Raw genomic sequence first — 57,671 nt, 5'->3', positions numbered from 1 at the left:
AGCTTCATGAATACGTTTATTATCCTTCCCCAAACAAACGATAGCTTTAACCTTCGATTTCACCAGATCTTTAAGCATTCCATAATCATTGCCTTTATCTACTCCACCAAGGATAAGTACAACATCTCCGGGCATGCTTTCCAGAGCATACCAGGTAGAATTCACATTTGTTGCTTTTGAATCGTTAATAAAATCGATTCCTGAAATTTTGGCCACATGCTCCAGCCTGTGTTCAATATTGGTGAAACTACCCATACTATCGCGGATGGATTCATTTCTTAACTCAAGCACTTTAGCGACTATGCCCGAAGCCATAGAATTATAAATATTGTGCTTGCCCTGGAGTGCTAAATCTTTGATTGACATAGTAAGTGGTTCTTGGTTTTTCTGGTGAAGGTTGATTATGATTTGTTCTTTATCAAGGTATGCTCCCTTTTCGAGCTCTTTCTCAATGGAGAACGGATAAGCTTTTGCATTTACCTGATGTCTGAGTAGTCCCTTTTGGGTTTCTTCATCATCGGCGCAGTAGATAAACACATCATCTGCCTGCTGATTCTGTATGATCCTGAACTTGGAATCAGAATAGTTTTCCATTTTATAATCATACCTGTCGAGATGATCAGGAGTGATGTTCAGCAATACTGCGATATCAGCTTTAAACTGATACATATTATCCAGCATAAAGCTGCTTATCTCCAACACATAGAGATCATAATTTTCAAATGCTACCTGACGGGCGAAGCTCTTGCCTATATTCCCTCCCAGTCCAACCTTTAACCCTGCATTTTTCAGGATATGATAAGTTAGCATAGTTGTAGTTGATTTACCGTTCGATCCTGTGATACAGATCAACCTGGCATCTGTATAGCGTGCGGCAAACTCAATCTCAGAAAGGATAGGAATATGCTTTTCTTTCAGCTTTTTAATTATTGGAGCCTTATCAGGAATACCCGGACTTTTAACCACTTCAGATGCAGATAAAATACGGTCTTCTGTATGCCCGTTCTCTTCGAAAGGTATTCCGGCCTGCTCCAGATCCCTTTTGTAGTGATCGGCTATACCCCCAAAATCCGAGACGAACACATCAAAACCCTGCTTCTGTGCAAGCAATGCAGCACCTGCCCCGCTTTCACCGGCCCCAAGAACAACGATATATTTCTTCTCACCCATTATCTTAGCTTTAAAGTCACAATAGTTAATATGGCCAGTAAGATTCCCACGATCCAGAAACGCGTAACGATCTTAGCCTCATGGTACCCTTTTTTCTGATAGTGATGGTGCAATGGCGACATCAGGAAAATACGTCTGCCTTCACCGAATTTCCGTTTGGTATACTTAAAATAAGATACCTGCATGATGACCGAAAGATTCTCTACCAGAAATACTCCGCACAATACAGGGATCAATAATTCTTTACGGATCATGATCGCAAATGCCGCGATGATTCCCCCGATGGCCAGACTTCCTGTATCTCCCATAAATACCTGGGCAGGGAACGAATTATACCACAGGAAGCCAACACAAGCACCAACAAATGCTCCGGCGAAAATCACCAGCTCTCCGGAATAGGGGATATACATGATATTCAGATAATCCGCAAAAATGGTATTACCCGATACATAGGCTAAAATTGCCAGTGTAATCCCAATGATCGCGGAAGTTCCTGTAGCGAGCCCGTCGATACCATCCGTAAGATTGGCTCCATTCGATACAGCTGTAATAATCACAATTACAAACAGCAGGAACACCACCAGTGAATATTTTTCATACTCATCGCCAAATACAGTCAGAACTTTGGCATAATCGAACTCATTATCTTTATAGAACGGCACGTTGGTAATGGTTGATTTCAGATCCTGAGTATAGTAAAACTGATTACCACGCTGATGAACATCAAGCGGAGCCTTTACCTTTGCCGGCAGGGTTACCTGCTCTCTTACCACAATATCAGGATGGAAATACATAGTCCAGCCAATGATCAAAGCAAGGCCAACCTGCCCCATGATCTTAAAACGACCTGCCAGACCTTCTTTATCCTTTTTAAACACTTTGATATAGTCGTCAAGGAAACCTATTGCGCCCATCCATACTGTTGTAACCAGCATAAGGATGATGTAAATATTGTCAAGTCGGGCAAAAAGAAGTGTTGGTGCAAGAATACCCAACAGAATAATCAAACCGCCCATGGTAGGAGTTCCCTGCTTCTGCATCTGACCCTCAAGTCCAAGGTTTCTTACTGATTCACCAACCTGTCGTGCTCTCAGTATTCTGATCAGTCTGCTACCATAAACAGTGGTAAGCAACAGGGATAAGATCACCGCCATAGCAGTACGGAATGATATAAACTGGAACAATCCTGCTCCGGGAATATCATAGTGCTTATCAAGCCAGGTAAATAAGTAGTACAACATTAGCTTACCAGATTTAAAAATTCAGTTAATATCTCTTTATCATCAAAGGGCAGCTTTATACCGCCGATATCCTGATATTTTTCATGCCCTTTTCCTGCTACCAGAACGATATCACCGGGTTTAGCCAAATGACATGCTGTACGGATAGCTTCCTTCCTGTCTGTAATGGAAAGTGTTTTTTTCTTATTCTGAGGCATAACCCCCGCTTCCATATCTCGGATAATCTGTTCAGGAACTTCCGTTCTCGGATTATCAGATGTCAGAATTACTTTACTGCTCCAGTCGCATGCAACCTGAGCCATTACCGGGCGCTTGGCCTTATCCCGGTCGCCACCACATCCAAGCACTGTAATAACCTGTTCTGTACCTTTACGGATATCCTGAATAGTACTTAACACATTCTGAACCGCATCTGGTGTATGAGCATAATCCACAATACCGATAATTCCTGAAGGTGAAATGATATAGTCAAAACGACCTTCAGCACCACTCAAACGGCTCAGTGAGGTCAGCACCTTAGTACGATCCTGATCAAGCAGCATGGCCGTAGCATAAACTGCCAGAAGATTATAGGCATTAAAGCTGCCAACCATTTTAAACCAGACTTCCTCGCCCTCTACATTCAGCAATAATCCGCTGAAATGATTTTCGATAATCTTAGCCTTAAAATCAGCGATATTCTTAAGTCCGTAGCTCTTTTTATGCGCCCTGGTATTCTGCAGCATAACCATACCGTTTTTATCATCCATATTGGTCAGTGCAAAGGCCTTATTACCCAAACCATCAAAGAAGCTTTTTTTAGCTTTCAGGTAAGAATCAAAGGTCTTGTGGAAATCCAGATGATCATGAGTAAGATTCGTAAAAATGCCGCCGGCAAAATCCAGTCCTTCAATTCTTGCCTGGGCAACCGCATGCGAGCTTACTTCCATAAAGCAATAATCACATCCGCTGTCGGCCATTTCTGCCAGCAAACTATTAAGCGCTACTGGATCAGGAGTGGTATGTGTTGAAGGTATAATCACTTCATTGATCTGATTTTGTACGGTTGATAGCAATCCTGTTTTATACCCCAGATCCCTGAACAATTGGAACAGAAGTGTTGCAATTGTTGTTTTTCCGTTGGTTCCGGTTACCCCTACCAGCTTCAGCTTTTCAGATGGCCTGTCATAAAAGTTCGCTGCAGCAATACCCAGGGCTTTTGCCGCATTCTCAACCATGAAATAACTAATACCATCATGTAAATCCGCAGGGAATTCTTCGCATATAATTGCTGAAGCTCCCAGTTCAATTGCCTTTCCTATAAAAGCGTGTCCGTCAGATTCTGTGCCTCTGATGGCAAAAAACAATACGCCAGGCACTGCTTTGCGCGAGTCAAAACATAGCGCCGAAATCTCAGCATCAGTAGTTCCCACCACTTTCCTGAGCGAAACACCGTACAATATGTCTTTGAGTATCTTCATTATTCCAGTTCCAGTACTATCGGATAACCTTTTGCTACCCTTGTTCCTGCTTCTAAAGATTGTTTAATTACTTTACCGCTGCCGCGCACCATAGCCTTCAGACCTGAATTGCCAAGCACATACAGCGCATCCCTGAGCCCCATTCCGCTCACATCAGGCACTGTACCCTCAATGATCTTAACTTCTCTGTTTGCAACACCTTTATTGGTATCCAGACTTACATATTCAGAATTGGCAGCAAATAATGCCTTAATACCAAATGCTTTATAAACGCTTTGGGTAGCCTTTTTTTCACCGGCCTTAGCTGCAGGCATTTTTAAGCTTCCTGTAAACTTTTGTTCTTTCAACGGATCATACATATTCACATCGCTGGTATAAACGCGGTCGGCAATCTCACGAAACACCGGACCAGCAACGGAAGCTGCGTAATAGGTTCCTTTGCGTGGATTATTTACTACCACAATCAGTGAATACTTTGGATTATCAGCAGGGAAATAACCACAGAAAGAAGCCTGATACTTCTTATCCACCCTGTAACCTTTGTTTGCATCAGCAACCTGTGCAGTACCGGTTTTACCGGCAATTTTATATAGCGGAGAAGCCAATCCTTTACCTGTACCTTCTGTTACCACACCCTCCAGCAGAGCCTGCGCCTTCTTCAGAGTCTCATCAGAAACAATTTTTTCATTGATCACGCGGGCATTAAAACGCTCAACAGTATTTCCAAGGCGACGAATCTCACGAACAAAAATCGGAGCAATATATTTACCGTCATTGGCCACAGCATTATATAAAGCAAGCATTTGTAATGGTGTTACCTGCATCTCATATCCGTAAGCCATCTGAGGCAGCGACTGCTTCTTATTCCAGCTCCGGTTTTCAGGATTCTTGATCACCGGTTTACCTTCACCCGGAATCTGCAGATCTAATTTTTTGTTCAATCCCCATTCATACAGATGTTCAGAAAATTTACCCTGATCATTCTGATAAGCCTCATTAATCATTTTGGCAATTGCCACGTTCGACGATTCTTCAAATGCCCTTTTTACGGTAACCGTGCCTATGCCTCCATGAGAATCGCGAATGGTATGCCCCGGGATACGGTAAGTTCCGTCGCCGGTGGCCACCATGGTATTGGTATCTACCTTGTTATCTTCAAGTAAAGCCATATAAGAAGCCAGCTTGAAAGTAGAACCCGGATCCTGGCTGGCAGCAATGGCATAATTGAACTGTTCCTTGTACTCCCCTGCATTAACTTTGCTAAAATTGGCTATCGCACGGATTTCTCCGGTTGCAACTTCCATCAGGATTACACAACCATGATCAGCATCACTGGCAATCAGCTGCTTTCTCAGGGCCCTTTGAGCAACATCCTGCATATTAATATCAATCGTAGCAATAATATCAGCCCCTTCTTTCGGAGCAATTTCAATATCCTGATTTACAGGCATCCACACTCCTCCGGCAATTCGCTGCATTAATCTCTTACCACTCTCACCATCGATATATGAGCCATAAGCCCCTTCGAGACCCACAGGCTGCACGTTCTTATTTTTATACCCAATGGTACGCTGAGCCAGCGTTTGAAATGGCAAAATTCGCTTGTTCTGCTGAACAGAGATCAGTCCGCCTTTGTAACGCCCTAAATTAAAGATTGGAAACTTACGGATTTCCTTCAATTCCTGATGAGTCACATTCCGCTTCAAAAGCAGATAACGGGCACTGTCGCCACGGGCCTCACGCAACATACGTGAATATTGCTTTGTTGATTTATCCCCGAAATAGGATGATAATTTCGCGGCCAGAGAATCTACCTTCTCATAGAATACATCATCCTTTTCGATACCTCCGGCAAGCATATCCATGCGAACTTCATATTCAGGTACCGAAGTAGCAAGCAAGCTGCCATCCACAGAATAAATATTACCTCTTGCAGCCTCCACATTCGCAAAACGGGTAGAAAGGCTATCGGCCATATCCCGCCATTTCCCGCCTTCTACAAACTGTACATGAAACAATTTGAACAATACCGCAAAGGCCAAAAGTACAATCAGGCCAAAGGCGATGTACACTCGGAGCAATATGTCAGTTCTGATATTCAATGTATTGTCTGTAATCTGTTGTCTGTTATGTGTTGTCTGTGTCGGCCAGATGCCTAATATTGTTTAAATAAAGCTGTTTATGTCACGTACGCACTTGATACTCATATCCTGATACTCAAAACCAATTGACCCTATTTTAATTCATCAACATTTACTAAAATCTTTTTGGGAGGTTCGTTAGGCTCAATAAGCCCTAATGTATCCACCTCTTTTGCAACCTCTGTCCGCGTGCTTTTCAGCATCAGATCAGCCTTTAAGGTTTTAAAGTCCCAGCTCAGTTCTTTCACTTCCTTACTTAGCTTATCAATATCACGGATATTATTCTCTGCGAAATGACGGTTACCGATATAAATCATGCACAGAAATGCAATAAATATGATAAAGGGAAGCATTTCTGTTGCCGCCTGCTTCGAGATCACCCCCTCAGTGAACAGAATGGTGAAGAAATTCCGTGGACTCTCTGCCTTCTCATTCACTTCAGGCAAAACCTCTTCTTCAATATGCTCTTCCTCTTTTGGTTTTCTGAACTGGTTATTCATATTCAAGCCTTAAAAACTAGTTTTTAACTGCTATCCTAAGCTTGGCACTGCGTGCCCGGTTATTCATTTTAATCTCCGCATCAGAAGCCACTATCGCCTTACGCGTCAGACTTTCGAATGGCTTGATCTGATTTCCGAAAAAATCTTTTTCCACCTCGCCATGAAACTTACCCCTGGCAATAAAATTCTTCACCAGCCTGTCTTCAAGCGAATGATAAGACATCACTACCAAACGTCCCTCAGGCTTTAGCACATCCACTGTCTGCTCTAAAAACTCCTTCAGGGCTTCCAGCTCCTGATTCACTTCAATACGCAGAGCCTGAAATACCTGGGCCAGATATTTATTCTCTTTACCTTTCGGAATAAGCCTGGCAATAGCATTTTTAAGATCCTGAACAGTTTCAACCGGCCTGTTCAAGCGCTGAGTTACAAGCGTATGCGCCAGGGTTTTGGCATTCTTTATCTCACCATAAATCCCAAAAATGCGATGTAGCTGCTCTTCACTATAAGTATTTACCACTTCTTTTGCAGTAAGTAAACCCGCCTGATCCATTCGCATATCCAATTCAGCATCAAAACGAATAGAGAACCCCCGTTCCGGCTGATCAAACTGATGCGATGAAACACCCAGATCAGCCAGAATACCGTCGGCAGAAATGGCGCCCTGCAAACGGCAGTTATTTTTGAGGTAGCGGAAGTTCTGATCAATAAAGGTTAATCGATCATCTTTGGGTATATTTTTTTGAGCATCAGCATCCTGGTCGAATGCCAGCAAGCGGCCTTTTGGCCCCAAATGTTTTAGAATTTCACGCGAATGACCTCCACCACCGAATGTCACATCAACATACACTCCGTCAGGCTTGATATTCAAACCCTCAATACATTCCTGCAGCATCACCGGATTGTGATATTCAGTCATTAGTCCTCCTTCCCAGACTACCCATTACCTCTTCTGCCAGATTGGCGAAGTTTTCGGGCTCATTGTCCATCTGAGCATCATAAGCATCTTTTGCCCAAACTTCTATCTTATTCAGCTGACAGGCCAGAACCACCTCTCCGGTAATTCCTGCGTAATCCATCAACGATTTCGGGAAAAGAATACGATTTGCGGCATCCAGCGACAACTCTGTCGCACCACGCGTGAAATAGCGAATAAACTCACGGCTTTTTTTCTCATACGGATTGAGTTTACTCAACTCTTCCGTAATGCAGTCCCATTCCTTTTTGGTGTAGATCACCAGATTTTTCTCGAAGCCACGATTGATCACAAGCCCCTCACGCTCAGCTTCGGGAAGCTGCTTCTTCAGACTGGATGGTATCATCATCCGGCCTTTAGCGTCAAGTTTACAATCAAATTCTCCTAAGAAATGTGACATTATGGGTATTTACTCTATAATTCAATTGTAAAAGTAAATAACTTACCACTTTTTACCACTATCTCCCACAAAAAAAGTTTTCCACAGTTTTCGGACTTATTTTTCTCCCACTTAGCGGATAATCAGGGCTTTGGATTTCCCACCTTAAGATGAAAAATGATCAGATAAGCTTTAATCAGCAGACTGATTCAGGAAGGATTTAAAAAATCAGAAATAATAACTGCAGCTAATTGGAGATACGTAAAAGAAAATGGACTATCCGTCGTCTGATCTTCTTTATTACTGATTCCAGCTCATTTTATTCCTGCCATTCCGGAAGTGAAACAAATCGGGCAAAACTTTGTCCAATTGAAATACTTCCAAATAAATTCTCAGAGTCCAAAAATAACCTTGTATAAATATGAAAGCCGCAGTTTTCAAAAAATACGGACCACCTGAAGTACTTCAGATTGAAGAACTTAGCAAACCTGCACCAAAGAAAGACCAAATTCTGATCAGGAACTATGCTGCTTCTGTAAATTCAGCCGACTGGAGGTTACGAAAGCCCGACCCTTTTGCTGTCAGGCTTGTATTTGGTTTGTTCAATCCGCGAAAGAGCAAACAAATTCTGGGTGTTGTATTTGCAGGTATTGTAGAGCAGGCCGGCAAAAAAACAACGGGCTTTAAACCCGGCGACAGGGTATTCGGAATGACTGGAATGGCAATGGGCACCTATGCTGAGTATGTTTGTGTAGCCGAAAACGGCCCTATCGCTTTAATCCCTCATCATATCTCATTCAACGAAGCTGCATCCATCCCCTTTGGTGCTACTGCCTCCCTGCATTTTTTACGAAAAGCCAATATCCAAAAGGGTCAAAGCATATTAATTTATGGAGCATCCGGCGCATTGGGAACTGCAGCTATACAACTGGCAAAATATTTTGGCGCAGAAGTTACTGCGGTTTGCAGCCTGTCCAATAAAGATCTCGTAATGGCAATCGGAGCTGATCACCATATTGATTATACTATAGAAGACTTTACATCGGGAAGCAAGAAGTATGATATTATTTTTGAAACAGTAAACAAACTATCCTTTGCAAAAAGCATTAAATGCCTTAAAGCGAAAGGTATACTGATTCTGGGCTCTGCAGGAATTTCGGAAACTCTTCGAGGCATACTGACTAATATCAGTGCTAAATACAAAGTAATCTCAGGCATGGCGGTAGAAAAGCCGGAAGAAATCAGGTATATTCAAAACCTGATGGCAAACGGCCATCTCAAACCGGTGATTGATAAAATCTATAGTCTTGGGGAAATTGCTGATGCCCATCGCTACGCTGAAAGCGGACATAAAAAAGGAAATGTAGTTATCGAAATCAGAAAGCCGGAATAGATAAGTCCAATCTGCGGGAAATAGCTTTTAGCCTGAACTGAAAATATCAGAAATTTTATGCCAGCCTATCATATCTTAAATGGAGATTGCCTTGCAGAGCAACTAAGACATACCAAAATTAATCATGACTTTATTGTTTGCAGGGAATGTCTGATCGAGGGACCGTTAATCGCCACAAATCCCAACGAATTTTGGGATATCAGAGCAAAATTTATTGCAGAGTCATTCAATGTATCTGTGGCAGATTATTTCAGTAAAACAGTAACTGAACTGAAGAAAACAGATGACCTGCCTGATTATTCTGAAGTATGTCTTTGGTTTGAAAACGATTTGTTCTGTCAGACAAACATGTGGTTTATACTCTCCATGCTCTCAAACAGGCCCGGCTTGAAGCTGTTCAGGGTTTTTCCGGCAATCGAAAATAAAGCCGACCTATGGAAGGGTTTTGGAACAGCAAACACTGAACGACTTGAGCAAAGCTATGCCGCGAAAATTCCATTTACTCCTCTGGATATTGAATCAGGTAAAAATTTGTGGACTGCCTATCAAAACGGCGATTTAAATAAGCTGAAAGAGCTCTCTGAATATCAGTCTGCCTGCTTTGAGCATTTGAAGGAAGTCTGTCAGGCACATTGCGACAGATTTCCGGGCGATGGAAACCCGGGAAGACCCGAGAAACTGGTAAAAGAACTAATCAACACCCACTCAAAAGAATTCCATGAAGTTTTTGCCGAATTCTCAGCAAAAGAAGGAATTTATGGCTTTGCAGACCTCCAGATAAAAAATATGTATGACAAATTAATGCAGCAGTACTGAAACCTATTCAGCAAAAGCAGAGTTTATCGCTTAAATTAAATCCAAAGCCTCCGTCTCTAAAATCTTTTTGAATGAGGATTATAGCCGGATTTTGAAATAACCTAAAACATATTTTGAAATAAATTTGCGAAACTAAATGGTAGCATATATATTTACGCAACCAAACAGTTTCATATATTGAACTATTTCCATGAGAAGAGATATTTTCCAGGCCATTGCAGATCCAACACGAAGGGCAATAATTGGCTTAATTGCATTACAGGCCATGACACCCAATGCAATTGCCGAGCACTTTGACACCAGCAGACAGGCCGTATCCAAGCATCTGAAAATACTAAGCGAATGCCGGCTGGTTAAACAACAACAGCAGGGCAGGGAAATATATTACCAGCTTGAAGTGAGTAAAATGAAAGAAATCGATCAATGGCTGGAACAATTTAAATCAATCTGGGAAAACCGCTTCAATGAGCTTGACCAGGTATTATTAACCCTTAAAAAAGAAAAACATGGGCCACAATCTGATGTTTGACTTTACAGTCGATAAGAATAGTAACACAATTACCATCAAAAGAGAATTTGCAGCCGAACTTCCACTGGTTTGGGATGCTTACACCAAAAGCGAAATCATGGATCAGTGGTGGGCACCAAAGCCATGGAAAACCAAAACAAAGAGTATGGACTTCAGGGAAGGCGGTCACTGGCATTATGCTATGATTGGTCCTGAGGGTGAAGTACACTGGTGCTGGGCCGATTACCTGAAAATACAGGTACAAAAACAATACAGCGGGCTGGATGCATTCGCTGATGAAAACGGCAATGTAAACAAAGAACTGCCGCAATCGCAATGGGAAGTAAATTTTACAGACAAGGGCGAAAAAACACTGGTCAATTATCAGATTCGCTTCCCGGATCTTGCACAATTGGAAACAACCATACAAATGGGCTTTAAAGAAGGCATGACCATGGCTATGGAGAATCTGGATCAATATCTGAGTTCCAGAACTTAATAAGGATCCGGTTTCATGAAAAAGTTCAAAAAGAAGTCTTCGCTTCTTTTTGAACTTTGAACAGACCAATTCTTCTGTATCCATATCTTACAGTCCGGATCGCTGCATATTTACTGCATATTTATTGCTACTCTTTGTATATTTATTAGATAAAGCCAATGTCTGCAGCACAACAAAACCGAAAAGTAATTCTTTATATCGCATCAAGTTTAGACGCTTATATTGCCAAACCCGATGATGATTTAAGCTTTCTCTCAATGGTTGAAAAAGAAGGCGAAGACTATGGATACAGCCAATTTATTCAGACTGTAGATACCATTATTATAGGAAGAAAAACCTATGACTGGGTAATAAACCAGGCTCCTGAATTTGTTCATGCAGACAAGGAAAGTTATGTCATTACAAGAACTGCCAGACCACCAGAGGGGAATACCATATTTTACACGGGCGATCTGAAGGAACTTATCCTGAGACTAAAGCAAAAAGCGGGGAAAAATATTTTCGTTGATGGAGGAGCTGAGATTGTAAACGAGTTGCTCAGACAAAACCTGATTGATGAGGTGATCCTTTCCATCATCCCCGTGTTGCTGGGTAGAGGTACAAAATTGTTTAGGGAAGGAATACCTGAAGAAAAATTAAAACTTGAGTCAGCTGAGGCATTTGAAAGCGGACTGGTACAATTACATTATCTGATAAAAAAGGCTTTACTGCCTGAAAAAACAAAATAAATTTCAACGAATACCAGACCTGATCAAATGAACCCTACATGATTAAAATAATCATTAAGCACACAGAGCAAAGATTTTTTTAATCATCAAAGGCCCCATCGCGCACGCGCGGGATTAAAAACAAGAAAAATAAACAGATGAAAACCGGCTATTCAAAACTTTCCTATTCTTTGGCAATAATTGCAGGCTTTTTCCTGCCGCTAACTGCATATCTTGAGCCTGCACCTTATACTTTTGCCATGATCTGCCTTTTACTTGGCGGGATATTCGGATATTTTTGGCCAAAAGAATCATGGCGCTGGGGACTATGGATATCAGGTCCATCAATCGCCTTTATCATTTTAAGTATTGCCTTCGCAGGTCAGCTGAAAGTCTTCCTGGAAAAAGATCTCCCGGTTATTCTTACCACATTAATCGCAAGCTCTGTGGGAAGTTTTTTACTTGCACTTATTGCGATTAAACAGGCAAAAAGCAAATCTTAGACTATCCTGCAAAATCTTAACTTTACTGAGTGTAACTCAATTTTACAGAGAGTTTTAGTCCTGATTCACCGAAAAAACCGATTTTATAAAAAATAAAATATTTAAATTCGAAAATAATTAACCAATTCTTCTGCAAAGAATCTGACTATCCCTAACCATTAAAAATATTTCTTTCATGTATAAAATACTGCTAAGCTACTGTCTTTCAATAATTTCTATATGCGCAATCGCCCAGGATAATCTTCCAACCGACTTCCTGACAAAAGAATTCCACGCAGGCAGAAGAGAGGCATTTCGCCAGAAAATGCCTGAAAATTCAGTTGCCGTGATTTTCTCTTTTCCGGAACGGGTATTTTCCAATGACGTAACATACAGCTACCACCCCAACCCTGATCTGTATTACCTGAGTGGTTACAAAGAGCCTGATGCTTTACTGATCATCTTCAAAAATAAACAGCAGAATGGCGACCTGAGCTATAATGAATTGTTTTTTGCAAGAAAGAGGGATGCACTAATGGAACAGTGGACCGGCAGACGACTTGGTGCCGAAGGAGTAAGAAAAGAACTTGGTTTTGAGCAGGTCTATACCAGCGATCAATTCAGATCTTTCGATATCGACTTTACTAAGTTCAGCAAGATCATTTACGACTATTTCCCTGATGATGCAGGCAAAGGAACTTTACAAACTCTGATTAACAGCTTCAGTGAAAAGGCAAAAATCAGCAGGCAGGAAAACAAAAATATTATTCAAAACTATAGCATTCTTCTTAACAGCACCTCAGCTTCCAATCTGCAGGGAAGAGTTAACCGGATAAAGTCGGGCATGGCCAATACCGGAGATGCTGAGTTCAAAAACGACCCGATACTGAATGAACTGATCAGCAATCCCAACTCAGAAACTCTCAGCCTGATACAGGAAAAGATCCGGAAGAATGGCTCTCCGGCATTTGACTATAATAATATCATGGGTGCATTGCGTGAGATCAAAACTCCGGAAGAACTGGTATTGCTTAGAAAATCTATTGAACTATCGTCCATCGCCCATAAAGAAGTGATGAAAGCTGTCACGCCTGCCATGTCTGAGTCAGAGCTTACAGGGATATTTCATTATGTTCATAAACGCTATGGTGCGATGGATGAAGGTTATCCTCCAATTGTAGGTGCAGGATCCAATGGCTGCATACTTCATTATATTGAAAATAATGCAACCAAAGTAGACAATAAACTGGTTTTGATGGATGTAGGTTCAGAGTATCATGGCTATTCTGCAGATATTACACGTACTGTTCCGGCCAACGGGAAATTTACGGCAGAGCAAAAAGCAATCTACCAGCTGGTTTATAAAGCACAGGAAGAGGTTTTTAAAATTGTTAAGGAAGGTACCGCATTCCGGGATCTGAATGTAAAAACTACTGATGTGCTTGCTCAGGGACTGCTCGAACTGGGTATCATCAAAGATAAGAAAGATGTTTCACGCTATTATATTCATGGGGTTTCTCATCACCTTGGCCTGGATGTACATGACAAATTCGTTGATCCGATACTGAAAGAAAACATGCTGATCACGGTAGAACCCGGCATTTACATCCCGAAAGGCAGTCCATGCGACCCTAAATGGTGGGATATTGCCGTCAGGATAGAAGACGATCTGCTTATTCGTAAAAATGGATATGAAAATTTATCCATCGCCGCTCCGCGAAAGCTGGAAGAAGTAGAAGCAACTTTGGCACAAAAGAGTGTATTGAATAACCTGGCACTTCCCAAATTGAAGTAGCAGGCTGGATATTATAATTATTGGCTCAAGGTTTTATTAAACAGGATTTTATCATTGAAATTGTACTCATTCTATTATTACCGGAGGATAAACAATCAAAAATTCGACTGGCTTATCTTCTGGCATTAATGCTGTTCATAATTCAGCATTTACTGATGAACATTGCCTATCAATTACACAGGTGGACAAAATAATGGACAATTTGGCCAATCTTAAAATTTAAAGACCGATCATGAAAAACCTATTCTTCTTTATCCTGTTGACAATCAGCATTAATTCATTTGCCCAAAAGAAGCACAAGCCTGAAGAGAAAGAAATTCTGTTGAAAGTGCAGCAATTTTTTGATGCACTCGAAACTCAGGATACGGTGCTTTTTAAATCAATCTTATTGCCTGAGGGACAACTATGGGCAATTTCTGAGCAAGACAATAATGTAAAATATACTATGGGGCAGTTTCGCGACAGGCTGAAAACCTTCATCAATCCGGCAAGGGTGATACAGGAAAAAATACTTTCTTCAGAAATAAAAATCCATAACCGGATTGCCATGGCCTGGATACCCTATACTTTAGGCATTAGCGGCAAATTCTCTCACTGTGGAGTAGATTTATTTACTATGCTTAAAACAAATGATGGCTGGAAAATAGTTACGACTGCCTATACGATTGAGCCCGATGGTTGTGCGGCATTGAAGAACAAATAAGATAGCCAACAGGGAGTAAAGGCAAACTTTCCGGAGAGTTAAGCAAAGCGTCTCTCCGGAAAATTAAATGAGCAAGAGTCTTCAGACTCGATATACTAAAAAGTAAATCAGGATTATAATTACCTGTTAAACCTTCTATGAATTTATCGCCTTCACCCCCGGCAATTCCTTACCCTCCATATATTCAAGCAATGCTCCACCACCTGTAGAAACATAGCTTACCTGATCTTCCAACCCGAATTTAGATACAGCAGCAGCAGAATCGCCACCTCCAATCAACGAAAATGCACCGCTCTGCGTTGCTTCAACAACGGCTTCTGCAATAGCCCTGGTTCCCACTTCAAATTTTTCCATTTCAAAAACCCCCATCGGACCATTCCACAGAACAGTTTTCGAATTTTTGATCACTGCAGCAAATAGCTTTGCCGTTTCCGGACCGATATCCAGTCCCATCCAATCGCTTTGAATATCTCCAAACTTTGCATAAGCAGTTTTAGCATCAGGAGAAAAAGCATCTGCAATGGTGGTATCGACCGGCAAAAGCAGATTCACGTTCTTTGCCTTTGCTTTTTCAATCAGCGCAAGTGCAAGATCAAGTTTATCATTTTCACAAAGAGATGTTCCGATCTGTCCGCCTTGTGCTCTGGCAAAAGTATAAGCCATACCGCCACCAATAATCAGATTATCAACCTTTTCAAGTAATTTCTCAATCAGAAGGATCTTATCAGAAACCTTTGCTCCACCCATAATAGCAGTGAAAGGTCTGTCGGCATGATTCAGGATCTTCTCGGCATTGGCAAGCTCTCCGGCCATCAGATACCCGAAATATTTAGCCCCCGGGAAGAATTTAGCTATAATGGCTGTAGAAGCATGAGCGCGATGTGCTGTTCCGAAAGCATCGTTCACATAAACATCCCCTAATGCAGCAAGCTTTGAAGCAAAAGTCTCATCACCCTTTTCTTCTTCCTTGTAAAAACGAAGGTTTTCAAGCAATAATACTTCTCCGCCTTTCAGAGCCTTTGACTTAGCCAGTGCATCCTCACCAATACAATCGGAAGCAAACTGAACATCTTTACCCAGCAATGCAGAAAGATGCTTAACCAGATGTTTCAGTGAATAGTTATCGGTCGGACCATCTTTTGGTCTTCCCAGGTGCGACATCAAAATAACTGATCCCCCGTCATTCAAAATCTTTTGAATAGTTGGAACAGCTCCAACCATACGATTATCGTCTGTAATATTGAATTCTGCATCCAGCGGAACATTAAAATCTACACGGATGAGTGCTCTTTTTCCTGAAAAATTTAAATTATCTATTGTATTCATATCGTCGTTCTATATTCAATTATTGGATCTTTAAGTACATCGCCCGGTGAGGGCCAATTCCTGCCATCTCAAACTCATCTGAAATAAATTCAAATCCAAGCGAGAGATAAAAACGGAATGCTACCCTGCGGGCATTGCACCAAAGATAGTTTGCTTTTATTCCGCGAAGGTAAATAATTGCAAAATTGAGCAATTGATTACCTGTGCCTTTCCCCTGAAATTCAGGCATTGTTGCCATTCCTCTCAGCTGATACCCCGTACCTTCAAAACCTTCGCGTCCCTGTTTATGAAAACTTGCAATACAAATCAGTTCTTCATCCCGGTAATAGCCCAGATGAAATGAAAACTCATCATCATCACCATCAAAACGGCACAATTCAGAATCTGCTCCTTCTCGTAAAACCAGACTTCGCAGTGCCAGAGTATCTTCAGTACTGATAAAGCGGATCATTTCCTGAGTGCTGCAATTTTAACCACCAGATCTGCAAGCCTGTTAGAATAGCCTGATTCATTATCATACCATCCCACTACTTTCACCAGCTCGCCAACAATTGAAGTAAGCTCTGCATCAAAAATACAGGAATGCGGATTATCAAGAATATCTACAGAAACGATAGGATCAGAAGTATACTCCAGAATACCCTTTAAATAACCTTCTGAAGCCTCCTTAAATGCCTTATTAATTTCTTCTGTACTTGCCTTTTTCTTCAGGTTACATGTAAAATCGGTCAGCGATCCGTTCAGAACCGGCACCCTTATGCCTGCGCCACCCAGTTTACCCTCCAGGTGAGGAAATATATTGGTAATAGCCTTTGCCGCACCGGTAGTAGTTGGAATGATGGATGCCGATGCCGCCCTCGCCCTTCTCAGATCTTTATGAGGGGCATCATGCAGGTTCTGATCTCCTGTCATGGAATGTACCGTAGTAATGTAACCATCCACAATTCCCCAGTTATCTTCCAGAACCTTAACCATCGCCGCCACATTATTGGTCGTACACGACGCATTTGAAAGAATGGGTGAATGCATATCAACCTCACCCTCATTAATTCCAAGAACCACGGTCGGGATTTCCCTGTCAGATGGAGGTGCAGAAATAATGACCTGCTTCGCTCCTGCCTTCAGATGAAGCTCTGCCCCTTCAGTATTTGTAAACTTACCGGTCGATTCGATCACGATATCTATCCCCAGCTCTCCCCAGGGAAGCATTGAGGGATCCTTTTCAGCAAAAACATGAACAGGATTACCATTAACAAGCAAATGTCCGCCTTCTGCACTTACAGTTCCTTTAAAACCTCTGTGTACAGAATCATATTTGAACAGATGAGCAAGAGTTTGGGTATCTGAAAGATCATTAATCGCCAGCACCTCCACACCCTCCTTTTCAAGCAATGCTCTCAATGTAATCCTTCCGATACGACCAAAACCGTTAATAGCTACTTTCATATTTTGATGATATTAATCCAAAGTTATTCAAATGAATGAAAAGCGCTTGTAAAATTTTGAAAAGCTCAAAGAAATAAGGAAAATTCATCCTTATAGTCATAAATTATATGTGTTCTGTATTAGTACAACATTGAATGTTAGGGCTTAAAATGTTTCCCAGCGATGGTTTGTTTAAAGTTTCCATCGTTTGAAAACCTGCTGTTCTGCTCCTTTTTAACGGAAGTCCCGCTTTCCGCGCATACTGCACCAGCCTTAAGCACAGGCCGGTATCCGCTTCAATCAGGTTTAAGCACATCAGACAGTACTATTAACACCTGATCAACACTCAATGGTATCGAAAGAGATTAAACTAAAGATGAAAGTATTTAATATTATGCTGAATGAATATTATCTGAAAAGACTAAGCAGTTTGCTCGTTAATCGCCTTCCAAAGCATATCCTTCAGCTCAAGTATTCCCTTTTGCGCAACGGAGGAAATAAACACGCAGGGTACTGAGGGTAATTCCTTCTTCATTTCGGCCATTAGCTCATCATCCAGCATATCAGATTTACTTACTGCAAGGATACGTGGCTTATGCATCAGTTCAGGATTATACTGTTCCAGCTCGTTCAGAAGAATTTCATACTCTTCCTTAATACTTCGGTTAGTATCTGCCGGAACAAGAAACAAGAGAACTGAGTTACGCTCAATATGCCTCAGGAAACGAATACCAAGGCCTTTCCCTTTAGAGGCACCTTCTATAATTCCCGGAATATCTGCCATTACAAAAGAACGGTTATCACGATACGATACTATGCCCAGATTAGGAACTAAAGTAGTAAAGGCATAATCAGCAATTTCGGGTTTGGCAGCAGAAACAACCGAGAGTAAAGTAGATTTACCGGCATTCGGAAAACCTACCAGACCCACATCTGCCAGAATTTTTAGCTCCAGCACCATCCACTCTTCTTTACCGGATTCACCGGGCTGAGCAAATCTGGGAGTTTGCTTGGTTGAAGTTTTGAAATGCCAGTTACCCAATCCCCCGCGGCCGCCTGCAGTTAATATTTTGGTTTCACCATCATGGGTAATCTCAAATAAAACCTCACCGGTTTCAGCATTTCGCGCAATAGTTCCAAGCGGAACCTCCAGTATCTCATCCTTACCGGTCCTGCCTGATTTTTGTCCGCTGGAACCGGGAAGTCCGCTTTCAGCAATAATATGTTTCCTGTATTTAAGATGCAGTAAAGTCCAGAGCTGGCTGCTCCCCTTCAATATAATATGACCACCACGTCCGCCATCCCCGCCATCCGGACCACCTTTGGATGTTAAAATATCACGGTGAAGATGCGAAGACCCGGCTCCGCCGTTACCTGAACGGCAGCAAATTTTTACGTAATCAACAAAATTTGAGCTCTGAGACATGGCGATAATTTACAGAGAACAAAATCCCCTAAAGGTTTTTTATTGATCTCAGAATTAAAATTGATTTAACCCGGATTAATAGGTATCCATTACCGCACATATCGATGAAAATATTTCATCAATTGAACCGATACCATTAATACTTGTTAATTTATTCTGGTCTTTATAATAATTAGCTACCGGAGCAGTTTTTGAATTATACTCAGAAATACGCTTGCGAATGATCTCAGGATTTGCATCATCAGGGCGACCTGAATCTTTTCCTCTCAGCAATAAACGTTTTTCAAGCTCTACAGGCTCAACCACCAATGCTATCATACCTGAAATGGCAGAAGATTTTGAAGTCAGCAAGCTGTCAAGAGCTTCAGCCTGAGCAACTGTACGGGGAAATCCGTCAAAAATAAAACCCCTGGCATCCTTATTGGCATCCAGCTTATTACTGATCATACCGATCACCACTTCATCAGGAACAAGAACGCCCTGATCCATCAGCTTTTTCGCTTCCAGACCTAAGGCAGTACCATTGGAAATTTCGGATCTTAAAATATCACCTGTTGACAAATGAACTAATTGATACTTTTCAATTAATTTTTCGGATTGTGTTCCTTTACCAGCTCCCGGAGGGCCAAACAATACTAAGTTCAGCATTCGAATATTAAATTATTTTCTGCGGCTAAATTAGTTTATTTGGAGCAGAAATATGTAATAAAATGTAAAAGCCTTTTCGCTTGAATTACGAAAAGGCTTTTATTGAGTGCATCTGAAGGGAGTCGAACCCCTAACCTCCTGATCCGTAGTCAGGTGCTCTATCCAATTAAGCTACAGATGCCTTTTTTAACGGACTGCAAAAATATGCTTTCTTTTCAAACTAACATAGTTTTTTTGAAAATTCTCACAATCCCTTAAAAATCAGAGCTAAAATTAACTCAAAACTTTGCGGATTGCATCGAAATCAGGCAGATCTCCTGCAGACTCAAGTACCTCAGCATAAATAATATCATGATTCTCATCCAAAACAAAAGCTGATCTTTTTGCAACTCCCTTTAAATTGAATACAAACTCATCATAATATGCTCCGTAAGCTTCTGATACCTCTTTATTAAAATCCGACAGGAGCGGGAACTGATAATTGTTTTCCTCTTTATATTTTGCCAGTGTAAACGGAGAATCTACTGAAATAGCCAGCACCTGCGCATTGATATCTTCATAAAAACCAAAAGTATCACGCATGGTACATAACTGAGTAGTACACACTCCGGTAAATGCCATTGGGAAGAAATGAATAACTACTTTCCTGCCTTTAAAATCGCTTAATGAAATTTCCTTAAGATCTGAACTGAATAAAGTAAACTCCGGTGCTTCTTGTCCTGTTAATAATGCCATAAATCTATTTTTCGGCAAAGATATCTTTTTAGGTCAGCCACCTTAATGCGGTTTTAAATCATGACAATTAAGCTACAAATATGGACTTTCAGGCATTACGCTCCAGCAATTGCTTTTCCATAATAGCTATACCTTCTTCAAAACTGTGCGGCTGATATCCCAGAACACGGATTGTTTTATCCAGAATAAAACCGGTTTTTTTAGGTCTCTTTGCAGCCTGATTGAGAGTGTCTGCCGAGATAGGACGAATAAGCGACTTATCCAGATTCCAGTAATCTGCAACCCGCTGAACAATTTCAATGATACTCATCAGGTCTTTACCCGAAGCATTGAAAACTCCCCGGGCATTATTCTTCACAGCAAGCAAGCAGCATTCTGCCAGATCCTCTGCCAATGTCGGCATGCGCCACTGGTCGTTAACCACATTAATCGGTTCACCTTTTTCTAATGCAGCCTTTGCCCAAAGCACAATATTGCTCCGGCTCATGTCGCTCACTATGCCATAAACAATAATGGTTCTGAGAATAGCCCATCTGCAATTTGATTCTTTAATCAACTGCTCTGCTTCCAGTTTGGTCTGACCGTAATAACTCAAAGGGTTGGGCTCTGCTTCTTCAGTATAAGGACCATCCTCCCCGTCAAAAATAAAATCAGTAGATAAATGAACTAACTGAATATCATTCTTCTCGCAAACCTCAACAAAGTATTTTACTGACTCAACATTGAGTGCATAACATTTCTCATGATCGTTTTCGCAGGCATCTACATTGGTCATTGCCGCAGTATGAATAATTGCATCGGGACGATATTTTGCGACCAGTTCCTCAATCCGCACCTTGTCTAAAACATCCAGTTCTTCATAAATATATCCAGCCCTGGCCGGGTGCCGGTCAGGACCTGTTGAAGTAGCAATCAGTTCAATCTCCGGATCTGCAAGACTCAAATCCGTTAGTTTTTGCCCCAGAAGTCCGTTACTACCGGTTACCAATATTCTTTTCATGCCCCAAAATAAAGGAAGATTTAATTAAGAAGGGAAATTATTGTGAAGTATGGGTTGTCAATTACGAATTACGGATGATTTTTTGAGTTTGCTGAACAAGGGAGAGGGCTTGCTTTAGAAAAGTTCGTTACAGACATTCTTTCGGAAACATAATAAGGGATTCTACAATAGTTAAATTTTCACTCTTTATTAATGATTCGCAATTAAAAATTCGTAATCCGTAATAATTTTCATCTTCTCAACACTAAAACTCACTACTCAATACTCTGAATAAAATAGTATAAAAAAACTTTAATTAAGTATTTGATTTACGGGGATAAAGAGTATTTTTGCAGACCGAAAAATGCCCTATAAAACGGGCTTAAATAGTTGATTTAATTAAGTTTTACAAAATTTATATGCCAAACGCCGGAAAAATTGCACAGATCATCGGACCTGTAGTAGACGTCAGCTTCACTGAAAATGCACACTTGCCAAAAATTTACGATGCATTAGAGATCGTAAAATCCAATGGACAAAAGATCATTCTTGAGGTTCAGCAACATCTTGGAGAAGACCGTGTTCGCGCTATTGCGATGGACTCAACAGACGGACTTGTTCGTGGTATGTCTGTAATAGATACCGGTGCACCTATCAAAATGCCGATCGGTGATAAAATCAAAGGTCGTCTGTTTAACGTGGTAGGTCAGGCAATCGACGGAATTGACACTATGGACAATTCTGATGGTTATCCAATCCACAACACCCCTCCTAAATTTGATGAGTTAAGTACAGAAACTGAAGTACTTTTCACAGGTATCAAAGTAATCGACCTGCTTGAGCCTTATGCAAAAGGTGGTAAGATCGGATTGTTCGGTGGTGCGGGTGTAGGTAAAACTGTATTGATCATGGAGCTGGTAAACAACATTGCAAAAGCTTATGCAGGTTTATCAGTATTCGCAGGTGTTGGTGAGCGTACACGTGAAGGAAATGACCTTTTACGTGAGTTCATCGAGTCAGGCGTTATTAACTACGGAGATGCTTTCAAGCACTCTATGGAAGAAGGCGGATGGGATCTTGCATCTGTTGATAAAAAAGCATTAACTGATTCTAAAGCTACACTGGTATTCGGACAAATGAACGAGCCTCCGGGTGCACGTGCACGTGTTGCGCTTTCTGGTCTTACAGTAGCTGAATATTTCCGTGATGGTGATGGCGAAGGACAGGGAAAAGATATTCTTTTCTTCGTTGACAATATCTTCCGTTTCACTCAGGCAGGTTCTGAGGTATCAGCACTTCTTGGCCGTATGCCATCTGCGGTAGGTTACCAGCCAACTCTGGCAACTGAGATGGGTCTGATGCAGGAAAGGATTACTTCAACCAAGCGTGGATCAATTACATCTGTACAGGCTGTTTACGTTCCTGCGGATGATTTGACTGACCCTGCACCGGCTACAACCTTTGCTCACCTTGATGCAACTACAGTATTATCACGTAAGATCGCCGAACTTGGTATTTACCCTGCAGTAGATCCACTGGATTCTACATCACGTATCCTGAATGCTGCTACTTTAGGTAATGAGCACTACGGAACTGCACAAAGAGTAAAAGAGATCCTTCAGCGTTATAAAGAATTACAGGATATTATCGCTATCCTTGGTATGGACGAATTATCTGAAGAAGATAAACTGGTAGTAGGACGTGCACGTCGTGTTCAGCGTTTCCTTTCCCAGCCATTCTTCGTAGCTGAGCAGTTCACCGGATTAAAAGGCGTATTGGTCGACATTAAAGATACTATCAAAGGTTTCAATATGATTATGGATGGTGAAGTGGATGAATATCCTGAAGCAGCATTCAACCTGGTAGGTACCATCGAAGATGCTATCGAAAAAGGTAAGAAATTATTAGCTGAAGCAAACGCTTAATTTAGTATTGAGTATAGCGTATTAAGTATAGCGAAAGCAAACTCAATACGCACTACGCACTACACAATACGCAAAAAAAATGAAATTAGAAATATTAACACCTGATAAAAAAGTATTCGAAGGAGAAGTAAGATCTGTAACCGTTCCGGGAACAATGGGATCTTTCGAAGTTCTGAAGGATCACGCCCCGATCATTTCAAGTCTGGAAGACGGAAAAGTAATTATCAGACAGGACAATACCGAAGAAACTATCTTCATTAAAGGAGGAGTAATTGAGGTCCTGAATAATAACATCATGGTACTGGCAGAAGGAACGCAGGAGTCTTAAACCATACCAGAAAAAGAAGACCCTTCTGCTTGAAAGCTGAAGGGTTTTTTTATGCCTGAAAATTTAATTTTTTTTCGATGATTTTCTGATTTCAGGAAGAAAATGAACCTTTCCGAAGACCCTCAGATTTTTTGAACCGAAAACCAAAAACCGTTTTGGTCTACAAGCTCAGCATTAAAAATATACATTTTTAAAATTTTCGATAGATAATTCTGTATATTTATTTAAAACAAAATAATATTCTAATTTAAAATAATTACACTCGCTATTGATACTTAAAAGCTAAGACCTTAAATTGAGAAATAAATAAATAAGGAAAACACATCTGCCAAAAAATGAACGGTACCTTGAATTTTATATCTCAAAAACTGACCATTCCGGGAGTCCTTTTCATTATTTACATTCTCAATATCATTCTGCTCATTTCAAAAATAAAGGCGTAAGATTTAAATATATCATGAAATAAAATCCGGCGCCTTCCTTTGAAAGAAAGGCTTTTTTTTTGATACCTAATTTTAATTACAGAAATAATACAAACCGGCAACGGAAAGAAATAAAAGATCAGATGGCACTTAACAAATTCAGTAAAACAGTAACGCAAGACCCAACACAGCCGGCTTCTCAGGCCATGTTATACGGGATCGGTCTGACTACAGAAGATCTGGCAAAAGCACAGGTCGGAATTGTAAGTATGGGCTATGATGGTAATACCTGTAATATGCACCTGAACGAACTCGCTCAGGTAGTAAAAAAAGGTGTCTGGAATAATGACCTCGTAGGCTTAATGTTCCATACCATTGGTATCAGTGATGGTATTACCAATGGTACAGAAGGAATGCGCTATTCTCTGGTATCAAGGGATCTGATCGCCGACTCGATTGAAACTGTTTGTGGCGGACATTATTATGATGGTGTAATCGCCTTGCCGGGATGTGATAAAAACATGCCGGGTGCCATCATGGCCATGGGACGTTTAAACCGCCCTGCCATCATGGTTTACGGAGGAAGTATCCATTCAGGACATTATAAAGGTCAATCACTGAATATTGTTTCGGCTTTTGAAGCTCTTGGTCAGAAACTTGCCGGCAATCTTGCTGAAGAAGACTATCAGGGAATCATCAAGCAGGCTTGTCCGGGTGCTGGTGCTTGTGGTGGTATGTATACCGCTAATACCATGGCTTCGGCCATTGAAGCAATGGGAATGAGCTTACCTTACAGCTCCTCCTACCCTGCTTTGAGTGAGGAAAAGAAGAAGGAATGTCTGGAGGCCGGTAAATATATTCGTATTCTGCTTGAAAAGGATATCAAACCAAGAGATATCATGACCAGAAAGGCATTTCATAATGCCATGGTTACCGTGATGGTACTTGGAGGTTCTACCAATGCGGTATTACACCTGATTGCAATGGCTAAATCAGTAGGTATTGAACTTACTCTGGCAGATTTCCAGAAGATTAGTGATGAAACTTCTGTTATTGCCGACCTTAAACCAAGCGGTAAATACATGATGGAAGATGTTCATGATATTGGTGGTATGCCTTCGGTATTAAAATATCTTTTATCTAAAGGACTTATCCATGGCGATTGTTTAACTGTAACAGGAAAAACTCTTGCAGAGAACGTAGCGGAAGCTGCTGACCTTGATTTCAGTGCTCAGGACGTAATTCTGCCATATGAAAACCCGGTAAAGAAAACAGGACACCTGCAAATGTTATATGGTAACCTGGCCCCTGAGGGTTCGGTTGCAAAGATCAGCGGTAAAGAAGGCGAATCATTCACCGGTCCGGCACGTGTATTTGACGGAGAATTTGAACTGATCCATGGTATCAGCAGTGGAAAGGTTAAAGCCGGAGATGTAGTAGTTATCCGTAATGTAGGTCCGAAAGGTGCCCCGGGTATGCCTGAAATGCTGAAACCTACTTCTGCCATCTTTGGTGCCGGACTGGGTGCTTCGGTAGCTCTGATTACCGACGGACGTTTCTCAGGCGGTACTCACGGATTTGTTGTAGGACATATGACACCTGAAGCATTTGAAGGTGGAAATATCGGACTCGTGAAAGACAATGATATTATCGAGATCAGCGCCGTCAAAAACTCTATCAATGTGATGATCTCTGATGAGGAGATGGCACAAAGGAGAAAAGAGTGGAATCAGCCTGAACCTCCGGTAAAGAACGGCGTATTATTTAAATATTTTAAACAGGTAAAGAACGCAAGCAAAGGCTGCGTTACTGACGAAGAATAATTAATGTTCAGATCATCGATCAGAGCATTCTAACATAAAGAATTTTTATTATGGAAATTGAGCAGCAGGCAATAGGCAACCCAAGCGGGGTAGAGACGATTGAAGTTACAGGATCTGTAGCACTTTTGGAGGCACTTATCGCGGAAGGTACTGAAGTCATTTTCGGATATCCGGGTGGAGCAATCATGCCGATCTACGATGCCTTATACGACTACAAGGATAAGCTTAATCATATTCTGGTAAGACATGAGCAGGGTGGAATTCATGCCGGACAGGGTTTTGCAAGAACTTCAGGTAAAGTAGGAGTTGTATTTGCAACCAGTGGTCCCGGAGCAACTAACCTTGTTACCGGACTTGCCGATGCAATGATCGACAGTACTCCTCTGGTATGTATCACCGGGCAGGTGTTTGCGCACCTTCTGGGAACTGATGCTTTTCAGGAAACCGATGTGATCAATATCACCACACCTGTAACCAAGTGGAACTTCCAGGTTACTGATGCTACCGAAATTCCGGAAGTAATCAGCAAGGCATTTTATATTGCACGCAGCGGAAGACCGGGTCCGGTTTTGATAGATATTACTAAAAATGCTCAGATCCAGAAGTTTGATTACAGCGGTTATATTCCATGTAATCATATTCGCAGCTACCGTCCGAAACCGATTATCCGTAAAGAATATATCAAACAGGCTGCTGAGCTGATTAATCAGGCGAAGAAGCCATTTGTATTATTCGGTCAGGGAGTAATTCTTGGTGAGGCTGAGAAAGAATTCAAGGCTTTTGTTGAGAAAAGCGGTATCCCATCTGCCTGGACCCTGTTGGGTGCAGGAGCTATTCCTACAGACCATCCATTGAACGTAGGAATGCTTGGAATGCATGGTAACTACGGTCCAAATGTGCTGACCAACGAATGTGATGTACTCATCGCAATCGGAATGAGGTTCGACGACAGGGTTACCGGCCGTTTGGATAAATACGCAAAACAGGCTAAAGTTATCCATCTGGATATTGACCCGGCCGAAATTGATAAAAACGTACAGACCACTGTTCCGGTTTGGGGCGATTGTAAAGAAACACTCCCTGCTTTAACTGAATTAATTGAAGAGAAAAAGCATACCGACTGGCTGAATAAGTTCAGGGAGTATACTAAAATGGAAGTTGATGCTGTGATCAAAGCTGAACTTGAGCCTCAGAGCGGAGAGCTTACCATGGGTGAAGTGATCAACAAATTAAATGAATTAACGGGTGGCGATGCTGTAATAGTAACCGATGTTGGTCAGCACCAGATGGTTGCCTGCAGATATTCAAAACTGAATAATACCCGCAGCAACGTAACAAGTGGTGGATTAGGAACAATGGGTTTTGCTTTACCGGCAGCTATCGGTGCAAAATATGGTGCGCCCGACAGACATGTAGTCGCCGTAATTGGCGATGGCGGATTCCAGATGACTCTTCAGGAACTTGGAACAATCATGCAATATGGAGTGGATGTAAAGATTCTTATTCTGAATAATAACTTCCTCGGAATGGTTAGACAATGGCAGGAGCTGTTCAATGATCACCGTTACTCATTTGTAGATATTCAAAGTCCTGATTTTGTGGCATTGGCAGCAGCTTATGGCATCAAAGGAAAGAGCATTTCAAACCGCGGTGATATTAGTTCATCATTAGAGGAAATGCTGAACACCAAAGGTTCATTCCTGCTGGAAGTAATGGTAACCAAAGAAAACAATGTATTCCCAATGGTACCACAGGGTTGCAGTGTAAGTGAGATCAGATTGAAATAATAAACGTTCAGATAGATTATCCGAACCGAAAAAAGATAAAATATGAGCAGTCAGAATAATGCAGAAAAAGTGTCAGGTAAACAGGAGTTTAACATTACTGTTTACACTGAAAATCAGATCGGGCTTCTGAGCAGGATCGCGATCATTTTCACCCGACGCAAAATCAATGTTCACAGCCTCAATACTTCTCCTTCAGAAATTGAGAGTATTCACCGCTTCAATATCGTGGTAAACGAAACTGAAGATGTGGTTAGAAAGCTGTCAAGACAGATTGAAAAGCAGGTAGAAGTACTGAAAGTATATTATAATACCAATGAAGAAGTGATCTGGCAGGAACTTGCGCTTTACAAGGTGCCAACTGATATCATTGCTGAAAAAGCAAGTGTAGAGCGCCTTCTTCGTGAAAACGGTGCAAGAGCGGTGGTGATCCGTAAAGATTATACCGTATTTGAAACTACCGGACATCGTGAAGAAACCGATGCACTGATCAAAATATTACAACCATTCGGACTGATTGAATTTGTTCGCAGTGCAAGAGTTGCAATTATCAAGCACAGTGATGGCTTTAACCGCAAACTGCGTGAATTTGAAAGAGCAGAGCCGGGCGAAGAGACTTCAGAAAATGAATACCTGAACAAGGGTCAGAGAATATTTACCATGTAATCAAAAAAATTAACAGACATTCAACAAACAATAAAAACAAAGTAAAAACAAAACAATATGGCAAAGATCAATTTCGGCGGGGTTATAGAAGAGGTAGTAACCCGCGAAGAATTCCCATTAGACAAGGCTCGTGAAATTTTAAAGGATGAAACCGTAGCAATTATTGGCTATGGTGTTCAGGGCCCGGGACAGGCATTAAACCTGCGCGACAATGGTATCAAAGTAATTATCGGTCAGCGTAAAGACTCAAAAACATGGGATAAGGCTATCGCTGATGGTTGGGTACCGGGAGAAACTCTTTTTGAAATTGAAGAAGCTGCTGAAAAAGGCACAATCATTCAGTATCTGTTATCAGATGCAGGTCAGATTGCTCTTTGGCCTACAATTAAGAAGTACTTAACTCCGGGAAAAGCGCTTTACTTTTCTCACGGATTTGGTATCACTTACAAAGAACAAACAGGAATCATCCCAGCTGCTGATATCGATGTAATCCTGGTTGCTCCAAAAGGATCAGGAACTTCATTACGCCGTTTATTCCTTGCAGGTAAGGGTCTGAACTCTTCATTTGCAGTTCATCAGGATGCTACAGGCAGAGGAAGAGACCGTGCTATCGCTTTAGGTATCGGTGTTGGTTCAGGTTACCTGTTCGAAACTGATTTCCGTAAAGAAGTATTCTCTGACCTTACAGGTGAGCGTGGTACGCTGATGGGTGCTATTGCAGGTATCTTCGAAGCACAGTACAATACTCTTCGCAGAAACGGACACTCTCCTTCTGAAGCATTCAACGAAACTGTTGAAGAATTAACTCAGAGTTTAATGCCATTAGTTGCTGAAAACGGTATGGACTGGATGTATGCAAACTGTTCTACTACTGCTCAGCGTGGTGCATTAGATTGGAAAGGTCGTTTCCGTGATGCTACCCAGCCGGTATTTGATGAGCTTTATGAAAGCGTTGCAACAGGTAAAGAAGCAGAGCGTACTATCAAATTGAACAGCCAGCCTGATTACCGTGTAAAACTGGAGGCAGAACTTAAGACTTTGCATGACAGCGAAATCTGGCAGGCAGGTCAGGCAGTGAGAAGTCTGCGTCCTGAGAATCAGCCTGAGAAGTAGTAAGTAATACGTCGTACGTTATACGTTGTAAGTTAAAAGTAAATCACTATAGTGCAAATACTTAAAACTTAAAACGTATAACGTATAACTCAAAAAGTACAACGTAAAACTCAATGGCACAAACACTGTTTGATAAGATCTGGAATGAACATGTCGTCAGCAGAAATGCCGGGTTCCCTGATACTTTATATATTGATACTCACATTATCAATAAAGTAACGAGTCCTGCAGCTTTTGAAGGCCTGCGTAAAAGACGAATTCCGGTTTTAAGACCAGGGCAAACTATAGTATTGACTGAAAAGGGATTGGAACATATTCCTCTCAGTGATCTTTCACGTTTTCAAATTGACCTGCTTCATAGAAATTGCAGTGATTTTGATCTGGAAAGAATTGAGGAATACCGTACGGGAGAACCTCTTCCGCTCATTGCTTTCCCCGGACAAACAGTAATATGTGATACAAAACATGCCGGTGTATTTGGAGCTCTCGGAGCAATAGCCATTGGCATAAATGATTTTTTGGTTGAGCAGGTGCTTGCCACCCAATGTTTTCTGATCAACAAGCCGAAACGGATGAAAGTTGAAGTTAACGGCAAACTGGCTAAGGGACTTGGAGTAAAAGACATCAATCATTACCTCATATCTGAGATTACAGCAGATGGAGCTAATGCTTATTTTATTGAATACGGAGGTGATACCCTCCTGAACCTGAGTATGGAAGACCGCATCGCTCTTTGCGGGTTAAGCAAAGAGATCGGTGCAGTTGGCGGGCTGATTGCTCCCGATGAAACAACGCTTGAATACATTTTTAAGCAGAATTCCATGTCCTACGGTGAAAACATTGAAGACATCCCTGGTTTTTGGGAAAGTCTGAGATCAGATGAAAGTTCTGTTTATGATGAAGTGCTCGAGTTTGATGCTGAAGATATCAGACCCGGTAATTACGGTATCGGCATTTCAAAACTGATTACTTCCAGATCATCCGAAGAAAGATCAGGGATGATCACATTTGAAGGAGCTGCAATAATAGCTGGTTATAATGATACCGACTATTTACTAAGCCGGCTTGAAGAAATTGAAGAATTTGAGAACAATAAAGCTCTCAACATATATAAAGGGCATCAAAACATCGCCTATTAGAAAGAATCCTGATAAAGCTTTTGCTTTATAAAAAGAAGAAATATGTTACACGATCCAAACCGCATTTATATTTTCGATACCACTCTCAGAGATGGAGAACAGGTCCCGGGCTGTCAATTATCTACCGTAGAAAAAATTGAAATCGGTAAAGCCCTCGAAAAACTTGGAGTTGATATCATCGAAGCCGGTTTCCCGATCTCAAGCCCCGGCGATTTCCAAAGTGTGGTTGAGCTTTCCAAAGCAATTCGTGAACCTGTTATCTGTGCGCTTACCCGTGCCAATAAAGGAGATATTGATTGTGCAGCAGAAGCATTGAAGTCTGCTAAAAGGCCGCGTATCCATACCGGAATCGGAGCCTCGGATAATCATATCAAATATAAATTCAACAGTACCCGCGAAGCTATTCTGGAACGTGCCGTTGAAGCTGTAAAATATGCCAAAAGCTTTGTTGAAGATATTGAGTTTTACGCCGAAGATGCCGGAAGAGCCGACAATGTTTTCCTGGCTAAAATGGTTGAAGCTGTTATTGCTGCAGGTGCTACTGTTGTAAATATTCCGGATACTAACGGCTACTGTCTTCCGGAACAATACGGCGAAAAGATTCTTTTCCTGAAAGAGAATGTAAAAAATATTGATCAGGCAATCATATCTGTTCATTGCCATAATGACCTCGGACTTGCAACAGCGAACAGCATTGCAGGTATTCAGAATGGGGCACGACAGGTAGAATGTACCATCAATGGGATAGGCGAACGTGCCGGGAACACAGCTCTTGAAGAGGTCGTAATGATCCTTAAAACGCATAAAAGTCTTAACTTCACGCATAAGGTAAACAGCAAACATCTTTATGAACTGAGTGGAATGGTCAGCCGTATGATGCGCATGCCTGTTCAGCCTAATAAAGCGATTGTAGGAAAAAATGCATTTGCGCACAGCTCCGGAATTCATCAGGATGGAGTATTGAAACACAGGGAAACCTATGAGATCATTAATCCTGAAGATGTGGGTATTGATCAGTCAGAAATCATCCTGACTGCCAGAAGTGGCAGACATGCTTTGAATCATCATCTTGAACGTTTGGGATATACAATGGACCGTATCGATCTTGATCAGGTTTATGAGCGCTTCCTGACTATGGCTGATGGCAAAAAAGAAATTAAAGATGATGATATCCTGCTGCTTATGGGCGACAGAGCCGAATCGAATTATAAGGATGGACTTTCAATCAAGAGTTTGCAGGTAAGCTGTGGCGATCAGGCAAGCCCTGAAGCCAGCATTAAATTGCATTACAAAGGCACTGACCATGAGGCAAGTTCAAATGGAAACGGCCCGGTTGATGCCACCATTAAAGCAATTGAAAAAATCATCGGAAGAAACTTTAATATCAAGGAATTTAATATTCATTCTATACACAGCGGAAGCGATGATGTGAGCAAAGTGGATATGCTGGTTATGAATGAAGGCAAGAGCTACAAAGGGTACGGATTCAGTACTGATATTGTACGTGCTTCGGCAAATGCCTATTTAGATGCTTTGAATAAGTTTGTTTAAGGGATAGGTTTTAAGTTATACGTTGTACGTTTTAAGTTATACGTTTTAAGTTATACGTTGTACGTTTTAAGTTTTAAGAGATAAGTAAATACTCAGTATTGGATACATTAAAATAATCTGATTACTCAGTACCAGCTACTAAATACTAATAAAAAAAGAGAAAAATGAGCAAAACATTGTTTGACAAAGTGTGGGATTCTCACGTTGTTCGTAAAATCGAAGGCGGACCGGATGTATTATTCATCGACCGTCACATGGTACACGAAGTGACAAGCCCGGTAGCCTTTTTAGGCTTAAAGAGCAGAGGATTAAGAGTTTTATATCCTGAGCGTACATTCGCTACAGCAGATCATAATACCCCGACAATTAATCAACACTTACCTGTTGCTGATCCGCTTTCTGCCAATCAGCTGAAAGCTCTTGAATCCAATTCAAAAGAGTATGGTATCAGCTACTGGGGCTTAGGTCACCAGAAGAATGGTATTGTGCACGTAGTAGGTCCTGAGTATGGTATCACACAGCCGGGTGCAACAATTGTATGTGGCGACTCTCATACTTCAACCCACGGTGCGTTTGGAGCAATTGCCTTTGGTATCGGTACTTCTGAAGTTGAAATGGTTCTCACTACCCAGTGTATCATGCAGCCAAAGCCGAAGAAGATGAGAATTAACATCAATGGCAAATTAAGTAAAGGAGTAACGCCTAAGGATGTTGCATTGTTCATTATTTCGCAGTTAAGCACTTCTGGTGCTACAGGATATTTTGTGGAATATGCCGGCGAAGTATTTGAGAACATGACTATGGAAGGCCGTATGACCGTTTGTAACCTGAGTATCGAAATGGGTGCAAGAGGTGGTATGATCGCTCCTGATGAAACAACCATCAACTATGTTAAAGGACGTGAATTCAGTCCGAAAGGCGAAGCCTGGGATAGAGCTCTGGCCTATTACAAGAGCTTAAAAACAGATTCTGATGCAGTATTTGATAAGGAATATACTTTTGATGGTTCTACCATAGAGCCTATGATCACTTACGGAACCAATCCGGGTATGGGTATGGGTATCACCCACTCTATTCCGAATGCGGAAGAGGTTGAAGGTGGAGCTGCAACTTATGCAAAATCATTAAACTACATGGGTTTCCATGAAGGTGAAGCGATGATGGGCAAAAAAGTGGATTATGTATTCATCGGTAGCTGTACCAATGGAAGGATTGAAGACTTCAGAGCTTTTGCTTCTATTGTTAAAGGCAGAAAGAAAGCAGATCATATTACTGCATGGCTGGTACCGGGATCACATATCGTTGAGAAGCAGATTCAGGATGAAGGATTACTGGATATCTTCACAGAAGCAGGATTTACTCTTCGTCAACCTGGATGTTCAGCATGTCTGGCAATGAACGACGATAAGATTCCTGCAGGAAAATATGCGGTTAGTACTTCTAACAGAAACTTCGAAGGACGTCAGGGCCCGGGTTCAAGAACCATGCTTGCCAGTCCGCTGGTTGCAGCTGCCGCTGCAGTAACCGGAGTTGTAACTGATCCAAGAACACTTTTATAATAACAAGCGATATTTCGCATAAAGACATAAAAATGGCATACGATAAATTCAATATATTAAAAAGTACAGCGGTTCCATTGCCAATTGAAAATGTGGATACCGACCAGATCATCCCTGCCCGTTTCTTAAAAGCAACAGAGCGCGTTGGATTTGGAGATAACCTGTTCCGCGACTGGAGATTTAATTCTGATAATACTCCAAAGGCCGAATTCGTACTGAATAACCCGCTTTACAGTGGCAAAATACTTGTTGGTGGTAAGAACTTTGGTTCGGGATCATCCAGAGAGCATGCTGCATGGGCTATTTATGATTACGGATTCAGATGCGTAGTTTCAAGTTTCTTCGCAGATATTTTCAAGAATAACTGCCTGAACATTGGCGTATTACCTGTACAGGTTAGCCCTGAATTTGCAGAAAAGATTTTCCGTGCTATCGAAAAAGATCCGAAAACAGAAATTGAAATAAACCTTCCTGAGCAGACTATCACGATTCCTGCAAGCGGAGATAAAGAATCATTTGATATCTCTTCATACAAGAAAGACAATATGATTAATGGTTTCGATGATATCGATTATCTGGTCAATATGAAACCTGAAATACAGGAATTTGCATCTAATCTTCCTTTATAAGGAACCATCTCCATGGAAAAAAGGAAAATAGAAATAATGGATACTACACTCCGGGATGGTGAACAGACCTCCGGAGTTTCATTTTCCATGTCGGAGAAGCTGACAATCACTCAGCTCCTTTTGGAAGAATTACGGGTTGACCGCGTTGAAATAGCATCTGCAAGAGTATCCGAAGGAGAATTTGCATCAGTAAAAGCTGTTATGGACTGGGCCGGTATCCATGGCTATACCGATAAGATTGAAGTTCTCTCCTTTGTTGATCAGGGAGTTTCTATTGAATGGATGGCAAAAGCCGGTGTTAAGGTTCAGAATTTACTGACCAAAGGCTCAATGAACCATCTTACTCATCAGCTCAAAAAAACACCTGAACAGCATTTTTCAGAAATTCAGGCTGTTATCAAATTAGCTGCAGAGCATGGTATTGCCAGTAATGTCTACCTTGAGGACTGGAGTAATGGAATGCGTAATTCGCCGGAATACGTTTATCAGTATCTGGATTTTCTTTCCACCCAACCGGTTAAAAGGATATTATTACCGGATACTTTGGGGGTCTTAACTCCAACTGAAACGTTCAAATACATTTCAGATATTAAAGTCCGTTACCCAAAGATTCATTTTGATTTCCATGCTCATAACGATTATGACCTGGCTAATGCCAACATTCTTGAAGCACTGAAAGCCGGTGCTGATGGTCTGCATTTAACCGTTAACGGAATGGGCGAACGTGCTGGTAATGCATCTATTGCCAGCGCAGTTGCAGCAATCAATGATTTCCTTCCGGAAGTAGAAATTAATGTAAATGAGGAAGCAATTTATACAGTAAGTAAACTGGTTGAAACTTTCTCAGGTATTCGAATTCCTTCCAACAAGCCAATTGTTGGTGAAAATGTATTTACACAAACTGCCGGTATCCATGCCGACGGAGATAATAAAAACAATCTTTATTTCAACGATCTTCTGCCTGAACGTTTCGGAAGAACACGAACCTATGCCTTAGGCAAGACATCAGGGAAAGCGAATATTGAAAAGAACCTTCAGGAACTCGGACTGAAACTAAGTGATGAGGATCTGAAAAAAGTAACCCAGCGGGTTATCGAACTGGGCGATATGAAGGAAACCGTAACGAAGGAAGACCTGCCATATATCATTTCTGACGTATTGAACAGCCCTACTGCTTCTGATAAGGTGATTGTTGAATCTTATGTCTTAACCCATTCAAAAGGATTAAGACCTTCGGCTACTATTTGCGTTCGTATAGAAGGAGAGCGGTTTGAAGAAAATGCACAGGGCGATGGTCAGTTCGATGCTTTTATGAAAGCCTTAGGGAAAGTGTATGCAAAGAAAAAAGCAGACCTTCCAAAACTGATCGATTATGCTGTGCGCATAGCCCCCGGCAGTAATTCGGATGCATTATGTGAAACGATTATCACCTGGGAAACGAATTCCAAAAAATTCATTACCCGTGGTCTTGATTCAGACCAGACAGTATGTGCAATTAAAGCAACACAGAAAATGCTTAATATTATTTAGTTGGTTAGTGGTTAGGAATTAGTGATTAGTTGGTTAGCAATATAATTAACGTACTGGTAAATAACTCTTAGAACGTATAACTTAAAACGTAAAACATAAAACGTATAATTCAAAAAAAATGAAATTAAATATCGCCCTTTTAGCCGGAGATGGAATTGGACCTGAAGTAATTGATCAGGCAGTTAAGGTATGTAATGCAGTAGCCAAAAAATTTGATCATGAGATCAGCTGGACTTCAGCAATTACCGGTGCATGTGCAATTGATGCTGTTGGTGAACCTTACCCTGATGCAACTCATGAAATTTGTATGGCTGCTGATGCCATCTTATTTGGAGCAATTGGTGATCCTAAATACGATAATGATCCAAAGGCACCGGTTCGTCCGGAGCAGGGCTTATTATTAATGCGTAAGAAACTGGGCTTATTTGCCAATGTTCGTCCAACTTTTACTTTCCCTTCACTGATTGATAAATCTCCATTAAAAAGAGAACGTATCGAAGGTACAGATCTGATCATTCTTCGTGAGCTGACCGGTGGTATTTACTTCGGTGAACGCGGCAGAAAAGACAATGGCAATACAGCTTTTGATACCTGTACTTATACCCGCGAAGAAATCGTTCGTCTGGCAAAGCTTGGATTTGAAATGGCTATGAAGAGATCCAAAAGATTATGCTGCGTAGACAAGGCAAACGTACTGGAAAGTTCGCGCCTTTGGAGAGAAACTGTTCAGGATATGGAAAAGGATTATCCTGAGGTTACTGTTTCTTACGAATTTGTGGATGCCGTAGCCATGCGTTTGGTACAATGGCCAAGTTCATATGATGTAATGATCACTGAAAACCTGTTTGGCGATATTTTAACCGATGAGGCTTCAGTAATTTCCGGATCAATGGGATTAATGCCTTCAGCATCGATCGGCCTTCACACCTCTTTATTTGAGCCTATACATGGTTCTTATCCGCAGGCTGCCGGTAAGGATATTGCCAACCCGCTAGCAACAGTATTATCTGCAGCAATGATGTTCGAAGATGCATTCGGACTGAAGGAAGAAGCTGAACTGATCAGAGAAGTTGTAAACAAATCGCTTGCAGAGGGAATCGTAACAGAAGACCTTGCAGGAGAAAGCAAAGCTTACAAAACCAGTGAAGTTGGAGACTGGCTGGCAAAAAATATCTGATCAGAAGTCTTAAAATTTAATAATTAAAGGATTGTGATATTCTATCATAATCCTTTTTTATTACCCTTCAATTGAACAAAATCAATCAAATTCGAGGTAACGATTGATTACTACCTGAACCTTCTGCCCTTTATTATAGATACCCGGTTTGGAATTTATTGCAACTATCCGGATCCCATCTCTTTCAAGAAGCAGCTCTTCATAAAAGCCCCTGAAAAAAATATCCTTTACATAATATGATTTGCTGCTCCAGCTGCTCTTAAGTTGCACCCATTCGGGATAAATCAATACAAATTCCTTCTTTGATCTAATTCCCATCAGCTTTGCCTCATCTGATGGCAGAAAAAAAGCATTTCCAAGTAACCTTGCCGAATAGATATGTGAGGGATTTGAATAAATATCTTCAGGTCTGCCAGATTCTATCAGTTTCCCCTCTTTCAGAATAAGCATTCTGTCGGCAAGGGTCAAACCATCCACAGGATCATGAGAGACCATGATGACAGTAATTCCAAGCTCTTCAGATAAGTTTTTGATATCAGTACGGAATTGTGCTTTTAATACTGCATCCAGCTGACTGAAGGGCTCATCAAGCAGTAAAACTTCGGGTTCGGTAATTATGGCTCTTGCCAAGGCAACACGCTGCTGCTCTCCGCCACTAAGTTCAACCGTCCTTTTATTTGCAAGATGACTGATACCAAGCAAATCCATTATTCTTGAAGTAAGTTCCTCCTTTCTTTTGATATCTTCATTGGAAAGCATGGAGGCAATATTTTCGTATACCTTTGCATATACATTCAGGTTAAAATCCTGACTGAGCATTTTCATCGAATCATGTCCGGGGATTAATTTCTCATCCGGCCCCATCACCTTAGTTTCTTTAAAATATACTTCACCAGAGTCCGGACTGAGCAATCCAAAGATCAGTTTCAAAAGTGTACTTTTCCCACTGCCACTTTCTCCTACAACCGCAATAAAATCACCCTTATTAATACTTAAACTAATTGCACTGACACCTGAATCTGAGCCTTCAGTATAGTGTTTACTAACATTACGCAGGGAAATAAGAGGAATAGACATGGAACCAAATATAGCAAAAAACCCCGCCTGTTGGTCTCCAACAAGCAGGGTTTCCTGAATTTCAATCTCATTAGAAACCGAACATTAATCCGAATGAAAGGTTCTTAAAATCTACTGGCCCCTGTCCGTCGGCAAATACATCATTAGCATAATATTTTACATAAACTCCGGTACCGCCATAGCCTAATCGGGCAAAAGCACCATACCGGAAAGGGTTCAGATTATAATCATCTTTGAATTTATCCTTCCCGTTCTCAGAACTTACCTGCTTCACTTTCCCGTTTAACAGAAATCCAATTTCAGGACCGAAAACAAAATTCAGCTTATCTCCATTTTTATCCTGCTTGGTACGAAGCTGGACAGACAAGGGGATGCGCAAATACTGACTGGAAAACCGGTTTTTCTTATAATCAACCGCATCACTTGTATAAGATAATGTTGGTTTTTCCTGCTGAATAGTGATATTATTCTTTAGTCTCATATGGTTCCAGTCGAGACCTGCACCGGCATAAATCTTAAAATAGCTGCTGAATCTGTATCCGATCTGAAAGAATTCGAATCCAAAATTGCTGCTTTTCCAGGTCTCACGCTCCAGATAAGAGTTAGCCGGCGACAAGGTAAAACTTCCATTATCTGTATAGGTACTCAATCCAATATCAAAGCGGGCAGCAATAAACTGAGAAGAGAACTTACCTTTTGATTTATGCTCATCTTCTGAGCTATCATCCTCTTTATGCTGATCACCCAATTTAATGGTAATGCTCTTTTGGTCCTTCTCAGTGGTATCTCTGGTTACTACCAGCACTGTATCCTTTTTGTTTTGGGCAAAACTCTCTGCAGCAAAAGCTGATAAAAGAGCAAAAACTACTATCCGTTTCATTTTCTTAAGTTTATTTTCTGCTTCTATATTTTACTAATCCTAAATTGAGTCCGGCAAGTTCTGAGCCTTCATCTCCATCCTTAAACTCGATGATCTTATCTTCCCGGCGATCGACCTTTGCAATCACAAAGTTCACCAGACTACCAATACTTTTAATCTTTCGCTGACCTGTAGTAAGCGCATCTTCTGCTTGGATATTTTCAGTAAGGTCTGATTTGGTAATTGACTTAGCATAAACAACTTCATCAGTAACTTTATCAAAAGAATCGGGCTGAGAAATAACAAGCTTCTGCTTTGACTCCTGAATAACAGGTACTTTATCTTTATTAGCAGCGATTACAATCACGTCCTTCTCAATTTGCGGTTTTACAATTTCCTGAACTTTGACCTGTGCCACTGGCTCTGCAGCTTTCTTTTCAGAAGCTTCAATCTTTGGTACAGCGGCTATTTCATTTAAGTCATCCTTATTCAGTGGCTTACTTAAGACTTCCTCAAGCGGTTCAGAAATCGCAGGAGCCGGTATATTTTCTTCTTTAACCTGTGCAACTCCCTGTAGTTTAATAACTTCTACCGGTCTGAACAGCCATAGTCCGGCAGAAAGTACAACAATGATACCGGCAGCAGCCATCCAGAATGATGAGAAAGATTTTTTATCATTCTTCTGATTACCCAACTGGTCTGATATTTTACCCCAGACTGTATCGGCAGGCTCTACCCCGAGCTCATCAAAACGCTGACGGAATAATCTATCCAGTTCTTTATCCGATATTGGATGCATAATTTAAACCCTCCATTTTTAATATTTTTTCTTTCAATATTGATCTTGCTCTTGACAACTGCGATTTTGATGCTCCTTCCGTTATACCCAATGCTTCAGCGATCTCTTTATGCGAATATCCCTCAATCACATACATGTTAAATACCAGACGATAGCCATTTGATAATTCCTGCACAAGTTTCAACAGATCCTTTAATTCGAGTCCGCTCATATCAAAAGTACTTTGCGGCTGATCATAGACCTCATCAATATCAACCACATTCAAACTTCTCAGATTCTTCCTGTAAGTTTCAATCGCTGTATTTACCATGATTCTCCTGATCCATCCCTCAAAAGAGCCCTCCCCCCTGAATTCAGATACCTTTTGAAACACTTTAACAAAGCCCATCTGCAAAACATCTTCAGCCTCGTATGAATCTTTAGCATAGCGCATACAAACTCCCATCATGCGCGAAGCGAGAGCCCTGTACAGACTTTCCTGTGCTTTCCGCTCACCCCTTTTGCACCCTTCGAGCAAAGAGTCAATGGTATTTCTATGATCCAAATCCATATGCTTTAAAGGTAAGATGTTTAAAGGGGTAAATTAGTTGCATCAGGATTAAAAAAAATTTTAAAACCTTCTGACACATTTAAAATAATTCTTTATAAATTAAAGAAAATCAGACATTTAAATTAATTTGAAAATCTCATACAACATGAATCTGATCGCAAAAATCCTAATTGCTGTTGTAGCGATAGAACATATTTACATTCTCTGGCTTGAAATGTTTGCTTGGACAAGTGCGGGTCGCAAAACTTTCAAATCCATGCCTGCAGACATGTTTGAAAAGACAAAATCCATGGCAGGGAATCAGGGGCTTTATAATGGATTTCTTGCGGCCGGATTAATCTGGTCGTTAATCATCGGAGACCCGGTATGGTCGCAAAATATTGCTGCATTCTTTCTGGGCTGTGTTACGGTTGCAGGAATTTATGCTGCTGTTTCTGTACAGCAATCAATATTCTATATTCAGGGATTACCGGCTGTGCTGGCTCTGGCAGCTATTTATCTGCTTTAGTTTTCAGCAGTTTGAATGAATGTCTGTAAACCAGATAAGATGAATTTGAAAATTCGATCTTTCTTGATCCGGCCGGACGTCCCAAATCAATGAATGGTTCCAGACGGAAATCCATATACAGATTAGGCAGAAGTTGCTTCTGGAATGAGTATCGTAGCATGATCAGCTTTCGTTTATCCTCAGTATATCCTGCATTACTGATATGCTGTGAAACACTTTGATATAAAGGCATCCCGTTTGAAGAAATAAATGTCTTTCCGTTCCAGTAAGTCCCCATTAATGAGCCATACTTCGTATCAGCACCGGCATTCAGGTAAAGGCCATAGCCTGCAGTATAAGGATGCACATAAGTAAATGAAAAATCATTGAAGGTGATCAGATAGTTCTCTGTTCTGAAAGAGTTTACAAAACCTGAAGTAGCAGCTTTCAGCTTAAAGCCAATTGCAGAATTAACAAGAGTTTGCAAGGGCTCTGAAGTCACATCAATCTGTCCACCCTGATGAAAAACCGTAAGCTGCAGAGGAAGGCTCAGACTAAGTTTTTCATTTCTGATCAGTTTCAGATCAGCTGAAAGTCCGCCAAGAATCTGCTCCTGCACCGGAGAAGGTTTATAAATCATTTTTTTCCAGTTGATAAAAGCATCCAGAAAAAGCGACTTATTATTAATAATGAATTGAGTACCGTATTCAACAGGATCGGTTATTGTCTTTTCAAAATCAAAGATCGGCTCAAGCATTCTGTGATTCACATTTCCTTCAAGCACTCCATTGATTAAAGTTGTATTTCCGTGTTGGTATTTGACACTAAAAAGTGGAAGAGTCCGGTAAATTCCACGTCCCCCAAAATCCTTTCTCATATGAACACCCGCTGTAATTGCCAGTCGGGGATGTGCATAATATACCAGTTGAGGCTCTAACTGCGCTCCGAATAAGGTATAACCATCCTGAATTTTATTAAAGTATTCAAGATTACGCAGGAAATTAAAATTGTTAATGTTCAGATGAAGCTCTCCTGTTTTCAGACTATCCGGACGGATTCGATACTCCAGGCTGTCCAAATTGATTTGAGCCTTTGATGAGTAAACAATTCCGCCCAGCAATAACAATAATAAGAACTTCTTCATGGATTAGTGAAAAGGAAATTAAGCACGGCAAATATCATACAATTACTTTCAACAGTGCGAAATTTCTTTCGAGGAATTTTTAGAAACTACCTGAAAATCGCAGGCTGCAATAAAAAAGGATAAGTAAAGATTATTAAATTCATTTATCCTATTGCTTTTCATATATCCCTACATAACCATCAGCAGCAATCTCGCCAACATAGAGAAATAATTTATCACCTGATATCTTAAAGTAAGCATCCGGCATATTTTTCTCACTTTGGAAATCTATCTTATATAATAATTTTTCTCCGTTCAGATTAACCTCTTCTTTAACAATTGTGAATGTGCCACTGACATCAGTTTGTGCACCTGTAGATTGTTGAAAAGTATTCGCTTCGAATTTCAGGAGAATCCCATTTCCAGGTGCATAATCAGATGGAGAATTTATTGGCCTGAATCCGCCTTCAATATGTCTCAGCTCCCATGTTCCCTCCAGCTTTGATAAAAGTTTTCCCTCCTTATTACAGCTACCAGATACAAAAACTATAAAGACTAATACAATATTCAGGAAGATTTTCATAGGCCTTTATTTACTTAATATACGAGCAAAAGAAGGAATCTGTTACAGAGTTACCAGATTATTATATAGATGTTAAACCTATTTACCTTTAAGACGATAAAACTTATAAATCTTAACCGCAGACATAATCACTGCACTAAAGGCAATCAGTCCGACTAATCCATAAATCCAGTCGATTGCACTTTTTAGGATCACTGTAAAAACTATGGCTACCAGAAAGATAGTAGCAAGCTCATTCCAGAGCCTTAGCTGGGTTGAAGTCCAGCTCAAAGTTCTCCGTTTCACCTGATTAATGATGTTCTGACAGATAAAGTGATAAATCAATAGCCCCAGCACGAAAATCAGCTTAACCAGCATCCAGTTCATACTGAGTAATTCAGGATTTACCCAGATCATTCCGATGCCGGCAAGTACCGACAATACCATTGCAGGTGTGGTAATAATGTACCAGAGCTTATGCTGCATGATCTCGAACTGGCGCTGAAGGACATTCTTTTCAGACTCGGGCCGATCATTTGCTTCAACATGGTAAATGAACAAACGGACAATATAGAAGAGTCCGGCCATCCAGCTTACGACAAAAATTATATGTATAGCCTTAAGATATAAATACGTCATTCTTACCTGTATTAAGCTGAAAGCCGAAAGCTAAAAGCCTGAAATATATTAATAACGATACTCCCTGATCAGTTCAATAGCATACTTCACATGATCAAACGGGATATCAGGCATGATACCATGTCCCAGATTGAAAATAAATCCGTTTTCGCCCCGCATTCTTTCAAACAAACGATGTATACGTTCTTTAATCACTTTCTTATCTGCGTATAGAATATGAGGATCCAGATTTCCCTGAACTGCAATTCCTGCCGGCAATTTTTTCTTAATATCCAGAAGATCTGCATTCCAGTCAACCGAGATTACATCAGGCTTAGCCTCAGCCATCAATGGTGCAAACACAGAACTGCCTTTACAGAAAGAGATTACCGGAATATCCCTGCGGTTCAATTGAGAGATGATCTCAACATTATAACGATGAGAGAACTCTTTGTAATCGTCCCAGCATAATGCCAGGGCCCAGCTGTCAAATAATTGCAAAGCATTTACCCCTGCTGCAATCTGCATATTCAGATAATCAACTGTTACTTTTGCAATCTTAGCCAGCAATTGATGGGCAAGTTCAGGATGGTTATGAATGAACAGTTTTGTTAATTTGAAATCCTTCGATGAACCTCCTTCAACAAGATAACTCATCACCGTAAAAGGTGCACCGGCAAAACCAATCAGGGGAATACTCCCATTCAATCTTTGCTGAATTACTTTAATGGCATCAGCAACATACTGTAGCTTATCACCAACCTCAGAAAGCAAATTATCAATATCAGCCTGAGTTCTTACAGGATTAGCAAATTTAGGTCCTACTCCCTGTGAAAAGCTGAGATCCCCTCCCATTGCCTCTCCGGTAACCAGAATATCAGAAAACAATATAGCTGCATCAATACCTAAAAGATCTACCGGAAGCATGGTTACATCCGCTGCTATCTCAGGTGTTTTACACATCTCCAGAAAGGAGTATTTATTTTTTATTTCCCAGTATTCGGGCATAAATCGCCCGGCCTGGCGCATCATCCACACTGGTGGACGCTCTGTACTTTTTGAAAATGCAGCCCTAAGAAACAGGCTGTTCTGTATGTTATTCTCGCTCACTATGCTTTATTTATTTCTGATTCTATCTTTTGAATGATGTCTTTTACCCTTGCGGTAATTTTATATGTTTTTGCTTTCTCAGCATAAGTTCTGGCCCTTTCAAAGTCTTTCTTCCTGAGACTGATATTTGCCAGATGTACTAATACAATTGCCTTGTCATTCTGGTTTCTCAATGGGAATCTTGTAGCGATCTGAAAATGCTTTTCTGCCTCTTCATAATTATGGCGGTGAAGTTCAACATTGCCGTAAATGAATTCATAGAAACCACGCCGATGTTTTCCTAAACGATCAGGGTCTTCAATTTCCTTAAGCAGCTCTTCGGCAGCATCATAGTTCCTGGCATGAAATTCACGTGCAGCCATCACCACTGTACCTTCACGGAAATAGCCCCATACCAGCAGGCCGATACCGAGACCAACTACAGCTGAAATCTCATAAACCTTCTGGCTTATAGTCCAGCCCAAAAGTATCATTGCAATAAAAATAACCCACAAACGGGCTTTTTTAGTTAACATCTTTAGTGATTATCAATAAATTTATATCCAACTCCGCGGATTGAATGAAAATAGGTCGGGTTCTTCTGATCAGGCTCAAAATACTTACGGAAGGTCAGAATGAAGTTATCTATGGTTCTGGTCGATGGATAAACATCATAATTCCATACCGTTTCCAGAATTTGCTCTCTGGATACTGCTTCATTTCTGCGCTCAATTAAAAGCTTCAGCAGCATTGTTTCCTTCTTGGTCAGTGGAATAATCGTTCCGTCATCGCCTTTAAGCTCAAATGAGTTGAAGTAAATGGTTTTATCTCCAATCCGGTAAGAGTTCATTTCCTTCAGTTCATCTCCTTTCAGACTTCTCTTTACAAGTATTCCTACTCTTAGAATAAGTTCCTCCAGATTAAAAGGCTTGACCAGATAATCATCAGCACCTTTCTTTAGCCCCATAACACGGTCTTCACTGGTATTTTTGGCAGTAAGAAACATGATCGGAACTTCAGAATTCTCCAGACGAATGGTTTCAGCAACCTGAAATCCATCAATTTCGGGCAACATCACATCAAGAATAATGAGATTGAAACGCTCCTCCTTGAATATTTTCAGCGCCTTTTTACCATCGGTAGCAGTAGATACTTTGTATCCTTCAAGCTCCAGATTTAATTTGATAGCTTCCAGAAGATGTTCTTCGTCTTCTACCAATAAGATTCTTTGTTTACTTGGCATATACGTCATTAAATGTTACTTCGAAAATTGTTCCCGAAGGCTGATTATTCTTCACTTTGATTGTAGCCTGATGCTTATCCAACACCTGTTTTACTATAAACAAACCCAAACCTGTACCCTTTGTTTTACGGGTATCCTCACTGCCAACCCTGTAAAACTTATCAAAAATACGGCTTTTTTCTTCATCCTTAATACCTATGCCCTTATCAGCCACAATAAACTGAATAAGCCCATTTTTACGAATCAGATTTACATCAATTTCTGAACAGGGAGGTGAGTATTTTACCGCGTTTTCAATAAGGTTTGTGACCATAGAAGTAAGTGCAAACTTATCCCCATGTAAAAGGATCTTTGGATGAATCGTTGTTTTGATAACTTGTGTGCTGCAGGTATGGATCTGTAAACGTTCAGCAACCGATGCTACCAATTCAGAAAAGTTAAATTCCTCTTTAGGGAAGGTATAGGAATTACTTTCGATCTTGGTGGCGAGCAGCATGTTTTCTACCAGATCATCAAGACGCTCAATATCTTTTAGTGAATTTGTAATGAATGACTTCTGTTGTGAAACATCCAGGTCCCTTTTCAGGATAGTCTGCAGATAGAGTTTTATAGAAGCCAGCGGTGATTTCAATTCATGGGTAACAGACAAAAGAAAATTCTTCTGCTGACGGTGTAATTTTCGTTCTCTGTTGATGGCTTTATGCATATAATAGGCCCCAACAAAGAAAATAAATACGAAAACAGCCGTTTCCCCTAAGATCATCCCCTTACTGTTTGGCTTAGCGATAAGCAAAAGCCTGCCCCACCAGATCAGCTGTAAAACTGCATAAATGATCAGTGCGTAAAATATAAGGAGAGGCCTTCTCATGTTATTAGTTTATACTCTTGATCCTCTGAATACAATATCCAGACTGTCAAAAATTGCACGTTTAGCTTTTTCAAGCTCAATTTTGGTATGTACTGAAGATACAAAACCAACTTCATATCCTGAAGGTCCGAAGTAAACTCCCCTGTTCAGTAATTCACGGTGCATGATCTTAAATTTCTCCATGCTTGCCGGATCGATCTCCTCAGAAGTACGAATACTTTCCTGGTCGGTAAATGCAAACCAAAAGATAGAACCAATGGTAAATACCCTGAATTTATAATTTCTTGCACTTGCAAAACGCTGAATCGATTCAGTAAACTCCAGAGTTTTATTATTCAGATCCTTGTAGAAACCTGATTTAGCCAGTTCAGTTAGCTGAGCAATACCTGCCGCCATTGCCACCGGGTTACCTGATAATGTACCTGCCTGATAAACAGGCCCATCAGGAGAGATCATACCCATAATTTCTTCCGAAGAGCCATACATTCCAACCGGCAAGCCGCCACCAATAATCTTACCGTAAGTAATAATATCCGGTTGAATATTGTAATAAGCTGCAGCTCCTTCAAAACCTATCCGGAAACCTGAGATTACCTCATCAAATATGAGTAAAGCTTTATTCTTTGTGGATATGCGGCGCAGAAACTCAAGGAATTCCTGAGTTTGCAGTAATAACCCATTATTTGCAGGTACAGGTTCAATAATTATTGCAGCAATCTGATCCTGAAATTGATCAAAAGCTTCCTGAACTGCCTGTTCATTATTCAATGGAACTACAATTGTTTCATCTGCAAAAGCCTTGGGTATACCTGCTGATGAAGTCTCACCAAAAGTTACCAGTCCTGAACCTGCCTTAACCAGCAATGAATCAGAGTGTCCATGATAACAACCTTCAAACTTAATAATCTTATCACGTTTTGTATATCCTCTGGCCAATCTGATAGCCGACATCACTGCCTCAGTACCTGAACTGGTAAAACGTATTTTATGAACGTATTTATTATTCTTTAAAATGAGTTCGGCAAGCTGGTTCTCAAGAGCTGTAGGTGCACCAAAGCTCATACCGTTCTGCATAGCCTCAATCACTTTTTCACGAACAACAGGATGATTATGACCAAGGATCAGCGGCCCCCATGAAGCACAAAAATCAATAAACTGATTTCCGTCGGCATCCCAGATATGGCAGCCATCACCTTTTTGAATAAATAAAGGCGTTCCATGAACAGATTTAAATGCCCTTACCGGAGAGTTTACACCTCCCGGAAAATAGGTTTTTGATTTTTCATAAAGTTCGGCAGATTTCTCTCTTGAGATATCCGGTTTACCAATTGTATTTACCGGAGTTTCTTCCTCTGAACCTGAAAACATCTTTTTTAATGATCCTAACATACCTATTTAAGTTATCTGTTGTCTGTTTGTTGTCTGTTAGCTGTTAACGCTTGTCTGTAATGTATTAAAACTATCAAATGCGGCATTCAATTATCTAAATACTAACTACTATATACTAAATACTAATACTCAAGTTCCTCCTAATCCATCCAGCCCTTTTCCAGTATCTCGCGGGCATGGTAGGTAATGATAATATTTGCTCCGGCTCTGCTGAATGCGTACATATTCTCCATAATCACCTTCTGCTCATCAATCCAGCCTTTGGCACCGGCAGCCTTAACCATTGAATACTCTCCCGAAACATTATAACAAGCCACGGGAAGATTGGTACTTTCTCTCAAACGATGGATAACATCCAGATAAGCAAGCGCTGGTTTAACCATCAATATATCAGCACCTTCATGTTCATCCAGAACTGATTCACGCATGGTTTCACGCGGATTTCTGAAATCCATCTGATATGCTTTTCTATCACCTTTACCTGGTGCTGAATCGGCAGCTTCTCTAAAAGGGCCATAATATGCTGAAGCAAACTTTATACTGTAACTCATAATTGCGGTATTCTCCATCCCATTCTGATCCAGCTTTTCACGAATACCAAGAATACGGCCATCCATCATATCGGATGGAGCAACCATATCAGCACCTGCCTGTGCATGCGACAATGCCATTTTCGATAAAATCTGAACGGTAGGATCATTCTGCACATAGTCCTGATGCAGAATCCCGCAATGCCCATGAGTTGTGTAGGCACAGGTACAAACATCAGTGATCACATAAAGATCTTCTCCGAATGCACTCTTTAGCTCGCGTACAGCATTTGCAACAACAGAATTCTTATCAAATGAAGAGCTTGCATCTTCTGTTTTTTCTTCACCCACTCCGAACAGTAAAACCTTGTTCAGACCAAGTTTCATAGATTTTTCGACATCCTTAAGCAAGGTATCTGCTGAAAAATGACTAACCCCCGGCATGGCATCAATGCCATGAACAATATTTTTACCCGGAACCACAAAATAAGGATAGATGAACATATCCTTTGATAGTCTGGTCTCTGCAACCATTTCGCGGAGAACCGACGATTTTCTTAACCTCCTGGGACGAATTAGCATATGCTTTTATGAATAAAATAAATGTCTAAAGTCTAAAGTCAATAATCCAATGCAAAAACAGCTTCGGCAAGCCCGATCTCATCAGGAGAGAACGGAAGCGTATACTTAACTCCCATCTCATCAAATTTCTGTCCGGTTGATTTCCCGATGCAAATCACTTTCTGATCAGGATCAAGCAGATTATTTGCAAAATAGGAATCAACATTAGAAGGGCTGGTAAAAATCAGGACTTCTGCTAAAGTAGCAGGCACATCTTCTTCACTAACCGTTTCATAAACCACCAGTTCAATCAGCTTTGTTTGTTCATTGAGCTCCTTCTGGATAGACCGTAAAGATCCTTTGGCCATTGGAAAAATAATCGTTGATCCATTGGCTATTTTTGCAAATTCTTTTCCAATATCGTTGGTATCAATACCCTCTTCTTCTCCACTAAAATCTGCTTTACGTCCATGATGACGCAGAGCATTCTCAGAACCGCGTCCAACTACCCCGAATTTTACTTTCTTAGGCAGCAGGGGGTCCAGTTTAAAAAAATAATCAATGGCATTCTTACTGCTAAAGAATATCCAGTCAACATTTCTTAAAATAAAAGGATCGAGTTTATTAATGGTAGGGAAGGTCCTGATCAAAGAACGACCCTCTATTTCTATCTGATGTTTAGCCAGTGCCTTTCTGAGATAACTTGACTCTGATAACTCACGGCTGATAAATACATTCTCAGGGAATTTACGATTGGCATCGAATTTTGAAACAATCTTCTCTGCAAGCCCCAGGGTACTTGTCTCCTGCAGAAATAAACGGTCAGGAAAATCGGTACCATCAGATGCCTTTGAGGTCCATACCTGAAACAAATCGCCATCCTTCCGGCAATAACAGCCCAGAGGTAACTGGCAGCCTCCATCAAACATATTCAAAACCTTTCGTTCAACTCCTATCTGCTCAGCAACTGCCGAATCATTCAATGGTTGGAGTTTCTCAAACAAAGAGGTATCACTCCCGCGGATTTGTATAGCGAGCACTCCCTGCGCAGGAGCAGGAATAAGTTCTGTCGGCTCTAATTCCTCAACATAAAATTCCTCTGTCAGATCAATATCCAGACGCAGCACACCCGCCTTAGCCAGCATAATCGCATCATATTTTTCATCCCTTAACTTTTGAATCCTTGTCTGCACATTTCCCCTGAGATCTTCAATTTCAAAATCAGGCCTGATAGCCAGAAGCTGTGCTTTACGGCGATTGGAAGATGTTCCAACCATACCACCGAACTTAACGGATAACTTCTGCTGAACATCAACGCAGTCTCTAAGAATAACCAGCAATTCAGCAGGATCTTCGCGTTCTGATACCGCGGCAATAATCAAACCTTCGGGATTGGTAGTGGGCAGATCTTTATGTGAATGAACGGCAAGATCTATCCCTCCATTCAGCAATTCCTCTTCCAGTTCCTTGGTAAAAAAGCCCTTACCCTCAAGTTTATCAAAACTCAGATTGAGTATTTTATCACCCTGGGTTTTAATAATTTTAAGTTCTGAATCAAGGCCAATTTCTGCAAGACGGTCTTTCACATGATTAGCCTGCCATAGAGCAAGCTCACTGCCACGCGTTCCAATAATAATTTTAGATTTTTTACTCTCCTCAGGTAAATGATCAGACATGATTATAATTATTCAGGCTTATTTTTGAAGGCTAAAAATAGCCAAAATGATTGGGATCAACCGAAAATCAGCTATTATTTATCAATATATCCTTGGCCATAACCATTGGAACACTGATATACTTCTTTTCCATATAATTCATGACGCGGGCCAGAACCTCGCGCGAATTATCATCCATACGTTCAATTTCATCAGCAAAAATCCTGTTCACAGCAGTTTCACGAATTTCCTTGATCTTTTCAGGCACTTCCCGCATAGCAATCTCAACTCTTCGTTGCTTAAGAACAGGTTTGAACTCTTCAATATTTTGCTCAATGATACGCTCAGCGTAAATTAACTCCTCATATCTTTCCTGAAGGTTATTATTTGCGATTTCCTGCAAACTGTGAACCTCGATAAAGGTAACAGGATTATTCTCAAGAACTTCGGGGCTGGTATCATTCGGAACTGCAAGATCAACGATCACTTTTCTGGAAGTATCCCCATTCAAGAGTGACTGATAGACTTCATTGGTAATGATCGGCTCTGTCGAGCTTGTACAGGTAATAATTACATCAAAACCTTCTTTGTAGGTTTTTAAATCCTCAAGTCTGTAGGCTGTACCTCCAAGGTCTTCTGCAAGACTTTTTGCATTATCCAAAGTACGGTTGAATACCGCAAAATTAGAATATTTGTGCTTTTGAAGATATTTGGAGATATTTTTATTGGTCTCGCCTGCTCCAATGATCAGAATTCTGGCATTTGTACACATGTTCAGCTCGCGAAGCTTACGATAGGCCAGAGAAACAACTGAAATGGGTTTTCTTGCAATTGCTGTATTGGTATAAACTTCTTTTGCAGTCTTTACAACCCTCGACATGATTAAGCGGAGATAATCTCCGGTAAAACCTGACAGACGACAAGTATCATAAGCTTTGCGAACCTGTGCAAGTATTTCCTTTTCACCAACAACCAGACTTTCCAGAGAACATGAAATCCGAAGCAAATGATTCAATGCTTCCACATCCTCATAAACAGAAACCTGATCCGTGAAATTCTCTAACTGATCCTGCGATACCGGCAAATGAAGTGCAGAAATGAATTTACCAACAAAAACCCTGTCAAGTTTTTGATCTGCAGTAAAAACAAATTCAACACGGTTACACGTACCGATGTAGAATATTTCCGGAATATCAAACTTTGCTTTTACACTTTCCAAACTACTGCTCAGGGATTCATTGCAGATTACAAATTTTCCCAAGTCCTTAAGGTCAATGTGCTTGTGAGTAAAGGCAATTACTTTTAAATACTTCAAGTTCAGGTATCCTAAATTATATTAACTATGCAAATGTAACCAATAAGCGATTTTCCTTCTGTCACGCCTTTGTAAACACAACCTTTTAGAAAGATTATAAATAAGATCTTTCTGTCGTTTTTAAAACGAAATGCAATTATAAAAGATAATTTTCAATTTATTGAACTATACGGCGATTGGGAAAAAAGAAATATCCGGACATGATCATAAACATTCCTGACATAATTGACATGTCGGCCAGATTGAAAATTCCGGTTTGAATAAAGCCCAGATCCAAATGCAAAAAATCAGTTACAGATCCATGAATAATCCGGTCATATAAATTTCCTGTACCACCACCAATTACAAAACACCAGCCTGTAATAATTAAATCAGGGATTCCCTTTTTGACCATAATCAGATATAAACCATAGATAAGGAAAATAACCGGGATGACAGAAAGCAGAATCAGACGAACAAAGTAAGGAAGTGAGCTTCCGGCACTCAGAAATGCTCCGGTATTTTCAACTTTGGTCAGACTAAGATAATTTCCAATAAGACTAATTACTTCATAATGTTCTACCTCTTTTCTGACAATTGATTTTGAGATTTGATCGCAGCTAAAATTACAGAACACTACAAACAGAATAAATGCCCTTTTAAATAATCCTGTAATTTTCATATCTTGTTTTCAATCGATCCTGTAAAATTTTCCGGGTATTGTGGATTTGAAGATGGGAGAAATCGCCGGCAGCAAATATCAACAAAATCGTCCAATTACATGATTATCCGTCAAACATTCACTATCAAAGGCTCAGGAGGAAAACCAATACTATTGGACCTCAGTTTTAAAAGGGGTTTAGAAAATGCTCCAATGATATTATTTGTTCATGGATTTAAAGGATTTAAAGACTGGGGCACACATAACATGGTAGCAGAATATTTCGTGAAGCAGGGTTTCAGATTTCTTAAATTCAACTTTTCACATAACGGAACAAGTCCAGAATATCCTACTGAATTTAAAGATCAGACTGCATTTGGCGACAATACATTCAGCAAAGAGTTGAATGACCTTGATCTGGTGATCAGTTTTGCAAAAAGCCACAAAGAGTTTCCTGCACCTGAACAATTATATCTTTTAGGACATAGTCGTGGCGGCGGAGTAAGTATCATTCAATCTGTTAAAGATCACAGAATCAATAAACTTATTACTCTGGCATCTATCTCTGATTTCAGAAGCTTATGGAAAAAAGAAGAGGAAGATGAATGGCGTAAAAACGGAGTCATCTTAAGTTTTAATGTACGTACACGGCAATACACTCCGCTGAAAGTTGATCTCTTGAATGACCTTGAAAAACATGCTGAAGAATATAATATTTTAAAGGCGGCGACGCAGGTAAAAATACCCTGGTTAATCATTCATGGCGACAGGGATGAGAACGTAAACCTGAGTGAAGCAGAAAAACTGAAAGAGAGATGTCCAGATTCAGAGTTGTTCATCATTCCCTACGCTAATCATGTATTCGGGTCATCGCACCCATACCTGAAAGAGGATTTGCCGCTTGAATTACATTTGGCTTGCGAGAGGAGTGTTGAATTTCTGAGAAATAATTGATCGCTTTTTATTCCTGTTCAATCCAGTTCCCATCCTCACGGATAATACCAATCAGCTCATCCAGAGCATTTTCTGTATTCACGTTTTTCTTTACTACTTCTTTCCCGCGATAGAGTGTGATCTTTCCGGGACCGGTGCCTACATAACCATAATCCGCATCAGCCATTTCTCCCGGGCCGTTCACAATACAACCCATGATCCCAATCTTCAGCCCTTTGAGGTGATCAGTACGACTGCGAATCATTTGCGTGGTAATTTGCAGATCAAACAATGTTCTTCCACAGCTGGGGCATGAAATATACTCGGTTTTAGATATTCTTGACCGGGTTGCCTGAAGAATACCAAATGAAGTAGAAAGAATTACCTTGTTCGGGATATCGGCCGCATCAGCCCAGATACCATCACCAAGGCCATCGAGTAAAAGTCCACCCAGGTCAGTAGCCGCATAGAGCTGAAAATCAGACTCCTTAGGCAAAATCGTCATTGTCTGATCTTTCAGACTGTATTTTCTTCTGATAATTACCGGAACTTCAAGTCCCATTTCCATTAGTTTAAAAAATGCGGCACGCTGATCCTGTAATCCGCATACAGAATTAGTTTCCAGAACAAATACCAATGTTTTATCTAAAGGAATATCATTGAAAAGCTCAGAACCTATATCAGAACCTGAAATTGCAACCAGATTCAATGAAAGATCGTGCTCCTTCGACTCCACATACTCCTTTAACGAATAAAAGGGATGGCAGTTTGCCTTGTTCTGAAGAGTTTTCCAGGTTTGATAATTGTAAAGCTGTTTCAGGTTACCGGGGAAATTGAACGAAGGCAGTTCATCTGCCAGATAAACAAAATCAGTGGACTGTTCGCCCATGTTATATTTATCAAGAAGAGATGAGTACAGGTACCCAACTTCACCCAGAATTGCAGGATCTTTTAAATTTTTCGCCGAAATATCAATAACTACCCTTGGAACCTGATGCCCTCCGATGAAGGTATTAAGCTCTGTGCTGTGACGCTTTTGGTATTCGTAGGGATTATGAGTTGCCTGTTGTCTGTTATCAGTTGCCAGACTGGATTCATCTGTCTGCACATCCGATTCACCTGGCAACTGATAACTGTTAACTGATAACTCTCTCCACTTATACCTATCAGCTAAGGCAATTGCAACCGGTGCTTCAAACTCAGGGTCTTCGGTCAGGGACACGCGGATTGTATCACCCAAACCATCCTCCAAAAGGGCCCCAATACCTACAGCTGATTTAATACGGCCGTCTTCACCATCGCCGGCTTCGGTTACACCGAGGTGCAGGGGATAATTCATGTTCTCCTTCACCATAGTTTCTACCAGAAGCCGGTATGCCTGCACCATAACCTGAGGATTACTTGATTTCATCGAAATAACGAGGTTATAATAGTTCAAATCCTCACACATCCGCATAAATTCCATTGCCGACTCGACCATCCCGCGGGGAGTATCCCCATAATGGCTCATGATGCGGTCTGAGAGAGAACCATGATTGGTTCCGATACGCATGGCAGTACCATATTCCTTGCAGACCTTTACCAATGGGATAAATTTCCTGTATATTCTTTCGAGCTCTGCCTGATATTCTGAATTGGTGTATTCAAAATTTTCAAAACGCTTTTTATCTGCATAATTACCAGGGTTGATTCGCACTTTTTCAACGATCCGGGCAGCTTCTTCGGCAGCATTGGGAGTAAAATGTATATCGGCAATAAGAGGTACATCATAACCCCTTGCCTTTAATTCCTTTTTTATGTTCGCCAGGTTTTTAGCTTCCTTCACACTTGGAGCAGTAATCCGCACGTATTCACAGCCCGCATCAACCATGCGGATAGATTGCTCAACCGTACCAAGAGTATCCATGGTATCTGTAGTGGTCATACTCTGGATCCTTATCGGATTATGAGCACCCATCGGAATATGACCGATTGTTACCTCACGGGTTAAAAATCTGGAATAGGTATTTAGTGAATTACAATACTTGCCATCAAGGGCAGGAAAAGTGTTTTTAGTCATCCAGCGAAATCAAAATTTTACAAAAATACATATTATCGGGGGAATCCCCGAAATGGAAAATCAAGAAGGGATTGCAGGTGGTTGGTGAAAACACCAAGCACAGGTATCTGCCAGAAAAGTGTTATATTCATTTTAAAACTTATTCAAATTGAAAAGAAGAAATTTTCTGAAAACATCCGCAATCGGCTCTGCTGTTATAGCTTCATCGGGCTTATTATCCTTTCAGCCGGGAATGGCTAACATACCACCCAGCATTCCCTCTATCAAAAATCCATTAAACCTTTATGGTTCCTTAGAACCGGTTCTTGAAGGGATCCGGGCAAACAATCCTATGGATCTGACTGTTGCAAACTGGAGAAAAAAGAATCCAAAGGGTACTTATAAAAAATGGCAGGCCGCAGCCAGAAAATGCCTGCTGGATGGATTACACTATAATCCCGGACCATTGAACCTGGCACCAGAGGTGATTCAGAAAGAAGACAGGGGCACCCACACTTTCGAAAAAATACTTTTTAATACTACTCCCTGGCATCGGCTGGAGGCTTACCTCCTATTGCCAAAAGGAGTTAAAAAACCAGTTCCGGGTATCGTTGCGCTGCATGAATGGGGAGGCCCTATGGGCTTTGGCAAAGACCGGATCGCCAATGGCGGAAAAGATCATGAGTTGTTGGTGGCACATCGCAAGGAATACTATGAAGGCGCCTATTTAACAGAAGAACTGGTTAACAGAGGTTATGCAGTCATTGTTATAGACGCTCATCATTTTGGAAACCGCGTTCCTAAAGGCATTAATGGAATACCTGCTAACTTTGATCCTTTTTCATTATCAGCTGAAGAATACAAACAGTTTGATATCAAAATCCGTGATCTTTTATATTATGGTGTCAGGCAGTTAAATTGGGCGGGGACTACCTGGGCAGGCATAAACTACTTTGACGATTCAAGATGTATTGATTATTTAGCCACCCGACCGGAAGTGGATATGAAAAGAATCGGAGTAACAGGCTTATCTGGTGGCGGATGGAGAACCAATATCCTTGCAGCACTGGATACACGGATAAAGGCTTCAGTAAGCGTTGGATGGATGACTACCGGCGACACGCAGCAACATTATAACCTAAGCGGCGCCGTTGGAAGCTTTTGTTTATTGCCAGGCGTGTTGAACAGGATGGACATTCCTGATCTTGCAGCCATGAGTGCTCCCAATGCCTGTATGATTGTAGTGGGCGAAGAAGATCCCCTTTTCCCGGAAGAAGGAAAAATGAAGGCCAAAGCAGAAATCCAGTCCGCTTTCGACTGGGCAGGCAAAGGCGATAACACTTCATTTTATTCACCTAAAACCACACACAATTACAATCGGGATATCCAGGAAAAAGCATACGCCTGGCTGGAAAAACACCTTAAAGGTTAAAGAGGGTTCTATCCTTAATTATTTAAAATGGTGCAAGAATCCATTTTATAGATAAAATGAGTGGATATCCTATGTAGTGTAGAGCATGATAAATACAAGGCATGCCCTCAAGCGACAAATAGACCAATTAACTCATTGGCAAGTTACTTTCCCTCACCCGATAGCTATCGGATTTATAATCACTTTTGTCTGACTATCGCTTTTGTTTTTATACCCCAAAGGGCAATTTCATTTTTTAAGGACAGGTAGGTTCCCGCCTTCGCGAGATCCGATTTTATCGGATGACAAATCAGGAGCAAGGGATGGGGAGATCCCAGCCTGCGCTGATAATAAGTTATAAGATGGGCTATAGTAGGTTCCCACTTTCGTGGGAATGACAAGTGTTGTTGTGGAGAAAGGAGATTCCAGCCTTCGCTGGAATCGAAATGCGGAACCGTACAATAAATGATGTTACCTTTTACTCATTTTTTTGGCTTTATGTATTTCGGGGGGCGCAATTTTGGGGATGAGGGAATATTATGTTTACATGCTTACAAATAAATATCATAATGTTTTGTACATCGGTTTTACTAACAATATCTGCAGAAGAGTATACGAGCATAAACGAAAACTTGTTTATGGATTCACATGCAAGTACAATTGCACTAAACTGGTTTGGTTTGAAAAGTTTACTGACGTGAACTTAGCCATCGCCAGGGAAAAACAATTAAAGACCTGGCAACGATCCTGGAAAAATAATTTAATTGAAAAATTTAACCCAGATTGGCATGATTTTGCAGCAGATTGGTTCATCAAAAGTGATAGGTAAACCGAGCCGATTCCAGCGAAGGCTGGAATCTCCCTCTCCTTACCATCCAAATTGTCATTCCAGCGAAAGCTCAATGTCATTAAGTTAAGGATATTCACAATGTATTCTTTCGATTTTTAGTCACTTTAGGCTTCATTCGA

55 protein-coding genes and 1 tRNA gene (1 of these 56 running past the window's edge) are annotated in these 57,671 nt (G+C 40.8%); 24 read left to right on the top strand and 32 right to left on the bottom strand.

Features of this window, described 5'->3' with window-relative positions; all coding sequences use genetic code 11:
* From murD to mraZ, 7 genes are all read right to left on the bottom strand, one after another.
* Positions 1-1,170, bottom strand: the 5' portion of a protein-coding gene (gene murD, locus P2W72_RS04470; RefSeq protein ID WP_276359706.1) for a UDP-N-acetylmuramoyl-L-alanine--D-glutamate ligase. It extends 183 nt beyond the left edge of the window; 1,170 of the gene's 1,353 nt are visible here — the first part of the coding sequence; its start codon is at positions 1,168-1,170; the stop codon falls past the left edge of the window.
* Positions 1,170-2,411: a phospho-N-acetylmuramoyl-pentapeptide-transferase gene (gene mraY / locus P2W72_RS04465; RefSeq protein WP_276359705.1), complete on the bottom strand. Its 1,242-nt coding sequence runs from the start codon at positions 2,409-2,411 to the stop codon at positions 1,170-1,172. Before mraY ends, murD begins: the two co-directional genes overlap by 1 nt.
* Complete coding sequence (locus tag P2W72_RS04460; RefSeq protein ID WP_276359704.1) at positions 2,411-3,871, bottom strand: UDP-N-acetylmuramoyl-L-alanyl-D-glutamate--2,6-diaminopimelate ligase; 1,461 nt, start codon at positions 3,869-3,871, stop codon at positions 2,411-2,413. The genes mraY and P2W72_RS04460 overlap by 1 nt, the downstream gene beginning before the upstream one ends.
* The gene (locus P2W72_RS04455) at positions 3,871-5,973 is read right to left on the bottom strand and encodes a penicillin-binding protein (protein WP_276359703.1); all 2,103 of its coding nucleotides are present in this window, start codon (positions 5,971-5,973) and stop codon (positions 3,871-3,873) included. Before P2W72_RS04455 ends, P2W72_RS04460 begins: the two co-directional genes overlap by 1 nt.
* A gap of 131 nt (positions 5,974-6,104) precedes the next feature.
* On the bottom strand, positions 6,105-6,512 hold the full coding sequence (locus tag P2W72_RS04450) for an FtsL-like putative cell division protein (protein WP_276359702.1): 408 nt from the start codon (positions 6,510-6,512) through the stop codon (positions 6,105-6,107).
* 16 nt (positions 6,513-6,528) lie between these two features.
* Complete coding sequence (gene rsmH / locus P2W72_RS04445) at positions 6,529-7,431, bottom strand: 16S rRNA (cytosine(1402)-N(4))-methyltransferase RsmH (protein WP_276359701.1); 903 nt, start codon at positions 7,429-7,431, stop codon at positions 6,529-6,531.
* Entirely contained in the window at positions 7,424-7,888 is a 465-nt protein-coding gene (mraZ, locus tag P2W72_RS04440) for a division/cell wall cluster transcriptional repressor MraZ (protein WP_276359700.1), read from the bottom strand. Before mraZ ends, rsmH begins: the two co-directional genes overlap by 8 nt.
* A gap of 400 nt (positions 7,889-8,288) precedes the next feature.
* Between mraZ and P2W72_RS04435 the strand changes: the two genes are divergently transcribed.
* The 8 genes from P2W72_RS04435 to P2W72_RS04400 all read left to right on the top strand — a co-directional run bounded on the left by P2W72_RS04435 (position 8,289) and on the right by P2W72_RS04400 (position 14,770).
* Entirely contained in the window at positions 8,289-9,260 is a 972-nt protein-coding gene (locus tag P2W72_RS04435) for an NAD(P)-dependent alcohol dehydrogenase (protein ID WP_276359699.1), read from the top strand.
* A gap of 57 nt (positions 9,261-9,317) precedes the next feature.
* Complete coding sequence (locus P2W72_RS04430; RefSeq protein ID WP_276359698.1) at positions 9,318-10,076, top strand: DUF1835 domain-containing protein; 759 nt, start codon at positions 9,318-9,320, stop codon at positions 10,074-10,076.
* Positions 10,077-10,266: 190 nt separating this feature from the next.
* Positions 10,267-10,605: a metalloregulator ArsR/SmtB family transcription factor gene (locus tag P2W72_RS04425; RefSeq protein ID WP_276359697.1), complete on the top strand. Its 339-nt coding sequence runs from the start codon at positions 10,267-10,269 to the stop codon at positions 10,603-10,605.
* The gene (locus tag P2W72_RS04420) at positions 10,583-11,083 is read left to right on the top strand and encodes an SRPBCC domain-containing protein (RefSeq protein WP_276359696.1); all 501 of its coding nucleotides are present in this window, start codon (positions 10,583-10,585) and stop codon (positions 11,081-11,083) included. The genes P2W72_RS04425 and P2W72_RS04420 overlap by 23 nt, the downstream gene beginning before the upstream one ends.
* A gap of 158 nt (positions 11,084-11,241) precedes the next feature.
* Entirely contained in the window at positions 11,242-11,811 is a 570-nt protein-coding gene (locus P2W72_RS04415; RefSeq protein WP_276359695.1) for a dihydrofolate reductase family protein, read from the top strand.
* A gap of 137 nt (positions 11,812-11,948) precedes the next feature.
* Positions 11,949-12,293: a hypothetical protein gene (locus P2W72_RS04410; RefSeq protein ID WP_276359694.1), complete on the top strand. Its 345-nt coding sequence runs from the start codon at positions 11,949-11,951 to the stop codon at positions 12,291-12,293.
* 175 nt (positions 12,294-12,468) lie between these two features.
* Positions 12,469-14,067, top strand: a complete 1,599-nt coding sequence (locus P2W72_RS04405) for an aminopeptidase P family protein (RefSeq protein WP_276359693.1) — start codon at positions 12,469-12,471, stop codon at positions 14,065-14,067.
* A 232-nt stretch (positions 14,068-14,299) separates the two neighbouring features.
* The gene (locus P2W72_RS04400; protein ID WP_276359692.1) at positions 14,300-14,770 is read left to right on the top strand and encodes a nuclear transport factor 2 family protein; all 471 of its coding nucleotides are present in this window, start codon (positions 14,300-14,302) and stop codon (positions 14,768-14,770) included.
* Positions 14,771-14,905: 135 nt separating this feature from the next.
* Here the strand turns inward: P2W72_RS04400 and P2W72_RS04395 are convergent, their stop codons facing one another.
* From P2W72_RS04395 to P2W72_RS04360, 8 genes are all read right to left on the bottom strand, one after another.
* Entirely contained in the window at positions 14,906-16,096 is a 1,191-nt protein-coding gene (locus tag P2W72_RS04395) for a phosphoglycerate kinase (protein WP_276359691.1), read from the bottom strand.
* A gap of 19 nt (positions 16,097-16,115) precedes the next feature.
* Positions 16,116-16,547 (bottom strand): GNAT family N-acetyltransferase, encoded by a 432-nt coding sequence (locus P2W72_RS04390; protein WP_276359690.1) that lies wholly within the window; start codon positions 16,545-16,547, stop codon positions 16,116-16,118.
* The gene (gene gap, locus P2W72_RS04385) at positions 16,544-17,542 is read right to left on the bottom strand and encodes a type I glyceraldehyde-3-phosphate dehydrogenase (protein WP_276359689.1); all 999 of its coding nucleotides are present in this window, start codon (positions 17,540-17,542) and stop codon (positions 16,544-16,546) included. The genes P2W72_RS04390 and gap overlap by 4 nt, the downstream gene beginning before the upstream one ends.
* 400 nt (positions 17,543-17,942) lie before the next feature.
* A complete protein-coding gene (gene obgE, locus P2W72_RS04380) occupies positions 17,943-18,947 on the bottom strand; it encodes a GTPase ObgE (protein ID WP_276359688.1) in 1,005 nt (334 codons plus the stop codon).
* 75 nt (positions 18,948-19,022) lie between these two features.
* A complete protein-coding gene (locus tag P2W72_RS04375) occupies positions 19,023-19,595 on the bottom strand; it encodes an adenylate kinase (RefSeq protein ID WP_276359687.1) in 573 nt (190 codons plus the stop codon).
* A 107-nt stretch (positions 19,596-19,702) separates the two neighbouring features.
* Positions 19,703-19,776, bottom strand: a tRNA-Arg gene (locus P2W72_RS04370).
* A gap of 92 nt (positions 19,777-19,868) precedes the next feature.
* Complete coding sequence (locus P2W72_RS04365) at positions 19,869-20,330, bottom strand: redoxin domain-containing protein (RefSeq protein ID WP_276359686.1); 462 nt, start codon at positions 20,328-20,330, stop codon at positions 19,869-19,871.
* A gap of 88 nt (positions 20,331-20,418) precedes the next feature.
* Positions 20,419-21,330 carry an SDR family oxidoreductase gene (locus P2W72_RS04360; protein ID WP_276359685.1) on the bottom strand — a complete coding sequence of 304 codons (912 nt, stop codon included), beginning with the start codon at positions 21,328-21,330 and terminating at the stop codon, positions 20,419-20,421.
* Positions 21,331-21,728: 398 nt separating this feature from the next.
* Between P2W72_RS04360 and atpD the strand changes: the two genes are divergently transcribed.
* The 12 genes from atpD (at position 21,729) to leuB (ending at position 36,955) form a co-directional block, all read left to right on the top strand.
* Positions 21,729-23,234: a F0F1 ATP synthase subunit beta gene (atpD, locus tag P2W72_RS04355; protein ID WP_276359684.1), complete on the top strand. Its 1,506-nt coding sequence runs from the start codon at positions 21,729-21,731 to the stop codon at positions 23,232-23,234.
* Between the two features lie 79 nt (positions 23,235-23,313).
* Positions 23,314-23,562, top strand: a complete 249-nt coding sequence (atpC, locus tag P2W72_RS04350; protein WP_276359683.1) for an ATP synthase F1 subunit epsilon — start codon at positions 23,314-23,316, stop codon at positions 23,560-23,562.
* Positions 23,563-24,127: 565 nt separating this feature from the next.
* Positions 24,128-25,807 carry a dihydroxy-acid dehydratase gene (gene ilvD, locus P2W72_RS04345; protein ID WP_276359682.1) on the top strand — a complete coding sequence of 560 codons (1,680 nt, stop codon included), beginning with the start codon at positions 24,128-24,130 and terminating at the stop codon, positions 25,805-25,807.
* 50 nt (positions 25,808-25,857) lie between these two features.
* A complete protein-coding gene (gene ilvB / locus P2W72_RS04340) occupies positions 25,858-27,594 on the top strand; it encodes a biosynthetic-type acetolactate synthase large subunit (protein ID WP_276359681.1) in 1,737 nt (578 codons plus the stop codon).
* Positions 27,595-27,636: 42 nt separating this feature from the next.
* Complete coding sequence (gene ilvN, locus P2W72_RS04335) at positions 27,637-28,257, top strand: acetolactate synthase small subunit (RefSeq protein ID WP_276359680.1); 621 nt, start codon at positions 27,637-27,639, stop codon at positions 28,255-28,257.
* Between the two features lie 57 nt (positions 28,258-28,314).
* Positions 28,315-29,370, top strand: coding sequence for a ketol-acid reductoisomerase (gene ilvC, locus P2W72_RS04330; protein WP_276359679.1), 1,056 nt, complete (start codon positions 28,315-28,317; stop codon positions 29,368-29,370).
* A 113-nt stretch (positions 29,371-29,483) separates the two neighbouring features.
* The gene (locus P2W72_RS04325; RefSeq protein WP_276359678.1) at positions 29,484-30,509 is read left to right on the top strand and encodes an aconitase family protein; all 1,026 of its coding nucleotides are present in this window, start codon (positions 29,484-29,486) and stop codon (positions 30,507-30,509) included.
* Positions 30,510-30,551: 42 nt separating this feature from the next.
* A complete protein-coding gene (locus P2W72_RS04320; protein ID WP_276359677.1) occupies positions 30,552-32,060 on the top strand; it encodes a 2-isopropylmalate synthase in 1,509 nt (502 codons plus the stop codon).
* Between the two features lie 164 nt (positions 32,061-32,224).
* On the top strand, positions 32,225-33,619 hold the full coding sequence (gene leuC / locus P2W72_RS04315) for a 3-isopropylmalate dehydratase large subunit (protein WP_276359676.1): 1,395 nt from the start codon (positions 32,225-32,227) through the stop codon (positions 33,617-33,619).
* Between the two features lie 32 nt (positions 33,620-33,651).
* Positions 33,652-34,248, top strand: coding sequence for a 3-isopropylmalate dehydratase small subunit (leuD, locus tag P2W72_RS04310; RefSeq protein WP_276359675.1), 597 nt, complete (start codon positions 33,652-33,654; stop codon positions 34,246-34,248).
* Between the two features lie 12 nt (positions 34,249-34,260).
* Entirely contained in the window at positions 34,261-35,778 is a 1,518-nt protein-coding gene (locus tag P2W72_RS04305) for an alpha-isopropylmalate synthase regulatory domain-containing protein (RefSeq protein ID WP_276359674.1), read from the top strand.
* 118 nt (positions 35,779-35,896) lie between these two features.
* Complete coding sequence (gene leuB, locus P2W72_RS04300) at positions 35,897-36,955, top strand: 3-isopropylmalate dehydrogenase (protein ID WP_276359673.1); 1,059 nt, start codon at positions 35,897-35,899, stop codon at positions 36,953-36,955.
* An 81-nt stretch (positions 36,956-37,036) separates the two neighbouring features.
* Here leuB and P2W72_RS04295 read toward each other — a convergent pair whose 3' ends face one another.
* From P2W72_RS04295 to P2W72_RS04280, 4 genes are all read right to left on the bottom strand, one after another.
* The gene (locus tag P2W72_RS04295) at positions 37,037-38,032 is read right to left on the bottom strand and encodes an ABC transporter ATP-binding protein (protein ID WP_276359672.1); all 996 of its coding nucleotides are present in this window, start codon (positions 38,030-38,032) and stop codon (positions 37,037-37,039) included.
* A 70-nt stretch (positions 38,033-38,102) separates the two neighbouring features.
* Positions 38,103-38,912, bottom strand: coding sequence for an outer membrane beta-barrel protein (locus P2W72_RS04290; RefSeq protein WP_276359671.1), 810 nt, complete (start codon positions 38,910-38,912; stop codon positions 38,103-38,105).
* Between the two features lie 10 nt (positions 38,913-38,922).
* Positions 38,923-39,690, bottom strand: coding sequence for a hypothetical protein (locus P2W72_RS04285; protein ID WP_276359670.1), 768 nt, complete (start codon positions 39,688-39,690; stop codon positions 38,923-38,925).
* On the bottom strand, positions 39,671-40,240 hold the full coding sequence (locus P2W72_RS04280; protein WP_276359669.1) for an RNA polymerase sigma factor: 570 nt from the start codon (positions 40,238-40,240) through the stop codon (positions 39,671-39,673). Before P2W72_RS04280 ends, P2W72_RS04285 begins: the two co-directional genes overlap by 20 nt.
* A gap of 145 nt (positions 40,241-40,385) precedes the next feature.
* On the opposite strand from P2W72_RS04280, the gene P2W72_RS04275 reads away from it, so the two are divergent.
* On the top strand, positions 40,386-40,748 hold the full coding sequence (locus P2W72_RS04275; RefSeq protein ID WP_276359668.1) for a DUF1304 domain-containing protein: 363 nt from the start codon (positions 40,386-40,388) through the stop codon (positions 40,746-40,748).
* Here the strand turns inward: P2W72_RS04275 and P2W72_RS04270 are convergent.
* The 12 genes from P2W72_RS04270 to lspA all read right to left on the bottom strand — a co-directional run bounded on the left by P2W72_RS04270 (position 40,732) and on the right by lspA (position 52,341).
* Positions 40,732-41,871, bottom strand: a complete 1,140-nt coding sequence (locus P2W72_RS04270; RefSeq protein ID WP_276359667.1) for a hypothetical protein — start codon at positions 41,869-41,871, stop codon at positions 40,732-40,734. The two genes, P2W72_RS04275 and P2W72_RS04270, sit on opposite strands and share 17 nt — an antisense overlap.
* 148 nt (positions 41,872-42,019) lie before the next feature.
* Positions 42,020-42,433, bottom strand: coding sequence for a hypothetical protein (locus P2W72_RS04265; protein WP_276359666.1), 414 nt, complete (start codon positions 42,431-42,433; stop codon positions 42,020-42,022).
* Between the two features lie 78 nt (positions 42,434-42,511).
* Positions 42,512-43,051 carry a CopD family protein gene (locus tag P2W72_RS04260; RefSeq protein ID WP_276359665.1) on the bottom strand — a complete coding sequence of 180 codons (540 nt, stop codon included), beginning with the start codon at positions 43,049-43,051 and terminating at the stop codon, positions 42,512-42,514.
* A gap of 48 nt (positions 43,052-43,099) precedes the next feature.
* A complete protein-coding gene (gene hemE / locus P2W72_RS04255) occupies positions 43,100-44,125 on the bottom strand; it encodes a uroporphyrinogen decarboxylase (RefSeq protein WP_276359812.1) in 1,026 nt (341 codons plus the stop codon).
* 14 nt (positions 44,126-44,139) lie between these two features.
* Positions 44,140-44,655 (bottom strand): tetratricopeptide repeat protein, encoded by a 516-nt coding sequence (locus P2W72_RS04250; protein WP_276359664.1) that lies wholly within the window; start codon positions 44,653-44,655, stop codon positions 44,140-44,142.
* Positions 44,656-44,657: 2 nt separating this feature from the next.
* Positions 44,658-45,362 (bottom strand): response regulator transcription factor, encoded by a 705-nt coding sequence (locus P2W72_RS04245; RefSeq protein ID WP_276359663.1) that lies wholly within the window; start codon positions 45,360-45,362, stop codon positions 44,658-44,660.
* Positions 45,352-46,230: a HAMP domain-containing sensor histidine kinase gene (locus P2W72_RS04240; protein WP_276359662.1), complete on the bottom strand. Its 879-nt coding sequence runs from the start codon at positions 46,228-46,230 to the stop codon at positions 45,352-45,354. Before P2W72_RS04240 ends, P2W72_RS04245 begins: the two co-directional genes overlap by 11 nt.
* 9 nt (positions 46,231-46,239) lie before the next feature.
* On the bottom strand, positions 46,240-47,619 hold the full coding sequence (gene hemL / locus P2W72_RS04235) for a glutamate-1-semialdehyde 2,1-aminomutase (protein WP_276359661.1): 1,380 nt from the start codon (positions 47,617-47,619) through the stop codon (positions 46,240-46,242).
* Positions 47,620-47,759: 140 nt separating this feature from the next.
* Positions 47,760-48,731: a porphobilinogen synthase gene (gene hemB / locus P2W72_RS04230; protein ID WP_276359660.1), complete on the bottom strand. Its 972-nt coding sequence runs from the start codon at positions 48,729-48,731 to the stop codon at positions 47,760-47,762.
* A 38-nt stretch (positions 48,732-48,769) separates the two neighbouring features.
* On the bottom strand, positions 48,770-50,386 hold the full coding sequence (gene hemC, locus P2W72_RS04225) for a hydroxymethylbilane synthase (protein ID WP_276359659.1): 1,617 nt from the start codon (positions 50,384-50,386) through the stop codon (positions 48,770-48,772).
* Between the two features lie 67 nt (positions 50,387-50,453).
* Positions 50,454-51,680, bottom strand: coding sequence for a glutamyl-tRNA reductase (hemA, locus tag P2W72_RS04220; protein WP_276359658.1), 1,227 nt, complete (start codon positions 51,678-51,680; stop codon positions 50,454-50,456).
* A 157-nt stretch (positions 51,681-51,837) separates the two neighbouring features.
* Entirely contained in the window at positions 51,838-52,341 is a 504-nt protein-coding gene (gene lspA / locus P2W72_RS04215; RefSeq protein WP_276359657.1) for a signal peptidase II, read from the bottom strand.
* Between the two features lie 99 nt (positions 52,342-52,440).
* Here lspA and P2W72_RS04210 point away from each other — a divergent pair, with 99 nt between their 5' ends.
* Positions 52,441-53,274, top strand: a complete 834-nt coding sequence (locus P2W72_RS04210) for an alpha/beta fold hydrolase (RefSeq protein WP_276359656.1) — start codon at positions 52,441-52,443, stop codon at positions 53,272-53,274.
* Positions 53,275-53,281: 7 nt separating this feature from the next.
* On the opposite strand, the gene ispG is transcribed toward P2W72_RS04210, so the two are convergent.
* Positions 53,282-55,312 (bottom strand): (E)-4-hydroxy-3-methylbut-2-enyl-diphosphate synthase, encoded by a 2,031-nt coding sequence (ispG, locus tag P2W72_RS04205; RefSeq protein ID WP_276359655.1) that lies wholly within the window; start codon positions 55,310-55,312, stop codon positions 53,282-53,284.
* Positions 55,313-55,460: 148 nt separating this feature from the next.
* Between ispG and P2W72_RS04200 the strand changes: the two genes are divergently transcribed.
* Positions 55,461-56,723: an alpha/beta hydrolase family protein gene (locus P2W72_RS04200; RefSeq protein ID WP_276359654.1), complete on the top strand. Its 1,263-nt coding sequence runs from the start codon at positions 55,461-55,463 to the stop codon at positions 56,721-56,723.
* 505 nt (positions 56,724-57,228) lie between these two features.
* A complete protein-coding gene (locus tag P2W72_RS04195; RefSeq protein WP_346429767.1) occupies positions 57,229-57,531 on the top strand; it encodes a GIY-YIG nuclease family protein in 303 nt (100 codons plus the stop codon).
* The last annotated feature ends 140 nt before the right edge of the window (positions 57,532-57,671 follow it).

This window comes from Daejeonella sp. H1SJ63, from assembly GCF_029360775.1.
In the GTDB taxonomy this organism is placed as follows: domain Bacteria; phylum Bacteroidota; class Bacteroidia; order Sphingobacteriales; family Sphingobacteriaceae; genus Daejeonella.
The sequence above is the reverse complement of the archived record's forward strand: the minus strand, read 5'-3'. Positions and strand labels throughout refer to the sequence as shown.

What these genes read in the sequence shown, in the direction of transcription:
- mraY (WP_276359705.1), bottom strand. Translation starts at nt 2,411, where the DNA reads ATGTTGTACTACTTATTTACCTGGCTTGATAAGCACTATGATATTCCC.
- P2W72_RS04460 (WP_276359704.1), bottom strand. Translation starts at nt 3,871, where the DNA reads ATGAAGATACTCAAAGACATATTGTACGGTGTTTCGCTCAGGAAAGTG.
- P2W72_RS04450 (WP_276359702.1), bottom strand. Translation starts at nt 6,512, where the DNA reads ATGAATAACCAGTTCAGAAAACCAAAAGAGGAAGAGCATATTGAAGAA.
- rsmH (WP_276359701.1), bottom strand. Translation starts at nt 7,431, where the DNA reads ATGACTGAATATCACAATCCGGTGATGCTGCAGGAATGTATTGAGGGT.
- mraZ (WP_276359700.1), bottom strand. Translation starts at nt 7,888, where the DNA reads ATGTCACATTTCTTAGGAGAATTTGATTGTAAACTTGACGCTAAAGGC.
- P2W72_RS04435 (WP_276359699.1), top strand. Translation starts at nt 8,289, where the DNA reads ATGAAAGCCGCAGTTTTCAAAAAATACGGACCACCTGAAGTACTTCAG.
- P2W72_RS04430 (WP_276359698.1), top strand. Translation starts at nt 9,318, where the DNA reads ATGCCAGCCTATCATATCTTAAATGGAGATTGCCTTGCAGAGCAACTA.
- P2W72_RS04425 (WP_276359697.1), top strand. Translation starts at nt 10,267, where the DNA reads ATGAGAAGAGATATTTTCCAGGCCATTGCAGATCCAACACGAAGGGCA.
- P2W72_RS04420 (WP_276359696.1), top strand. Translation starts at nt 10,583, where the DNA reads ATGGGCCACAATCTGATGTTTGACTTTACAGTCGATAAGAATAGTAAC.
- P2W72_RS04415 (WP_276359695.1), top strand. Translation starts at nt 11,242, where the DNA reads ATGTCTGCAGCACAACAAAACCGAAAAGTAATTCTTTATATCGCATCA.
- P2W72_RS04410 (WP_276359694.1), top strand. Translation starts at nt 11,949, where the DNA reads ATGAAAACCGGCTATTCAAAACTTTCCTATTCTTTGGCAATAATTGCA.
- P2W72_RS04405 (WP_276359693.1), top strand. Translation starts at nt 12,469, where the DNA reads ATGTATAAAATACTGCTAAGCTACTGTCTTTCAATAATTTCTATATGC.
- P2W72_RS04400 (WP_276359692.1), top strand. Translation starts at nt 14,300, where the DNA reads ATGAAAAACCTATTCTTCTTTATCCTGTTGACAATCAGCATTAATTCA.
- P2W72_RS04395 (WP_276359691.1), bottom strand. Translation starts at nt 16,096, where the DNA reads ATGAATACAATAGATAATTTAAATTTTTCAGGAAAAAGAGCACTCATC.
- P2W72_RS04390 (WP_276359690.1), bottom strand. Translation starts at nt 16,547, where the DNA reads ATGATCCGCTTTATCAGTACTGAAGATACTCTGGCACTGCGAAGTCTG.
- gap (WP_276359689.1), bottom strand. Translation starts at nt 17,542, where the DNA reads ATGAAAGTAGCTATTAACGGTTTTGGTCGTATCGGAAGGATTACATTG.
- obgE (WP_276359688.1), bottom strand. Translation starts at nt 18,947, where the DNA reads ATGTCTCAGAGCTCAAATTTTGTTGATTACGTAAAAATTTGCTGCCGT.
- P2W72_RS04375 (WP_276359687.1), bottom strand. Translation starts at nt 19,595, where the DNA reads ATGCTGAACTTAGTATTGTTTGGCCCTCCGGGAGCTGGTAAAGGAACA.
- P2W72_RS04365 (WP_276359686.1), bottom strand. Translation starts at nt 20,330, where the DNA reads ATGGCATTATTAACAGGACAAGAAGCACCGGAGTTTACTTTATTCAGT.
- P2W72_RS04360 (WP_276359685.1), bottom strand. Translation starts at nt 21,330, where the DNA reads ATGAAAAGAATATTGGTAACCGGTAGTAACGGACTTCTGGGGCAAAAA.
- atpD (WP_276359684.1), top strand. Translation starts at nt 21,729, where the DNA reads ATGCCAAACGCCGGAAAAATTGCACAGATCATCGGACCTGTAGTAGAC.
- atpC (WP_276359683.1), top strand. Translation starts at nt 23,314, where the DNA reads ATGAAATTAGAAATATTAACACCTGATAAAAAAGTATTCGAAGGAGAA.
- ilvD (WP_276359682.1), top strand. Translation starts at nt 24,128, where the DNA reads ATGGCACTTAACAAATTCAGTAAAACAGTAACGCAAGACCCAACACAG.
- ilvB (WP_276359681.1), top strand. Translation starts at nt 25,858, where the DNA reads ATGGAAATTGAGCAGCAGGCAATAGGCAACCCAAGCGGGGTAGAGACG.
- ilvN (WP_276359680.1), top strand. Translation starts at nt 27,637, where the DNA reads ATGAGCAGTCAGAATAATGCAGAAAAAGTGTCAGGTAAACAGGAGTTT.
- ilvC (WP_276359679.1), top strand. Translation starts at nt 28,315, where the DNA reads ATGGCAAAGATCAATTTCGGCGGGGTTATAGAAGAGGTAGTAACCCGC.
- P2W72_RS04325 (WP_276359678.1), top strand. Translation starts at nt 29,484, where the DNA reads ATGGCACAAACACTGTTTGATAAGATCTGGAATGAACATGTCGTCAGC.
- P2W72_RS04320 (WP_276359677.1), top strand. Translation starts at nt 30,552, where the DNA reads ATGTTACACGATCCAAACCGCATTTATATTTTCGATACCACTCTCAGA.
- leuC (WP_276359676.1), top strand. Translation starts at nt 32,225, where the DNA reads ATGAGCAAAACATTGTTTGACAAAGTGTGGGATTCTCACGTTGTTCGT.
- leuD (WP_276359675.1), top strand. Translation starts at nt 33,652, where the DNA reads ATGGCATACGATAAATTCAATATATTAAAAAGTACAGCGGTTCCATTG.
- P2W72_RS04305 (WP_276359674.1), top strand. Translation starts at nt 34,261, where the DNA reads ATGGAAAAAAGGAAAATAGAAATAATGGATACTACACTCCGGGATGGT.
- leuB (WP_276359673.1), top strand. Translation starts at nt 35,897, where the DNA reads ATGAAATTAAATATCGCCCTTTTAGCCGGAGATGGAATTGGACCTGAA.
- P2W72_RS04295 (WP_276359672.1), bottom strand. Translation starts at nt 38,032, where the DNA reads ATGTCTATTCCTCTTATTTCCCTGCGTAATGTTAGTAAACACTATACT.
- P2W72_RS04290 (WP_276359671.1), bottom strand. Translation starts at nt 38,912, where the DNA reads ATGAAACGGATAGTAGTTTTTGCTCTTTTATCAGCTTTTGCTGCAGAG.
- P2W72_RS04285 (WP_276359670.1), bottom strand. Translation starts at nt 39,690, where the DNA reads ATGCATCCAATATCGGATAAAGAACTGGATAGATTATTCCGTCAGCGT.
- P2W72_RS04280 (WP_276359669.1), bottom strand. Translation starts at nt 40,240, where the DNA reads ATGGATTTGGATCATAGAAATACCATTGACTCTTTGCTCGAAGGGTGC.
- P2W72_RS04275 (WP_276359668.1), top strand. Translation starts at nt 40,386, where the DNA reads ATGAATCTGATCGCAAAAATCCTAATTGCTGTTGTAGCGATAGAACAT.
- P2W72_RS04270 (WP_276359667.1), bottom strand. Translation starts at nt 41,871, where the DNA reads ATGAAGAAGTTCTTATTATTGTTATTGCTGGGCGGAATTGTTTACTCA.
- P2W72_RS04265 (WP_276359666.1), bottom strand. Translation starts at nt 42,433, where the DNA reads ATGAAAATCTTCCTGAATATTGTATTAGTCTTTATAGTTTTTGTATCT.
- P2W72_RS04260 (WP_276359665.1), bottom strand. Translation starts at nt 43,051, where the DNA reads ATGACGTATTTATATCTTAAGGCTATACATATAATTTTTGTCGTAAGC.
- P2W72_RS04250 (WP_276359664.1), bottom strand. Translation starts at nt 44,655, where the DNA reads ATGTTAACTAAAAAAGCCCGTTTGTGGGTTATTTTTATTGCAATGATA.
- P2W72_RS04245 (WP_276359663.1), bottom strand. Translation starts at nt 45,362, where the DNA reads ATGCCAAGTAAACAAAGAATCTTATTGGTAGAAGACGAAGAACATCTT.
- P2W72_RS04240 (WP_276359662.1), bottom strand. Translation starts at nt 46,230, where the DNA reads ATGAGAAGGCCTCTCCTTATATTTTACGCACTGATCATTTATGCAGTT.
- hemL (WP_276359661.1), bottom strand. Translation starts at nt 47,619, where the DNA reads ATGTTAGGATCATTAAAAAAGATGTTTTCAGGTTCAGAGGAAGAAACT.
- hemB (WP_276359660.1), bottom strand. Translation starts at nt 48,731, where the DNA reads ATGCTAATTCGTCCCAGGAGGTTAAGAAAATCGTCGGTTCTCCGCGAA.
- hemC (WP_276359659.1), bottom strand. Translation starts at nt 50,386, where the DNA reads ATGTCTGATCATTTACCTGAGGAGAGTAAAAAATCTAAAATTATTATT.
- lspA (WP_276359657.1), bottom strand. Translation starts at nt 52,341, where the DNA reads ATGAAAATTACAGGATTATTTAAAAGGGCATTTATTCTGTTTGTAGTG.
- P2W72_RS04210 (WP_276359656.1), top strand. Translation starts at nt 52,441, where the DNA reads ATGATTATCCGTCAAACATTCACTATCAAAGGCTCAGGAGGAAAACCA.
- ispG (WP_276359655.1), bottom strand. Translation starts at nt 55,312, where the DNA reads ATGACTAAAAACACTTTTCCTGCCCTTGATGGCAAGTATTGTAATTCA.
- P2W72_RS04195 (WP_346429767.1), top strand. Translation starts at nt 57,229, where the DNA reads ATGAGGGAATATTATGTTTACATGCTTACAAATAAATATCATAATGTT.